This is a genomic window from Lederbergia sp. B243.17, assembly GCF_057657925.1.
In genome coordinates, this window is the sequence record NZ_JBWBKF010000025.1 from 1 (window position 1) to 55,778 (window position 55,778).

At 44.9% G+C, this 55,778-nt stretch carries 64 protein-coding genes (1 of these 64 running past the window's edge); 46 read left to right on the forward strand and 18 right to left on the reverse strand.

Annotated elements, in window-relative coordinates; translation table 11 throughout:
• Positions 1-4: 4 nt before the first annotated feature.
• Entirely contained in the window at positions 5-97 is a 93-nt protein-coding gene (locus AC0TWI_RS03300; protein ID WP_488125033.1) for an IS3 family transposase, read from the forward strand.
• Between the two features lie 71 nt (positions 98-168).
• Here the strand turns inward: AC0TWI_RS03300 and AC0TWI_RS03305 are convergent, their stop codons facing one another.
• Positions 169-1,020, reverse strand: a complete 852-nt coding sequence (locus tag AC0TWI_RS03305; protein ID WP_488124913.1) for a mechanosensitive ion channel family protein — start codon at positions 1,018-1,020, stop codon at positions 169-171.
• 298 nt (positions 1,021-1,318) lie between these two features.
• Between AC0TWI_RS03305 and AC0TWI_RS03310 the strand changes: the two genes are divergently transcribed.
• The 6 genes from AC0TWI_RS03310 to AC0TWI_RS03335 all read left to right on the forward strand — a co-directional run bounded on the left by AC0TWI_RS03310 (position 1,319) and on the right by AC0TWI_RS03335 (position 7,801).
• Entirely contained in the window at positions 1,319-1,867 is a 549-nt protein-coding gene (locus AC0TWI_RS03310; protein ID WP_488124914.1) for a peroxiredoxin, read from the forward strand.
• Between the two features lie 70 nt (positions 1,868-1,937).
• The gene (locus AC0TWI_RS03315; protein WP_488124915.1) at positions 1,938-2,393 is read left to right on the forward strand and encodes a TlpA disulfide reductase family protein; all 456 of its coding nucleotides are present in this window, start codon (positions 1,938-1,940) and stop codon (positions 2,391-2,393) included.
• Positions 2,394-2,580: 187 nt separating this feature from the next.
• Positions 2,581-4,335 carry an ABC transporter ATP-binding protein gene (locus AC0TWI_RS03320; protein ID WP_488124916.1) on the forward strand — a complete coding sequence of 585 codons (1,755 nt, stop codon included), beginning with the start codon at positions 2,581-2,583 and terminating at the stop codon, positions 4,333-4,335.
• Between the two features lie 6 nt (positions 4,336-4,341).
• Entirely contained in the window at positions 4,342-6,168 is a 1,827-nt protein-coding gene (locus AC0TWI_RS03325) for an ABC transporter ATP-binding protein (RefSeq protein WP_488124917.1), read from the forward strand.
• 139 nt (positions 6,169-6,307) lie between these two features.
• Complete coding sequence (locus AC0TWI_RS03330) at positions 6,308-6,760, forward strand: general stress protein (RefSeq protein WP_488124918.1); 453 nt, start codon at positions 6,308-6,310, stop codon at positions 6,758-6,760.
• A 168-nt stretch (positions 6,761-6,928) separates the two neighbouring features.
• On the forward strand, positions 6,929-7,801 hold the full coding sequence (locus tag AC0TWI_RS03335; protein WP_488124919.1) for a CvfB family protein: 873 nt from the start codon (positions 6,929-6,931) through the stop codon (positions 7,799-7,801).
• A 282-nt stretch (positions 7,802-8,083) separates the two neighbouring features.
• Here the strand turns inward: AC0TWI_RS03335 and AC0TWI_RS03340 are convergent, their stop codons facing one another.
• Complete coding sequence (locus AC0TWI_RS03340; RefSeq protein WP_488124920.1) at positions 8,084-8,782, reverse strand: hypothetical protein; 699 nt, start codon at positions 8,780-8,782, stop codon at positions 8,084-8,086.
• A 131-nt stretch (positions 8,783-8,913) separates the two neighbouring features.
• Between AC0TWI_RS03340 and AC0TWI_RS03345 the strand changes: the two genes are divergently transcribed.
• On the forward strand, positions 8,914-9,855 hold the full coding sequence (locus tag AC0TWI_RS03345) for a magnesium transporter CorA family protein (protein WP_488124921.1): 942 nt from the start codon (positions 8,914-8,916) through the stop codon (positions 9,853-9,855).
• Between the two features lie 79 nt (positions 9,856-9,934).
• Positions 9,935-10,594 (forward strand): potassium channel family protein, encoded by a 660-nt coding sequence (locus AC0TWI_RS03350; RefSeq protein ID WP_488124922.1) that lies wholly within the window; start codon positions 9,935-9,937, stop codon positions 10,592-10,594.
• Positions 10,595-10,651: 57 nt separating this feature from the next.
• Here AC0TWI_RS03350 and rnjA read toward each other — a convergent pair whose 3' ends face one another.
• Positions 10,652-12,319, reverse strand: a complete 1,668-nt coding sequence (rnjA, locus tag AC0TWI_RS03355; RefSeq protein WP_488124923.1) for a ribonuclease J1 — start codon at positions 12,317-12,319, stop codon at positions 10,652-10,654.
• The gene (locus tag AC0TWI_RS03360; RefSeq protein WP_488124924.1) at positions 12,316-12,534 is read right to left on the reverse strand and encodes a DNA-dependent RNA polymerase subunit epsilon; all 219 of its coding nucleotides are present in this window, start codon (positions 12,532-12,534) and stop codon (positions 12,316-12,318) included. The genes rnjA and AC0TWI_RS03360 overlap by 4 nt, the downstream gene beginning before the upstream one ends.
• Before the next feature lie 396 nt (positions 12,535-12,930).
• Between AC0TWI_RS03360 and AC0TWI_RS03365 the strand changes: the two genes are divergently transcribed.
• On the forward strand, positions 12,931-13,728 hold the full coding sequence (locus AC0TWI_RS03365; RefSeq protein WP_488124925.1) for a Cof-type HAD-IIB family hydrolase: 798 nt from the start codon (positions 12,931-12,933) through the stop codon (positions 13,726-13,728).
• A 34-nt stretch (positions 13,729-13,762) separates the two neighbouring features.
• Here AC0TWI_RS03365 and def read toward each other — a convergent pair whose 3' ends face one another.
• Positions 13,763-14,317: a peptide deformylase gene (gene def / locus AC0TWI_RS03370; protein WP_488124926.1), complete on the reverse strand. Its 555-nt coding sequence runs from the start codon at positions 14,315-14,317 to the stop codon at positions 13,763-13,765.
• Between the two features lie 164 nt (positions 14,318-14,481).
• Between def and AC0TWI_RS03375 the strand changes: the two genes are divergently transcribed.
• The 5 genes from AC0TWI_RS03375 (at position 14,482) to lpdA (ending at position 20,392) form a co-directional block, all read left to right on the forward strand.
• Positions 14,482-15,132 (forward strand): YkyA family protein, encoded by a 651-nt coding sequence (locus tag AC0TWI_RS03375; protein WP_488124927.1) that lies wholly within the window; start codon positions 14,482-14,484, stop codon positions 15,130-15,132.
• Positions 15,133-15,509: 377 nt separating this feature from the next.
• On the forward strand, positions 15,510-16,622 hold the full coding sequence (gene pdhA / locus AC0TWI_RS03380; RefSeq protein WP_488124928.1) for a pyruvate dehydrogenase (acetyl-transferring) E1 component subunit alpha: 1,113 nt from the start codon (positions 15,510-15,512) through the stop codon (positions 16,620-16,622).
• A gap of 3 nt (positions 16,623-16,625) precedes the next feature.
• Positions 16,626-17,603 carry an alpha-ketoacid dehydrogenase subunit beta gene (locus AC0TWI_RS03385; protein ID WP_488124929.1) on the forward strand — a complete coding sequence of 326 codons (978 nt, stop codon included), beginning with the start codon at positions 16,626-16,628 and terminating at the stop codon, positions 17,601-17,603.
• A gap of 43 nt (positions 17,604-17,646) precedes the next feature.
• Positions 17,647-18,978 carry a dihydrolipoamide acetyltransferase family protein gene (locus AC0TWI_RS03390; RefSeq protein WP_488124930.1) on the forward strand — a complete coding sequence of 444 codons (1,332 nt, stop codon included), beginning with the start codon at positions 17,647-17,649 and terminating at the stop codon, positions 18,976-18,978.
• Between the two features lie 4 nt (positions 18,979-18,982).
• Complete coding sequence (gene lpdA, locus AC0TWI_RS03395) at positions 18,983-20,392, forward strand: dihydrolipoyl dehydrogenase (RefSeq protein WP_488124931.1); 1,410 nt, start codon at positions 18,983-18,985, stop codon at positions 20,390-20,392.
• A gap of 22 nt (positions 20,393-20,414) precedes the next feature.
• Here the strand turns inward: lpdA and AC0TWI_RS03400 are convergent, their stop codons facing one another.
• Complete coding sequence (locus AC0TWI_RS03400) at positions 20,415-20,819, reverse strand: YbbN family protein (RefSeq protein WP_488124932.1); 405 nt, start codon at positions 20,817-20,819, stop codon at positions 20,415-20,417.
• Between the two features lie 213 nt (positions 20,820-21,032).
• Here AC0TWI_RS03400 and AC0TWI_RS03405 point away from each other — a divergent pair, with 213 nt between their 5' ends.
• The 3 genes from AC0TWI_RS03405 (at position 21,033) to AC0TWI_RS03415 (ending at position 22,450) form a co-directional block, all read left to right on the forward strand.
• A complete protein-coding gene (locus tag AC0TWI_RS03405) occupies positions 21,033-21,290 on the forward strand; it encodes a hypothetical protein (protein ID WP_488124933.1) in 258 nt (85 codons plus the stop codon).
• Positions 21,291-21,384: 94 nt separating this feature from the next.
• Positions 21,385-22,203 carry a polysaccharide deacetylase family protein gene (locus AC0TWI_RS03410; RefSeq protein ID WP_488124934.1) on the forward strand — a complete coding sequence of 273 codons (819 nt, stop codon included), beginning with the start codon at positions 21,385-21,387 and terminating at the stop codon, positions 22,201-22,203.
• A 133-nt stretch (positions 22,204-22,336) separates the two neighbouring features.
• Positions 22,337-22,450, forward strand: a complete 114-nt coding sequence (locus AC0TWI_RS03415; RefSeq protein ID WP_488124935.1) for a GapA-binding peptide SR1P — start codon at positions 22,337-22,339, stop codon at positions 22,448-22,450.
• A 42-nt stretch (positions 22,451-22,492) separates the two neighbouring features.
• Here AC0TWI_RS03415 and AC0TWI_RS03420 read toward each other — a convergent pair whose 3' ends face one another.
• Complete coding sequence (locus tag AC0TWI_RS03420; RefSeq protein WP_488124936.1) at positions 22,493-23,962, reverse strand: aminotransferase class I/II-fold pyridoxal phosphate-dependent enzyme; 1,470 nt, start codon at positions 23,960-23,962, stop codon at positions 22,493-22,495.
• A 169-nt stretch (positions 23,963-24,131) separates the two neighbouring features.
• Here AC0TWI_RS03420 and AC0TWI_RS03425 point away from each other — a divergent pair, with 169 nt between their 5' ends.
• The 3 genes from AC0TWI_RS03425 (at position 24,132) to AC0TWI_RS03435 (ending at position 25,797) form a co-directional block, all read left to right on the forward strand.
• Entirely contained in the window at positions 24,132-24,416 is a 285-nt protein-coding gene (locus AC0TWI_RS03425; RefSeq protein ID WP_488124937.1) for a UPF0223 family protein, read from the forward strand.
• A 238-nt stretch (positions 24,417-24,654) separates the two neighbouring features.
• Complete coding sequence (locus AC0TWI_RS03430) at positions 24,655-24,849, forward strand: hypothetical protein (protein WP_488124938.1); 195 nt, start codon at positions 24,655-24,657, stop codon at positions 24,847-24,849.
• A gap of 159 nt (positions 24,850-25,008) precedes the next feature.
• Complete coding sequence (locus AC0TWI_RS03435) at positions 25,009-25,797, forward strand: inositol monophosphatase family protein (protein WP_488125034.1); 789 nt, start codon at positions 25,009-25,011, stop codon at positions 25,795-25,797.
• 59 nt (positions 25,798-25,856) lie between these two features.
• On the opposite strand, the gene AC0TWI_RS03440 is transcribed toward AC0TWI_RS03435, so the two are convergent.
• Positions 25,857-26,042, reverse strand: a complete 186-nt coding sequence (locus AC0TWI_RS03440) for a YlaF family protein (protein WP_488124939.1) — start codon at positions 26,040-26,042, stop codon at positions 25,857-25,859.
• Between the two features lie 189 nt (positions 26,043-26,231).
• Between AC0TWI_RS03440 and typA the strand changes: the two genes are divergently transcribed.
• Both typA and AC0TWI_RS03450 read left to right on the forward strand, forming a co-directional pair.
• Positions 26,232-28,070 (forward strand): translational GTPase TypA, encoded by a 1,839-nt coding sequence (gene typA, locus AC0TWI_RS03445; RefSeq protein WP_488124940.1) that lies wholly within the window; start codon positions 26,232-26,234, stop codon positions 28,068-28,070.
• A 102-nt stretch (positions 28,071-28,172) separates the two neighbouring features.
• Positions 28,173-28,526 carry a YlaH-like family protein gene (locus tag AC0TWI_RS03450; protein ID WP_488124941.1) on the forward strand — a complete coding sequence of 118 codons (354 nt, stop codon included), beginning with the start codon at positions 28,173-28,175 and terminating at the stop codon, positions 28,524-28,526.
• A 215-nt stretch (positions 28,527-28,741) separates the two neighbouring features.
• Here AC0TWI_RS03450 and AC0TWI_RS03455 read toward each other — a convergent pair whose 3' ends face one another.
• The gene (locus tag AC0TWI_RS03455) at positions 28,742-28,942 is read right to left on the reverse strand and encodes a YlaI family protein (RefSeq protein WP_488124942.1); all 201 of its coding nucleotides are present in this window, start codon (positions 28,940-28,942) and stop codon (positions 28,742-28,744) included.
• A gap of 203 nt (positions 28,943-29,145) precedes the next feature.
• Here AC0TWI_RS03455 and AC0TWI_RS03460 point away from each other — a divergent pair, with 203 nt between their 5' ends.
• On the forward strand, positions 29,146-30,471 hold the full coding sequence (locus AC0TWI_RS03460; RefSeq protein ID WP_488124943.1) for a PhoH family protein: 1,326 nt from the start codon (positions 29,146-29,148) through the stop codon (positions 30,469-30,471).
• Positions 30,472-30,535: 64 nt separating this feature from the next.
• On the opposite strand, the gene AC0TWI_RS03465 is transcribed toward AC0TWI_RS03460, so the two are convergent.
• On the reverse strand, positions 30,536-31,027 hold the full coding sequence (locus tag AC0TWI_RS03465; RefSeq protein ID WP_488124944.1) for a peptidyl-prolyl cis-trans isomerase: 492 nt from the start codon (positions 31,025-31,027) through the stop codon (positions 30,536-30,538).
• A 230-nt stretch (positions 31,028-31,257) separates the two neighbouring features.
• On the opposite strand from AC0TWI_RS03465, the gene AC0TWI_RS03470 reads away from it, so the two are divergent.
• Positions 31,258-31,527: an Fpa/YlaN family protein gene (locus tag AC0TWI_RS03470; RefSeq protein WP_488125035.1), complete on the forward strand. Its 270-nt coding sequence runs from the start codon at positions 31,258-31,260 to the stop codon at positions 31,525-31,527.
• Positions 31,528-31,666: 139 nt separating this feature from the next.
• Complete coding sequence (locus AC0TWI_RS03475; RefSeq protein WP_488124945.1) at positions 31,667-32,890, forward strand: FtsW/RodA/SpoVE family cell cycle protein; 1,224 nt, start codon at positions 31,667-31,669, stop codon at positions 32,888-32,890.
• A 164-nt stretch (positions 32,891-33,054) separates the two neighbouring features.
• Here AC0TWI_RS03475 and AC0TWI_RS03480 read toward each other — a convergent pair whose 3' ends face one another.
• On the reverse strand, positions 33,055-34,023 hold the full coding sequence (locus AC0TWI_RS03480) for a COX15/CtaA family protein (protein WP_488124946.1): 969 nt from the start codon (positions 34,021-34,023) through the stop codon (positions 33,055-33,057).
• A gap of 509 nt (positions 34,024-34,532) precedes the next feature.
• Between AC0TWI_RS03480 and cyoE the strand changes: the two genes are divergently transcribed.
• The 7 genes from cyoE (at position 34,533) to AC0TWI_RS03515 (ending at position 41,624) form a co-directional block, all read left to right on the forward strand.
• The gene (gene cyoE / locus AC0TWI_RS03485; RefSeq protein WP_488124947.1) at positions 34,533-35,447 is read left to right on the forward strand and encodes a heme o synthase; all 915 of its coding nucleotides are present in this window, start codon (positions 34,533-34,535) and stop codon (positions 35,445-35,447) included.
• A 95-nt stretch (positions 35,448-35,542) separates the two neighbouring features.
• On the forward strand, positions 35,543-36,631 hold the full coding sequence (gene coxB / locus AC0TWI_RS03490; protein WP_488124948.1) for a cytochrome c oxidase subunit II: 1,089 nt from the start codon (positions 35,543-35,545) through the stop codon (positions 36,629-36,631).
• Between the two features lie 26 nt (positions 36,632-36,657).
• On the forward strand, positions 36,658-38,526 hold the full coding sequence (locus AC0TWI_RS03495; protein ID WP_488124949.1) for a cytochrome c oxidase subunit I: 1,869 nt from the start codon (positions 36,658-36,660) through the stop codon (positions 38,524-38,526).
• Positions 38,526-39,155 carry a cytochrome c oxidase subunit 3 gene (locus tag AC0TWI_RS03500; RefSeq protein WP_488124950.1) on the forward strand — a complete coding sequence of 210 codons (630 nt, stop codon included), beginning with the start codon at positions 38,526-38,528 and terminating at the stop codon, positions 39,153-39,155. The genes AC0TWI_RS03495 and AC0TWI_RS03500 overlap by 1 nt, the downstream gene beginning before the upstream one ends.
• Before the next feature lie 3 nt (positions 39,156-39,158).
• Positions 39,159-39,491: a cytochrome c oxidase subunit IVB gene (gene ctaF, locus AC0TWI_RS03505; RefSeq protein ID WP_488124951.1), complete on the forward strand. Its 333-nt coding sequence runs from the start codon at positions 39,159-39,161 to the stop codon at positions 39,489-39,491.
• A 711-nt stretch (positions 39,492-40,202) separates the two neighbouring features.
• Entirely contained in the window at positions 40,203-41,114 is a 912-nt protein-coding gene (ctaG, locus tag AC0TWI_RS03510; protein WP_488124952.1) for a cytochrome c oxidase assembly factor CtaG, read from the forward strand.
• A 48-nt stretch (positions 41,115-41,162) separates the two neighbouring features.
• Entirely contained in the window at positions 41,163-41,624 is a 462-nt protein-coding gene (locus AC0TWI_RS03515; protein WP_488125036.1) for a DUF420 domain-containing protein, read from the forward strand.
• A 38-nt stretch (positions 41,625-41,662) separates the two neighbouring features.
• Here the strand turns inward: AC0TWI_RS03515 and ytvI are convergent, their stop codons facing one another.
• Together ytvI and AC0TWI_RS03525 are read right to left on the reverse strand one after the other, a co-directional pair.
• A complete protein-coding gene (ytvI, locus tag AC0TWI_RS03520; protein ID WP_488125037.1) occupies positions 41,663-42,712 on the reverse strand; it encodes a sporulation integral membrane protein YtvI in 1,050 nt (349 codons plus the stop codon).
• 79 nt (positions 42,713-42,791) lie between these two features.
• Entirely contained in the window at positions 42,792-43,151 is a 360-nt protein-coding gene (locus AC0TWI_RS03525) for a YugN family protein (protein WP_488124953.1), read from the reverse strand.
• 317 nt (positions 43,152-43,468) lie between these two features.
• Here AC0TWI_RS03525 and AC0TWI_RS03530 point away from each other — a divergent pair, with 317 nt between their 5' ends.
• From AC0TWI_RS03530 to coaD, 9 genes are all read left to right on the forward strand, one after another.
• On the forward strand, positions 43,469-44,521 hold the full coding sequence (locus AC0TWI_RS03530; protein WP_488124954.1) for a CAP domain-containing protein: 1,053 nt from the start codon (positions 43,469-43,471) through the stop codon (positions 44,519-44,521).
• 120 nt (positions 44,522-44,641) lie between these two features.
• Positions 44,642-45,076 (forward strand): spore coat protein YlbD, encoded by a 435-nt coding sequence (ylbD, locus tag AC0TWI_RS03535; protein ID WP_488124955.1) that lies wholly within the window; start codon positions 44,642-44,644, stop codon positions 45,074-45,076.
• A 13-nt stretch (positions 45,077-45,089) separates the two neighbouring features.
• Positions 45,090-45,329, forward strand: coding sequence for a YlbE-like family protein (locus AC0TWI_RS03540; RefSeq protein WP_488124956.1), 240 nt, complete (start codon positions 45,090-45,092; stop codon positions 45,327-45,329).
• A 68-nt stretch (positions 45,330-45,397) separates the two neighbouring features.
• Positions 45,398-45,775, forward strand: a complete 378-nt coding sequence (locus tag AC0TWI_RS03545; RefSeq protein ID WP_488124957.1) for a hypothetical protein — start codon at positions 45,398-45,400, stop codon at positions 45,773-45,775.
• A 54-nt stretch (positions 45,776-45,829) separates the two neighbouring features.
• Positions 45,830-46,276, forward strand: a complete 447-nt coding sequence (locus AC0TWI_RS03550; protein ID WP_488124958.1) for a YlbF/YmcA family competence regulator — start codon at positions 45,830-45,832, stop codon at positions 46,274-46,276.
• A gap of 29 nt (positions 46,277-46,305) precedes the next feature.
• The gene (locus tag AC0TWI_RS03555; protein ID WP_488124959.1) at positions 46,306-46,581 is read left to right on the forward strand and encodes a YlbG family protein; all 276 of its coding nucleotides are present in this window, start codon (positions 46,306-46,308) and stop codon (positions 46,579-46,581) included.
• A gap of 117 nt (positions 46,582-46,698) precedes the next feature.
• Positions 46,699-48,126, forward strand: a complete 1,428-nt coding sequence (locus tag AC0TWI_RS03560) for a hypothetical protein (RefSeq protein WP_488124960.1) — start codon at positions 46,699-46,701, stop codon at positions 48,124-48,126.
• Between the two features lie 267 nt (positions 48,127-48,393).
• A complete protein-coding gene (gene rsmD / locus AC0TWI_RS03565) occupies positions 48,394-48,966 on the forward strand; it encodes a 16S rRNA (guanine(966)-N(2))-methyltransferase RsmD (protein WP_488124961.1) in 573 nt (190 codons plus the stop codon).
• Between the two features lie 2 nt (positions 48,967-48,968).
• Complete coding sequence (gene coaD, locus AC0TWI_RS03570) at positions 48,969-49,448, forward strand: pantetheine-phosphate adenylyltransferase (protein ID WP_488124962.1); 480 nt, start codon at positions 48,969-48,971, stop codon at positions 49,446-49,448.
• A gap of 162 nt (positions 49,449-49,610) precedes the next feature.
• Here the strand turns inward: coaD and ylbJ are convergent, their stop codons facing one another.
• Entirely contained in the window at positions 49,611-50,816 is a 1,206-nt protein-coding gene (gene ylbJ, locus AC0TWI_RS03575) for a sporulation integral membrane protein YlbJ (protein ID WP_488124963.1), read from the reverse strand.
• Positions 50,817-50,905: 89 nt separating this feature from the next.
• On the opposite strand from ylbJ, the gene AC0TWI_RS03580 reads away from it, so the two are divergent.
• On the forward strand, positions 50,906-51,700 hold the full coding sequence (locus AC0TWI_RS03580; protein WP_488124964.1) for a patatin-like phospholipase family protein: 795 nt from the start codon (positions 50,906-50,908) through the stop codon (positions 51,698-51,700).
• A 7-nt stretch (positions 51,701-51,707) separates the two neighbouring features.
• On the opposite strand, the gene AC0TWI_RS03585 is transcribed toward AC0TWI_RS03580, so the two are convergent.
• Both AC0TWI_RS03585 and AC0TWI_RS03590 read right to left on the reverse strand, forming a co-directional pair.
• The gene (locus AC0TWI_RS03585) at positions 51,708-52,922 is read right to left on the reverse strand and encodes a nucleotidyltransferase (protein ID WP_488124965.1); all 1,215 of its coding nucleotides are present in this window, start codon (positions 52,920-52,922) and stop codon (positions 51,708-51,710) included.
• Positions 52,923-53,179: 257 nt separating this feature from the next.
• Positions 53,180-53,395, reverse strand: a complete 216-nt coding sequence (locus tag AC0TWI_RS03590; RefSeq protein WP_488124966.1) for a hypothetical protein — start codon at positions 53,393-53,395, stop codon at positions 53,180-53,182.
• 269 nt (positions 53,396-53,664) lie between these two features.
• Here AC0TWI_RS03590 and AC0TWI_RS03595 point away from each other — a divergent pair, with 269 nt between their 5' ends.
• From AC0TWI_RS03595 to AC0TWI_RS03605, 3 genes are all read left to right on the forward strand, one after another.
• Positions 53,665-54,201: a YceD family protein gene (locus tag AC0TWI_RS03595; protein WP_488124967.1), complete on the forward strand. Its 537-nt coding sequence runs from the start codon at positions 53,665-53,667 to the stop codon at positions 54,199-54,201.
• A 37-nt stretch (positions 54,202-54,238) separates the two neighbouring features.
• Positions 54,239-54,412, forward strand: a complete 174-nt coding sequence (gene rpmF / locus AC0TWI_RS03600) for a 50S ribosomal protein L32 (protein ID WP_488124968.1) — start codon at positions 54,239-54,241, stop codon at positions 54,410-54,412.
• Between the two features lie 115 nt (positions 54,413-54,527).
• Positions 54,528-55,016, forward strand: coding sequence for an RsfA family transcriptional regulator (locus AC0TWI_RS03605; RefSeq protein ID WP_488124969.1), 489 nt, complete (start codon positions 54,528-54,530; stop codon positions 55,014-55,016).
• Positions 55,017-55,060: 44 nt separating this feature from the next.
• On the opposite strand, the gene AC0TWI_RS03610 is transcribed toward AC0TWI_RS03605, so the two are convergent.
• Both AC0TWI_RS03610 and AC0TWI_RS03615 read right to left on the reverse strand, forming a co-directional pair.
• Positions 55,061-55,483 (reverse strand): DUF4064 domain-containing protein, encoded by a 423-nt coding sequence (locus tag AC0TWI_RS03610; protein WP_488124970.1) that lies wholly within the window; start codon positions 55,481-55,483, stop codon positions 55,061-55,063.
• 43 nt (positions 55,484-55,526) lie between these two features.
• Positions 55,527-55,778, reverse strand: the 3' portion of a protein-coding gene (locus AC0TWI_RS03615) for an N-acetyltransferase (protein ID WP_488124971.1). The gene runs 222 nt beyond the window's last position; the window shows 252 of its 474 coding nt (coding positions 223-474); the start codon falls outside the window, past its right edge; it ends in the stop codon at positions 55,527-55,529.

Here is a 55,778-nt window from a genome sequence, read left to right on the forward strand (position 1 = left end):
CGCAATCCATGACTACATTCACTTTTATAATCACCACCGTCTGCAAGAAAAATTAGGCGGCCTCAGCCCCATTGAATATAGGGCTAAGACCGCCTAACCAATTTACTTATTTCCACTGTCTACTTGACAGGGGGCAGTTCACAAACCGGCCGCTCTTTTGATTCTGCATCAAGCATTATCGAGCCCATGCTCTTTTATTGCTGCGTTCAGAACCAGACGCAGTCTTCTCTCCACATCGTACTGCCGGCCGTTTTCCGCCCTGCAAACAATGCGGATCGTTGCTTTGTCGCCGTCCAATTTTTCAATACCGACCACTTGCGGCGTTTCCACAATTTCAGTGTCTTTTTGCGCAAAAGTATTGCATTCCTGCTGGAGAATATCGATTGAGTGTCCGATATTGTCCTTTGCAGGGATGGTCAGATCAATCTGTGCGAGCATGTTGCCGCGTGAGTGATTACTTACGCTTGTAATGTTGCGGTTCAGGATAAAATGAAGCGTCCCGTCGCTGTCGCGTATTTGTGTCGTCCTCAGACCGAGCTGCTCAACTGTCCCGGAATAGGAACCTGTTGTTATATGATCCCCTACGTCCATCTGCCGCTCAAGCAAGATGAAGAAGCCGGTCACAAAGTCGCTGACAAGTCCCTGGGCGCCAAAGCCGACTGCAAGGCCCACGATACTGGCACCTGCAAGGATGCCGGTTGTCTCTATATGGAATGTTTTTAATACCGTTACAAAGAAGATAAAGACCAAAGCATAGGAAAAGATATTTCTCGTAAGTCCTTCGAGCGTTTTCGCCCTTCCTTCAGCATTTGGATCACGCCTGCTGTATCTATCAAATACACCGAAAATCAGTTTGTTCCCTATCGACCTGACAAAAATGTAGAGTATGTAGATGACAATCAATTTGACTGCCGTCCAACCGATACTTATCCAAATTTCAGACCAATCGATTTTCTGCAAGGCCTTAGCAAATTTACTAAGCTCCTCTTTTCCTTCTGTTGTTACTGACAATAGTTTCATAGTCAGACTCTTCACCTCTCCAATCAACGCACATGACTATTTTGTATTCCCATTCAGGGTATTGCTAAACTAAGGATAGGGGTTAAGACGGCAAATTTCAACGGAAAACTACAGGAAACCAGTTGAAAAATGGGAAATGAATAGATGATGATCCTTAAGAATCAGTTATAAAGCATTATTAACGGAAAATTGACATGTTTCGCTCAAATGGTATACTTTGTCATGTAAAGCAGTGTTCCGTCGGGAAGCTGCTCCGTTTTTTTTTCAATCCACTATACAAAATGGAGGGAAATTACCTATGGCAGAACGCATGGTAGGGAAACAAGCTCCGCGTTTTGAAATGGAAGCCGTTATGGCGAACAAGGAATTTGGCAAAGTCAGTCTAGATGAAAACATGAAGAACGACAAATGGACAGTCCTGTTTTTCTATCCGATGGATTTCACGTTTGTTTGCCCGACAGAAATCACGGCTATGTCTGATCGCTTCGACGAGTTCGATGATTTGGATGCCGAGGTGATCGGGGTTTCAACGGATACTATTCACACTCATCTTGCTTGGATCAAGACAAGCCGGGACGATAATGGACTTGGAGACCTGAATTATCCTCTTGCCGCTGACACAAACCATGCTGTGTCCAGAGAGTACGGCGTATTGATCGAAGAAGAAGGAATTGCGCTTCGCGGGTTGTTCATCATCAATCCAGAGGGAGAGCTGATGTATTCGGTTGTGAATCATAATAACATAGGCCGTGACGTAGACGAGACGCTTCGTGTCCTGCAAGCTTTGCAGACGGGCGGGCTGTGTCCGGCAAATTGGAGACCAGGTCAGGATACATTGAATGTTTGAGTAACGGGACAGACAAGAGTTGTCTGTCCTTAAGTATATAGCCGAATGATTGAAGGAGGAGAAACTGAAAATGAAATTGCGCGAACCCATGCCGGAACTTGATGGTGCTGTCGAGTGGCTGAATGGACAAGTTACAAGAGAGGATTTAATTGGCGAAAAGCCGGCATTAATCCACTTCTGGTCGATCAGCTGTCATCTTTGTAAAGAAGCGATGCCACAGGTCAATGAATTCCGCGCCAACTTTGCCGATGAGCTGAACGTCGTCGCTGTCCATATTCCAAGGTCGGAGAAAGACCTGGATATTCAGGAAATTAAACAAGTGGCAGCAGAGCATGGCATTGACCAGCCAATCCTTGTTGACAGTGAACTCAAATTTGCAGACGCACTCGAAAATCAATACGTGCCTGCTTACTATGTTTTTGATAAAGAAGGTCAGCTTCGTCACTTTCAAGCGGGAGGCGGCGGGATGAAAATGCTGGAAAAGCGTGTGAACCGCGTGCTGGGCGAGAGTGAAAAGGAATCATGAAACTTATGGATTAGGCACCCGTCATCATCGGCGGGTGTTTTTTGCCCTCTACCTCTCCGACAGAAGGATGAGGCAAGTATGCGCAATTTGCAGGAGGTTGCAATTATTTTGAAAAAACAGTGGAAATATATTTCGCAACCCGATATATTTATGTATACGGCCATTTAGCCGGAGGGGAGGATACTGTATGGATACATTTAAAAAACTGAAACAATATTATTGGCCATACAAAAAATACTTTTATTCATCGATGTTCTTTTTGCTCTTTGTGACAGTCATTACCGTTATTTATCCGGTTATTTTGCAAATAACAATCGATGACGTTGTACTCAAGGGGGAGTATGAATGGATTCCGATTCTGTCGCTCGGATTTGTCGGAATCATGGTAATCAAGGGGATTGCCACCTTCATCCAACAATACACAGGTGATCTGTTCGGCATTAAATCCGTGTATGAAATGCGCAATGCGCTTTACAAAAAGCTGCAGTATCTGCCTTTCAGGTATTATGACAACGCAAAAACGGGAGATCTTATGTCCCGCCTGACTGCAGATGTAGAGTCCTTCCGTTTCTTTTTGTCATTTGGCTTTTCGGAGCTGATTCGTTTTGTCCTTCTATTGGGAATCTGTTTTTCTGTCATGTTTTACTACTCTGTCCCGCTGACAGTGGCGACAATGATTTCACTGCCGTTTCTTTTCGTTGCTGTTTTTAAGTTCGACAAAGAAGTCCACCCGGCTTTCCGGGGTATCCGAAAGTCTTTCGGGAGACTGAACACGAATGTCCAGGAGAACCTTTCAGGAATCAATACAGTCAAATCATTATCGAGAGAAGAATTTCAAACAGAAAAATTCAATGTTTCCAATCAAGATTACAAGGATCAAATGATATTTACTTCGAATATTTGGGCGAAGTATTTCCCGTTGATGGAGCTCCTTGGGAATGTGTGTGTCATCGCCTTGCTCGGATTTGGAGGATACCTGGTCATCCATGGTGATCTGAAGCCGGGAGAACTCGTTGCCTTCTATAGTCTTGTCGGTTATATCCTATGGCCGATCATGAACCTAGGTTTTACGATTAACATGTTTTCGCAGTCCAAAGCCTCTGGAGAACGGCTGCTGGAAATATTGGAGGCAGAAGGGGAAATCGAGGAAAAGCCTGCTGCCCTCGCACCCGCCAGGCTAAATGGGGAAGTGGAGTTTAAAGATGTTACACTGCGCTATCCTGGAGATGAGAACGCTGCCTTAACGGATATATCGTTCCGCGCAAGGCCGGGAAGTGTCATCGGCTTGATCGGATCAACCGGGTCGGGGAAAACGAGTATTACGCAGTTGATCACCCGTTTTTATGAACCTGTTGAGGGAGAAGTACTCTTAGATAGAAAAGACGTGAAAGAGTATTCATTGAAGTCGTTAAGAAATAATATCGGATTTGTCCTTCAGGAAAGTTTTTTGTTTTCCTCAACAATCAAGGCGAACATCGCATACGGCCGTCCAGATGCTACGATGGAGGAAATCATTGCAGCAGCGAAGCGTGCAGATGCGCACGGTTTTATTACACAGCTTCCAAATGGATACGATACGATGCTTGGCGAAAGAGGGCTCGGACTTTCCGGCGGGCAGCGGCAGCGTATTTCGATCGCCCGTGCTATCTGCCTTGATCCAAGTATTCTCATTCTCGATGATGCAACAAGTGCGGTAGATATGGAAACGGAATTCAAAATCCAGGGGGCACTTCGCGAAGTAATGGATGGAAGAACAACCTTTATCATTGCCCACCGAATCTCATCGCTGAAGCATGCAGATGAAATTCTCGTGTTGGAAGACGGGCGGATTACGGAAAGAGGCACGCATGAGGAGCTGCTCGGGAATGGCGGGCAGTATGAAAGAATTTATAAGATCCAGTTCAAGGATCAGCTTGGAATTTTACAAACGCAAAGAGGGTGATTGCCGATGGAAAAAGCGAAAAAAATCAATCCGCTCGTCTTGGAGCGGTTCCGTTACTCCACTGATACGGTAATCGACAAACCGTTCAACTGGAAGCAAATGCTGCGGCTGATAACATATTTGAAACCCTATTCAAAAACATTGTTGCCAGCTTCGATTTTGACTGTATTGATTACGACTGCAGTCAGACTTATTATTCCGATCTTGATTGGCGTATATGCTTTGGACAAGGCGATAACGGAGAAGAAGGACTTCTCCATGCTGATGATCATCGTCAGCATCATCGCCGGGCTGTACATACTGTCCTATGTAGCGAATATTTTCAGGATCAAATGGAGCTATGAATTGGGCCAGGGGGTCATTTATGATCTCCGAAAGCATGTTTTCACACATGTGCAGAATTTGTCCCACCGCTTTTTTGACCAGCGCTCCGCAGGCTCCATCCTCGTTAGGATCATGAACGATACCAACTCGCTTCAGGAGCTGTTTACAAACGGGGTCATCAATATATTCATGGACATTCTGATGCTGTTCGGCGTCATCATCATCCTATTTACCCTTAGTCCGAAACTGACGCTCGCCGTTCTCGTCATTTTGCCGCTCATGTTCCTGATTTCAACGACCTTGCGGAAAAATATCCGCAAGTCGTGGCAGGATATGCGGATCAAGCAGTCGAAGCTGAACTCCCATTTGAATGAGAGCATCCAAGGGATCCGTGTAACCCAAAGCTTTACGCAGGAAGAAGAAAATATGGCATTTTTTGATGGAGTCAATTTCGAGAACTATGAGGCGTGGAGGATTGCTACGAAAAAAAGTGCGATGTTCCGCCCTCTCGTTGAATTGACGAATGCTGTCGGATCTGCGGTATTGATTTGGTACGGTGCCCATTTGATCCAGGGGAACGATCTGAGTATCGGTCAATTTGTTTCCTTTGCCTTTTACTTGGGCATGTTTTGGGAGCCAATCTCAAGGCTTGGCCAAGTTTACAATCAGCTTCTGATGGGGATGGCATCATCGGAAAGGATTTTTGAATACTTGGATGAGCAGCCGATCGTAGAAGAGAAAAAGGGTGCGGTCGAGCTGAAAGACATTGCTGGCAGAATTACATTCGACGATGTTGAGTTTTCCTATAACGGTGAAAGAAAAGCACTTAACGGAATTTCGCTGGAAATGAAACCTGGCCAGACGGTGGCGTTGGTCGGACATACCGGCTCAGGCAAATCGACGATCGCCAATTTGATTACCCGTTTTTATGATCCGACCTCCGGCTCTGTAAAAATTGATGGCACTGACCTTCGTGATGTTTCGCTCCGCAGTCTAAGAAACCAAATCAGTGTCGTCCTGCAAGATACCTTTATATTTTCAGGCACGATCATGGAGAATATCAGGTTCGGCCGTCCGAATGCGAGCGATCAAGAGGTGAAAGAAGCCGCGAGTGCAGTTGGAGCCGACCGTTTCATCTCTCAATTGCCTAACGGTTACGAAACTGAGGTTGAGGAAAGGGGAAATATTCTTTCCGTCGGAGAAAGACAGCTGCTTTCCTTTGCCCGTGCACTGCTAGCCAACCCGCGGATCATTATTCTGGATGAGGCGACAGCTAGCATTGATACAGAGACAGAGGTGCTGATACAGACAGCGCTTAAAAAATTGCTGAAAGGCAGAACCTCGATTATCATCGCACACCGCCTTTCGACGATTCGAGAATCCGATAACATTTTTGTGCTTGAGCAAGGAGAAATTATCGAATCGGGCAACCATGACAGTCTTATGAAACAAAAGGGAGAGTATTACCGGCTTGTCATGGCACAATTTAAAGTGCTCGAAGAGGAATGAGGAATAAAAGGGATGTGGCCGATCATCGGTCCATCCCTTTCATTTTTTTACCAGGGACGCATTAAAGGTGGTGAAGTTTATTTATTTCTGGAAGGGGGTATCTCCTTAATAGTTCAAAATTAGAAGGAGGAATACAATTATGGATGATCGTTTTATCGTAGGACATTATGATAATGAAGAAGAAGCTGTACAAGCAATCGAAAAGCTGAAACGAGAAGGTTATCGTTCTGAAGATATTTCTGTTATTAGTAAAAATCGGCACGAAATGGACCACATCGCGGATGAAACAGATACGAAAGCTCCGGAGGGCGCAGCAACGGGTGCAGCGACAGGCGGTGTCCTTGGTGGATTAGGCGGTGTTTTGGCAGGGCTTGGCGCGCTCGCTATCCCAGGAATCGGTCCTGTCGTGGCGGCCGGCCCTGTTATCGCAGGACTGACAGGCGCAGCAGCAGGTGCAGGAGTAGGCGGATTGGCCGGTGCATTAATTGGAATGGGAATTCCTGAAGAGGAAGCTAACCGCTATAACGATTATGTAGACCAAGGGAAAATCCTTGTTCTCGTAGATCGTGAGAAGAGTGATCCATTGCTCTAATTGGATAGCAGCTTTTGGACAGGACCTTGAATGTAGATTCAAGGTCCTGTTTCATATTTTCTGTTTGCCGCAGGGCATGCTATGATAAGGGAGTATGCATGGCGGACGGTTAATGGATTATGCTAAACCAAGTTAGACAGTATTTTGCACTGAAAGAAGGGATAGAAGATGATACCAGGAACAGTAGAAAAACTGTGGGTGGACCGGGAAGCCCCGTTTGGGTTCTTTTTGACGAATGAGGAGGAGGATGTCCTTCTCCATCATAGCGAAGCACCCGAGGGGTTAGAGTTGGACGATGAACTTGAGGTGTTCTTGTACCAGGACCATGAAGGAAGGCTCGCTGCCACTCCAAAAATCCCGCTTATTCAGCAGGGGAAATTTGGCTGGGCGGAAGTAGCTGGCGTTGAACGCAGTCTAGGCGTATTCATCGACATTGGGCTGAGTAAGGATATTCTCGTGTCGCTAGATGATTTGCCTGAACTCGCTCACTTATGGCCAAAAGTCGGCGACAGGCTGTACTGCGCACTAAAAACAGATAAGAGAGGAAGGCTCCTCGGCCAGCTTGCCAAAGAAGAGGAATTCAGGCAGCTATCGGTCAAGGCAACGAGGGATGCATTCAATAAAAATATCAGCGGCACTGTATACAAATTGCTCCTGGCTGGCTCCTTCTTAATTTCCGATGAGGGGTACATAGCATTTGTCCATCAAACAGAACGGAAAGCTGAACCCCGGCTCGGACAACGTGTCGAAGGCAGGATTATTGATGTTAAGGAGGATGGTTCTGTGAATGTGTCACTGCTGCCGAGGGCCTTTGAGCAGCAGGATGAAGACGCAGAGAAAATATTTGAATACTTGCTTTCACGTGGCGGCACAATGCCCTATTGGGACAAGAGCCTACCCGAGGAGATCGAAAAACGTTTCGGCATGAGCAAAGGCGCCTTCAAGCGAGCCTTGGGGAAGTTGATGAAAGAAAAGAAAATCACCCAAAGAGACGGATGGACGTCGGTTGTAGATCAGGGAAATGTGCAACAACCCGAATAAAAAGCAGGAAGAAGAAAACCGTTCGGTTTTCTTCTTCCGCTTTTCGGGAGGAACCAACTCTAACTGCCTGGTAATTCCAATGGAAGACACCTGAAGAGCTGTAATTTCGCTTTCTTCCGGTATCAAAAGGCATCGTTGACACCTTTAGAAAAGTAGAATCGCTTTCTTCAAGTATCAAAGAGCCGTATAGATACCGGAAGAATGTATGAACCTTTACATATAAAGAGAGGGCTGTCTCAGACTATCAGTTTCCACTGACTTACTGGGACAGCCCTGCTTTATTCATTGATCTGCTTCTTGCTGTTTCTCTTCATAGGCTTTCAATTCATAACTGAATTTGTCGGTAATGATGTTTTTATTTCCATATACATAAATGACGTCGCCTTCCTGAATGCACGTCTCTTCGAGGTTTTTGCGCAAAATCTCATCCCCGCGCTTTACCAGCAAGATAAACAGGTCATCTGTGTTCGAATTTAGCGTATGACATTCCTCTCCGATATATTGAGAATTACTTGTAATATGTATATCGATCAGGTAATCATCATTCTGGAAATAGAGCACTTCGCGGATTGGCAGCTCATCCAGTTGATAGGTCGTTTCCAGACTTGCACTAAGTTTTTTTTCTAGAAACCCTTTCACAGGTTTCAGTTTCAGCAAAGTGAAGAGGGCGAATGCGATAATGAGAATGACCCCAAGCTCAAAGTATCGGACATCTTTCGATAAATAGGTACTTAAGATGGAGATGATCACAGCGAGGGAGAACGCTCCAAATAAGATCAAAAAGCTGCTTAATCGGCGCCGAATCGGATGTTCTAATATCAGTTTGGCCTCATCTGTGGTGAAACCGGTGTTGGTCAGCATCGAAATCGCCTGATAGCGGGCGATTTTCTTGTCCAACCCCGTCAAAACAAAAAGGCTGGCGGCAATTTCTATAATGATAACAATCAGTAAAAAGTAGGCCAACATTAAGATGATTTCCACAGGAATCCCTTCTTTCTATAGTCAGATTTCCCGAGAACTTAAAAATATAAACGACATAGCTAGCAATCGGGATATTTTAATGAGAATCGGGAAAAAGAATTGAAGTGACGAAAAGGTGAAGGTGATCGAAGATGAAAGAGAAAGAAGAAGAGTTTCATCAGTTCCATAACGGCTGGACATGGAAGGAAATGAGTTTATCAGACAAAGATAAGCTTAAGCAGCTTGTTTCCGAAATTCCGGCTTCTGAAATCTGGGTGAACAATACACTCAATATTAATACAAGCTATTTACGGGTAATTACACTCGATACAACGGACAAAGGAGATGCCTTAATCGGCTCGCTAAATTATTCTAATGAGCCGGAGGATCCGGAACAAAATCAATTCATGCATTATTACGTTACCGATCAAGTCCTGATTACGGTAGACCTGGACTTTTCGGTCTTTTCAAAAATCACCCGGCACCAGCTGATGCATAGGCTGAACCGATGCAAAGACGGTTTCGAAGGATTTCTTGTCATTCTTGGTGAATTGCTTAATACGTTTCTTGATGGAATTGATGACTTTGAAGAAACATTGATCGAGCTGGAGAGAGAGGTAAAGTTCGACAACCAGAGTAAGCTTTTGGAGAGCATTATTGATCAGCGATCTTCCATGCTGTTTTTAAAGCATCATGTTATTCCGATTGAGGAGATTTTATTGGGCATGCAGGAAGTGTTTATCGATATACAGGAACAGCCCGAATTTCGCAAAACGGCAAAACGGCTTGAAAGGACACTTACTTTACTTAATCATTACGAGAACCAAATCGAAACCTTGCTTAATATGAATATGAACCTTTTTTCCTTCCGGGGGAATGAAATCATCAAGATGTTGACCATTTTTACAGTACTCGTCACACCGATAACCGTCCTCGGAGCATTATGGGGTATGAACTTCAAAGGGATGCCGGAATTCGACTGGAAGTTTGGATATGCCTTTGCGTGGGGAGTCATCGTTGCGACGACTGCATTGACGTATTTTTGGCTGAGGAAAAAAGGGGTCATCGGCGATATATTACAAAAAAAGAAATAGCGCGTATTCATCTATCACATTGAAAATACGTGTGCTATACTACCTTGTAAGTTATCGTTGAGAAAGTGGAGGAATATCCGTGAATAAACAGTTTGCAGTAATTGGGCTGGGCCGATTTGGAGGCAGCATTTGCCGCTCTTTATCCGAGTCTGGAATGGAAGTGCTGGCAATGGATAAAGATGAGAACCGTGTCAATGAGTATGCGGCCATCGCTACCCAAAGTGTAATTGCTGACACGACCGATGAGAATGTACTGAAAAGTCTTGGCATCCGTAATTTTGACCATGTAATTGTTGCGATTGGCGAGGAAATTCAGTCAAGCATCTTGACGACCTTGATTTTAAAGGAGCTAGGCGTTAAGCATATTACGGTAAAAGCCCAAAACGATTATCATGAAAAAGTGCTGCGAAAGATCGGTGCGGATCATGTTGTTCATCCGGAAAGGGACATGGGCAGAAGAATTGCGCACTATATTACATCCAACAATGTGCTTGATTATTTGGAACTGTCGGATGAATACAGTATTGTCGAAATCCGAGTGAATGAAAGGCTTCAAGGGCATACAATTGTTGAATTGGACATCCGGGCACGTTATGGTCTGAACATTGTAGCCATCAAAAGAGGCAAAGAAATTCTTGTCACTCCCGCGGCAGAGGAACCTTTGCTGCTTAATGATATATTGATCATGATCGGTGCAGATTCGGATATCAACCGTTTTGAAAAAAAAGTGATGGAATAAAATGAACAGCCCTCAATCCGTTAGGATGGGGCTGTTCTTTGTATAAAAAGAAATGATTTATACTTCCATAATGATTGGCAAGATCATTGGTCTGCGCTTTGTTCTTTCATAGAGAAAAGGAGTCAGCGTGTCTATAATCTCGTTTTTGATCTCGGACCATTGGCTTGTCTGCTTATCCATAATCCGGTTCAAATGTTTGCCGATCATTTTTTGCGCATCACTGATCAAATCCCCGGATTCCCGCATATAGACGAAGCCGCGAGAAATGATATCCGGACCTGAAATAATCTTATGTTTGTCCATATCAATGGAAACAACAACAATAACCAGTCCTTCTTCAGACAGAATTCTCCGGTCGCGCAAAACGATATTGCCGATATCGCCGATTCCGCTTCCGTCGATATAAACAGTGCCGGATGGTATTTTGCCTGCAACAGACGCTGTATTCTCGCCTAGGGCAAGCACTTCACCATTGTCCATGATAAAGCAGTTCTCCTCAGGTACCCCACAATCAATGGCAAGCTTGGAATGTGTTTTAAGCATCCGATATTCCCCGTGGATCGGCAAGAAGTATTTAGGCTTCATCAGTCTCAGCATGAGCATTTGCTCCTGCTGGCCGCCATGTCCGGATGTATGAATATCGTTCAGCGGTCCGGCAATTACATCCGCCCCTGCACGATACAGCAAGTTTATTGTCCGGTTGACACTGATCGTATTCCCTGGAATTGGAGAAGATGAGAAGACGACGGTATCGCCGGGCTGGATCTGGATCTGGCGGTGTGTTCCGTTCGCTATTCTTGATAACGCGGCCATCGGCTCTCCTTGACTTCCGGTACAAAGGATCGTCACCTTATTGGCGGGAAGACGGTTCAGCTGTTGTGCAGAGATAAACGTATCTTTCGGCGCCTTAATATAGCCGAGTTCTTGTCCGATTTCAATTGCTGCATCCATGCTTCGGCCAAAGACTGCAATTTTGCGCCCGTTGGCGACTGCAGCATCCGTCACCTGCTGTAACCGGTGGATATTGGACGCGAAAGTGGCGAATATTACCCGGCCGTCGACCTTGCGGAAAATATCAACAATGCTTTCGCCGACTTTCCGTTCAGACATTGTGAAGTTCGGTACTTCTGCATTTGTGCTGTCAGAAAGGAGGCAGAGCACGCCTTCTTTGCCGATTTCAGCCATTTTTGTCAAGTTTGCCGGTTCCCCGACAGGAGTGAAATCAAATTTAAAGTCTCCAGTATGAACAATATTTCCTGGAGGTGTCTTAACGACGATTCCGAATGTCTCAGGTATGCTGTGTGTCGTCCGGAAAAACGTTACTGCCGTTTTTCTGAATTTAATTACGTCATCTTCATTAATTTCATGGAATTTTGTCTGGCGCAATAAACCGTGTTCCTCAAGTTTGTTCTTGATCAAACCTGTCGCAAGTTTTCCTGCATAAATCGGCACATTTACCTGCCGGAGCAAATAAGGAATACCGCCGATATGGTCTTCATGGCCGTGAGTAATGAAAAGACCTTTGATCTTGTCCGCATTCTTTACCAAGTAGGTATAATCCGGAATAACATAGTCGATACCGAGCAATTCATCTTCCGGGAATTTGATACCTGCATCAATCAGAATGATTTCATCTTGGAACTGTACGCCGTATGTGTTTTTGCCGATTTCGCCCAATCCGCCCAGAGCAAAAACAGCCGTTTGGTCATTTTTCACAAACTTCATAGCGCTGTAAGCTCCTTGACATCAAACGAATTGCTCTGCTTTTCATACTCAAGGTAAGCATTTTCCAAAGCTTGGACGAATTCGATATTAATCGGCTGCTCCTTAAGACTGCGGCGGACAGAGCGGACACTGTCTGCTTCTACATACATTACCTTTGTGTTTTCCCGTACGGGCATTTCCTTTGCGTTATCCTGGTAGTACACTTTGTAGATCATTTAATCTCTCTCCTAACTTTTTTTTGTCTCTTTACCACATGTATTTATTTTAAATAAAGCAATGATAAGATCAGGCAATGAATCGCATAAAGAATAAGCCCTCCAAATAAATAGAGGGACTTGAATAAAATCAATTGGGTTTAAGCAATTGTTTTTTTTCTAAGCAAATCCTTCCACTGTTTTAAAAGCTTCTTGCGCAGCTTCTTTAACATTGTGGATCACTCCTTATCGTCATTTTACCCGATTCCTGTTCAAAGTAAAAGCAACTTGGTGTTATTGAAACAGTTTTTATGATTATTTTTTCATTTTAGTATATGCTGTAACGAGGAATCTCTATCTTGGATATGCCTGGAATGTATGGAAGAAGAGCTTAAGTGAAACGAGAGGGGCTTGACAATGGGAAAAATCGTTTTTTTCGATATTGACGGAACATTGCTTGATGATGAGAAAAACTTGCCGGCTAGTACAGCTGCTGCCATAAAACAACTGCAAGAAAAAGGGATCTACACTGCAATTGCTACGGGCAGGGCGCCGTTTATGATAACCGATCTTTTGGAAAAGCTGGATATATCGACATATGTCTGTTACAACGGCCAGTATGTGGTGTTTGAAGGCCAGCCAATATACGAAAATCCGCTTGACCAGTCTGAATTGGAGAAATTAGATCAAATGGCAGCCGATTTGGGGCATACAATGGTTTATAGCGGAAGAGAAACGATGAAAGCAAGTAAAGAGGACGATTCTCGTGTCGCTGAAGCGGTCGGCAGCCTGAAATTGCCCTACCCGGAATGTGACCGCAACTATTTTAAGGACCATGAAATTTATCAGGGGCTCCTTTTTATTAGAGAAGAAGAGGAAAAGTCTTATGGGAACCAATTTGAAAAAATTCATTTTCTTCGCTGGCATGAGTTCTCGGTAGATGTCATCCCTGTGGGCGGTTCCAAGGCGGAAGGGATCAAAAAGCTGATGGAGAAGCTGAATTTCAAAATGCAGGATACGTTTGCATTTGGCGACGGATTGAACGATATTGAGATGCTACAGACTGTCGGCACCGGCATTGCGATGGGCAATGGGCTGGACGAAGTGAAGGAGTGCGCTGATTTTGTCACTGATCATGTCGGGGAAGATGGTATTGTAAATGGTTTGAAAAGAGCGGGGCTGCTTGATGCTTCCTTTACTACAATACATAGATAAAGAAAAATCCAGGGAAGCTTCCCTGGATTTTTCTTTATCCTCTCCCGACTTGTACCGCATTTTCCGGAGTGAGAAAAGGGTTTTCCTTATTGATGCGATCATAGAACATGACCCCATCTAAGTGATCGAGCTCATGCTGGCATACAATGGCCGGCAGTCCCCGAAGCCTTAATTTGAATTCCTTGCCTTCTTCATCGAATGCCTTAATGGTCACCCTTGCGTTTCTCAGCACATAGCCAGGCACATCCCTGTCGACTGAGAGACAGCCCTCACCAGTCGCAAGATAAGACTGCTCAACCGAGTGGCTGATGATTTTCGGGTTGATAAACACATGGCGGAAGGATTTCCCCTCATTTTCAAGATCGACGACAAAAATTCGTTTCGATACATTAATCTGTGGTGCAGCAAGGCCAACTCCTGCCCGCAAACCGTATTTTGCGCTAATTTCCTCATCTTGGCTGTTCTGCAAAAACTCCTGCATGTCCTGAATCATTTTTTTATCTTCTTCAGAAAGGGGGAATTTTACTTCTTCAGCAACCTGAAGAAGAACCGGATGCCCTTCTCTTACTATATCTTCCATCAATAACATACCGTTCACCTGCTCTCTTGATCATTCCATCTTTACTATAGAAGGCTGTTTCTATTATACACCTTTTTTCGGAAACGAGAGCAATTGAAATGCATGGTCTTCGGTTGTCAATTCGTAAATATCCCGGTATAGTAATGGAGTATAAAGTTAGGAGGATTCACGGAATGAAAAATTATGCAGCTATCATGCTCATCGTTGCCGCTGCTCTCCTTGCTGCCGGTTGTTCGGCTCCGGAAAAGAAAATTTATGACGGAATTGAGCAAAGCGCGACAAAGGAAAAGGAATTTGAGAAGCAGCAAAAACCGCTTGCCGATCTTGAAGTGAAAGAAAAGGCATTGTTTGATGAAATGATGAATCTTGGCATGAAAGACTTTGATAAAATTACCGAACTTTCCGATAAGGCCCTTGCCAATCTCGAGCAACGGAAAAAATTATTGGATAAGGAAAAGAAGGCGATTGATGCATCTGAATCGGATTTTAACAAATTGGACTTTGCCAACGTGAAGGATGAGAAGTTAAAAAAGGATGCCGCTGCATTGAAAAAAACGATGGATGAGCGCTACAAAGTACATGATCAATTGTATGATTCATACTTAAAAGGCCTTACCGAAGATAAAAAGATTTATGAATTAATGAAGAATAAAGACCTGGAGCTTGATGAGCTCACAAAGCAAATTGAGTCTTCGAATAAAGCATACGAACAAGTCATGCAAAAGAATGAACAGTTTAACGAGCTGACCGAGAAATTTAATAAAGATAAGATCGAGTTTTATCAGAAGGCAGGTATTGAAACTGAGGAACAGAGCGGAAAGTAACCAATCCGCTCTGTTCTTTTTTACTATATAACAGTCTATGAAAACGGTTTTGTGTTTATAGTACAGATGTGAAGTTTGAATGAAACAGATAGTGCGCGTGTTAAAGATTAGAAATATTTTTCCCTCCTCTGAAGAAGCTAAAATCATTGACTCAATCCTTTTTTTTAGTTATTCTAATTAAGGTGTTTCAATTCCCTTGTATTATAATATTAGTATAAAATGAGTGGTACAGATAATAGCATGCCGGCACTAAATAAAGGATTACCGTTTTTTTTATAGGGAATGTGGAAAACTAAACTACGTATGAGATACGGCAAGTTCTCGGCTTTTGCCTGAGATGATTATAAATATTCAAAGGGAAAGGATAGGTGGCTTCAATGGCTTCGACAAAGAAGACAAAATTCGATGCGATCAAAACGCTCGAAAATATTGAAAGTCAATTTGAAATGATCCAGGTTTTAAATGAAAAAGGAGAAGTAGTTGATACTTCTTATATGCCAGATCTATCTGATGAGCAGCTGCAGGAATTGATGCGCCGCATGGTCTACACAAGAATTCTTGATCAGCGCAGCATTTCCCTTAACCGCCAGGGGCGACTAGGCTTCTATGCGCCGACTGCTGGACAGGAGGCATCTCAGCTCGCTTCTCATTTTGCTCTTGAAAAAGATGACTTTATTTTGCCGGGCTACCGCGATGTGCCGCAAATTATTTGGCACGGCCTTCCATTGTACCAAGCATTCTTGTTCTCTCGCGGCCATTTCAAAGGAAACCAGATTCCGGAAGGCGTCAATGTCATTCCGCCGCAAATTATCATTGGTGCTCAATATATCCAAGCAGCCGGTGTTGCGCTTGGCATGAAGAAACGCAATAAAAAAGCCGTTGCCGTTACATATACAGGTGACGGAGGATCCTCACAAGGTGATTTCTATGAAGGAATCAACTTTGCAGGAGCATACAAAGCACCTGCCGTATTTATCGTTCAAAACAACCAGTATGCCATCTCGACTCCTCGCGACAAGCAGACAGCTGCAGCGACAATTGCACAGAAAGCTGTTGCAGTCGGTATTCCGGGTGTGCTTGTTGATGGAATGGATCCATTGGCAGTCTATGCAGTTGTTAAGGAAGCGCGTGAGCGTGCAATCAATGGCGGAGGCCCTACATTGATTGAAACACTTTGCTATCGCTACGGTCCACATACAATGGCAGGGGACGATCCGACACGCTATAGAACTTCCGATACTGACAGCGAGTGGGAAAAGAAAGATCCATTGGTCCGCTTCCGCGCATACTTGGAAGGCAAAGGCCTCTGGAACGAAGAGAAAGAAAATGAAGTAATTGAGCAAGCAAAAGAAGATATCAAGCAAGCGATCAAGCTGGCTGATGAAACAGAGAAACAAAAAGTGACAGATCTTATTGCTAATATGTATGAAGAGATGCCACAAAATCTGGTTGAGCAGAATGAAATTTACAATTCGAAGGAGTCGAAATAAGCCATGGCGCAAATGACTATGATCCAAGCTATTACCGATGCGCTTCGTACTGAATTGCGCAATGATGAGAATGTCCTCGTTTTCGGCGAAGACGTTGGAGTGAACGGCGGTGTTTTCCGGGCGACTGAAGGTCTTCAGAAGGAGTTCGGTGAAGATCGTGTATTCGATACACCACTCGCTGAATCAGGAATTGGCGGTCTTGCAATCGGCCTGACTACTCAAGGCTATCGCCCTGTGCCTGAAATCCAGTTTTTCGGTTTCTTATATGAAGTAATGGACTCTGTCAGCGGTCAAATGGCACGCTGGAGATACCGCACTGGCGGTACCTACCATGCACCAATCACAATCCGTTCTCCATTCGGCGGCGGCGTACACACTCCAGAAATGCATGCAGACAGCCTTGAGGGCCTTGTAGCCCAACAACCTGGTCTTAAGGTTGTTGTTCCTTCATCGCCATATGATGCAAAAGGTCTTTTGATTTCTTCAATCCGTGACAATGATCCGGTCATCTTCCTTGAGCATATGAAATTATACCGCTCGTTCCGTGAAGAGGTACCTGAAGAAGAATATACAATTCCACTAGGCAAGGCAGAAGTGAAACGCGAAGGGGAAGACCTGACCATTGTTTCTTATGGCGCAATGGTTCATGAATCCCTAAAAGCCGCAGCGGAGCTTGAAAAAGAAGGTTATTCAGTCGAAGTAATCGACTTGCGGACAGTTTGGCCAATCGATATGGAAACAATCCTACAGTCGGTTGAAAAGACGAACCGTGTTATCGTCGTACAGGAAGCTCAAAAACAAGCTGGGGTCGCAGCTCAAATCGTTGCTGAAATTAACGAAAAAGCGATCTTAAGCCTTGAAGCTCCGGTTCTTCGCGTTGCAGCACCGGATACAGTTTATCCATTCTCCCAGGCTGAAAACGTATGGTTGCCAAATCATAAAGATGTTTTGGAAACAGCGAAAAAAGCCCTCGAATTTTAATCGAAGCGAAAAACCAACATTAACGACAGGAGGCTGAAACATAATGTCATTTCAATTCAGAATGCCGGATATCGGCGAAGGTATACACGAAGGAGATATTGTCAAGTGGTTCATCAAACCAGGTGACAAGATCCAAGAAGATGACGTGCTTTGCGAAGTGCAAAACGATAAAGCAGTAGTAGAAATCCCATCTCCTGTAGCAGGTACAATCGAGGAAATCCTCGTTGAAGAAGGGGCGACTGCCGTTGTCGGCGATGTGCTGATTAAAATCGACGCACCAGGATATGAAGATCTCCAGTTCAAAGGCGATCATGGAGATGAAAAGACTGAAGGAGACGTCCAGTCTACTGCTGAAGCAGGACAGGATATCGCAAAAGAACCAGTCAAGGCTCCAAGTGAAGATTCAGCGACTGGTGCAGGCGCCCAGCCGGCAGCCGAAGAAACGTATAACGAGCGTGTCATCGCAATGCCGTCTGTTCGCAAATATGCCCGCGAAAAAGGCATCGACATCCATACAGTTTCCGGTTCAGGCAAGAACGGAAGAATCTTGAAAGAGGACATCGACGCATTTGTTTCAGGCGGAGCAGTCTCAGCACCAGCTGCATCTGAAGCACCTGCCCAGAAGGATGCGCCTGCCAAAGCTCCTGCGGCTGCTGCTATTCCAGAAGGCGAATATCCTGAAACAAGAGAGAAAATGAGCGGAATCCGCAAAGCGATTGCCAAAGCAATGGTTAATTCGAAGCATACTGCTCCTCACGTAACGTTGATGGACGAAGTAGATGTAACCAATCTTGTCGCACACCGCAAAAAATACAAAGAAGCAGCTGCAGCAAAAGATATCAAGCTGACTTTCTTGCCATATGTCGTGAAGGCACTCGTAAGTGCATTGCGCGAATTCCCTGCGCTTAACAGCTCTGTGGATGATGCAACAGATGAAATTATTCAAAAGCACTATTACAACATCGGTATTGCAGCAGATACTGAAAAAGGTTTGCTAGTACCTGTCGTAAAAAGAGCAGACAGCAAGTCCATCTTTGCCATCTCAAAAGAAATCAACGAGCTTGCTGATAAAGCGAGAAGCGGAAAATTGGCACCAAATGAAATGAAAGGTGCATCTTGCACAATTACAAATATCGGTTCTGCTGGCGGACAATGGTTCACTCCAGTTATCAACCATCCAGAAGTAGCCATCCTCGGTATTGGCCGTATCGCGGAAAAACCAGTGGTTAAAAATGGTGAAATTGTAGCGGCACCTGTGTTAGCATTATCATTGAGCTTCGACCACCGTATTATCGATGGTGCGACTGCGCAGCATGCGCTTAATCAAATCAAGCGCCTGTTGAACGAACCAGATCTTATCTTAATGGAGGCGTAAGCAAATGGTAGTAGGAGATTTCCCGATCGAAACAGATACGATTGTTATTGGAGCAGGCCCTGGCGGTTATGTAGCAGCTATTCGTGCAGCACAGCTTGGCCAAAAAGTAACAGTTGTGGAAAAAGGCGAATTGGGCGGTGTATGCCTAAATGTAGGTTGTATCCCTTCCAAAGCTTTGATTGCCGCTTCCCACCGTTATGAAACAGCCTTGCATTCCGAAGATGTCGGCATTACAGCTGAAAATGTCAAAGTGGACTTTACAAAAGTTCAAGATTGGAAAGCTGGAGTTGTCAAAAAGCTTACCGGCGGTGTAGCTGGCCTGCTGAAAGGCAATAAAGTGGATGTTGTTAAAGGTGAAGCTTATTTTGTCGACGAGCATACGATCCGTGTAATGGATGAAAAATCCGCGCAAACGTATACGTTCAACAACCTGATCCTTGCTACAGGTTCACGTCCGATTGAACTTCCTGCTTTTAAGTATTCGAAGCGAATTCTCAATTCAACTGGTGCGTTGAACCTTAAGGAAATCCCTTCTAAGCTTGTTGTTATCGGCGGAGGATATGTCGGTACTGAACTTGGAACAGCCTATGCTAATTTCGGTACTCAAGTAACCATTCTTGAAGGAGCGGATGACATTCTTAGCGGCTTCGAAAAGCAAATGACATCTCTTGTGTCGCGCAATCTGAAGAAAAAGAATGTTGAAATCGTCACGAAAGCAATGGCAAAAGGTGCCGAAGAAACAGAAAATGGCGTAAAGGTTACGTATGAAGCGAATGGTGAAGAAAAAACAATCGAAGCGGATTACGTGCTCGTCACTGTCGGCAGAAAGCCGAACACAGATGAATTGGGCCTTGAGCAAGTTGGCATAAAAATGAGTGACCGCGGTGTTATCGAAGTGGACAAACAATGCCGCACAAACATTAAAAACATCTATGCGATCGGCGACATCGTACCTGGACCGCCACTTGCGCATAAAGCATCTTATGAGGCGAAAATTGCTGCAGAAGCGATTGCCGGACAACCTTCCGAAATTGACTATCTCGGCATTCCAGCTGTCGTATTCTCCGAGCCTGAATTGGCAACAGTCGGCTATACAGAGCAACAGGCGAAAGAGGAAGGCATTGAAGTGACTGCTTCCAAATTCCCATTTGCAGCTAATGGCCGTGCATTGGCTCTGAACAATACAGACGGTTTCGTTAAGATGGTTACACGCAAAGAAGACGGACTTGTAATCGGCGCGCAAATTGCCGGTGCTAGTGCATCTGATATGATTTCTGAACTTGGACTTGCTATTGAGGCAGGAATGACTGCAGAAGACATTGCGATGACAATCCATGCTCACCCAACATTGGGCGAAATTACAATGGAAACTGCGGAAGTTGCTTTGGGCACTCCGATCCACATTGTAAAATAATAAACGTAAAAACTCCCGGGCCTTATCGAGGCTCGGGAGTTTTTTCATGTGAGAAGGATTTTAATTGTACAATTGCTTGTTCAAAGGAATAAATGATTTTCTCTTTAGGCTGGATTCCGCTAACATGCATGATGACCTTTCCATTGTTTATGATAATTAAGGCAGGTGTCCCTTTTGGCGATGGTTTTACAGGCAGGGCACTTTGTTCCTCATCCGATAGAATTTTCATCGTCCTGAGCTCGTTGGGATACTGTTCCTTCAATTCCAGCAGGGCGTCATAATAAGACACCTCATTTTCCTGATTAGCAGGGTCGGATATAAAAAGAATGCCATCATCTGTTTCAAGTTCTTTGGACTTTGCCAAGTTAATGGCACAGCCTGATAAAAAAAGGACAGAACATGCAAGAAACCCCATAACTTTTTTCATAACATCACCTGCTTTGCCCATTAATGATCAGTTGAAAGTAAGATTCAAATAAATAGAAGAAAATGTATGACTATAATACCATAGATCTCTTTCCTAACAGGGAACGTAATCGAAATGTTACGCAAATGAAACGTATCGGCGGAAAAGGGCAGGTTTAGAATTGATGTGGCAGTGCATATCATCAATATAAGGCTTAAAGAAAGGGTGATATAAATGCATATTAAGAAATACATGGCCCTTATTCTTCAATTGATGATATGGAGCGGTTTTACATTGGCACAATGGCTTTCGGGGAAGGATCATATCGTTACGAAAGCCCTCTTGTTTGTGGTCTTTTTCTATTTAGCATTTTTACTGGCACGGATGATTGTCAAATCAAATCGTTTATCGATTATGGTGACGATGTTAAGCCTGATGACATATGGCTTGCTTCATATCGTAATGAGGATCGTTTTTATTTCATCGAGCTGATGGGAAGCCGAATAGAAAAAAGGGAAAGGACAAGTTATAATAGGACAAGTGCCGCAGAGAAAGAGAATAAGAGACTGCAAAGGAGAGACAGACAATGAAAAAACTGATTTTGCTTACAGCTGTCATGCTGTTGCTTGCAGCATGCGGAGGAAAAACAGCTACCAAAGAGGAGCAGACAGGGGAAGAAAAACATCAAGCAACCGAAAGTCAGACAGGCCAGCAGGAAGAGTCGGCTGAGGAACCGGAAGAGGAAGAGAAAGCAGAAGCCCCTGCTTATAGAATGAACGAGAACAGCTATGCTTTGGAGCCGATCGATGATGCGAATCCAAAGGTGGCACTGCTGACCATCGATGATGCTCCTGATAAGTATGCGCTGGAAATGGCGAAAACGTTAAAAAGTCTTGATGCACCGGCTATCTTCTTTGTAAATGGCCATTTCATCAATTCGCCTGAGAAAGAGCAAATTGTAAAGGAAATCCACCAGCTTGGCTTTCCGATTGGCAATCATACATATTCGCATGCTGATTTAACTGCGCTGCCCCCTGAAAAGCAGCGTGAAGAGATCCTATCGGTAAACGATAAAGTGGAGGAGATTACTGGCGAAAAGCCAAGATTCTTCAGGGCGCCCTTTGGAAAGAACACCGATTTAACAAGAGAGATTGCAGCAAACGAAGGAATGCTTGTCATGAACTGGACGTACGGCTATGACTGGGAAAAGCAATACATGGATGCAAATGCATTGGCCGACATTATGGTCAATACAGAATTTCTGAGGGATGGCGCCAACCTGCTAATGCATGACCGGGAATGGACGAATGGAGCGTTGAAAAATATTGTGGAAGGGTTACGAGGCAAGGGGTATGAACTGCTGGATCCGAATATAATTGAAACACCGGCAGCAGGGCAGAAATAACTCACCCTTTAATTGTTTGTGCGATTTTCTCAATGTGATATACAATTAACCCTTGAAACATTAAAAGTGTTATATTATTATAGAGATAGCTTCTGAAAAGGCTTTCAAATTACAGTAGGAAGGGAAGATGTTCATGGGAATTATCATCTGCCAATCTTGCAATTCAACGATCGATCATTTTGAAGATGATAAGGTGTCTACTCTGTACTCGAGCTGCTGTGAATGCCAAAAAGAAGAAGAAGAATAAATGGATGAGAGGCCTGTCGGTTAACAGGCCTCTTTTTTTTTCCTAAGAAATGGGCTGTAATTCTTTAATAACTCGTATCGTCTCAAGGGATTCGTCCTCCAGGCCTTGGACTGGAAGGCCGACTTCGATATTCTTCTGGATGTAAGCCAAATTGTCGGCTGTGATGATTTCCCCAGGTATGAAAATCGGGATGCCTGGAGGGTAGACCATGATAAATTCAGCGCTAATCCTGTTGGCGGAATGATGAATAGGAATAACCTCTGTTTCCGCATAAAAAGCATCACGGGGCGACATCGCCAGAAGAGGGATGTCTGGAAGCAGAACTCCTGGGTTTTCCTCCTGTCCGACTTCTCCGAATTGTGCGGACAGCTCTTTAAAGGCTTCTATTAAGAGATTGGCCTCATTCCTTGTATCTCCCGGTGTGATAATGCACAATACATTATATAGATCGGAAAGCTCCACTTCGATGTTATATACCTCTCTGAGCCATTTCTCCGCTTCATACCCATTGATACCGAGGTTCTTGAGAGAAATGATCAGTTTGGTCGGATCCATCCCATATACTGCTTCCGAGTTAAGGAGCTCTATGCCCGGGCATGACAAGTGGGGGATGTTATTGATTTCTTCCCGAATATAGTTTGCGAGCTGAATCGCTTGTTCAATCAAATCGCTTCCTTCAGTCGCTAAGCGCCTCCTAGCAGCGTCAAGCGAGGCAAGCAGAATATAGGAGGTGGAAGTTGTTGTCAGCATACTGAGCATTGCCTGCACTCTCTGTGGCGACACTAAGCCCTCCCTAACGTTGAGAACAGAGCTTTGGGTCAATGAACCGCCGAGCTTGTGGACGCTTGTTGCTGCCATGTCTGCCCCTGCTTGCATCGCTGATACAGGAAGAGAGTCATGGAAATGGATATGAACACCGTGTGCTTCATCAACGAGAACGGGAACCTTGCGGGAATGTGCAATTTCGACAATTGTCTGCAAGTCTGCCGATGTGCCGAAATAGGTCGGATTGATGACGAGCACAGCCTTCGCGTCAGGATGGAGTGTAAGTGCTTTTTCCACAGAACTAGTTGTAATTCCGTGGGAAATGCCAAGTTCAGGGTCGATTTCCGGGTGGATGAAAATGGGAGTTGCACCTGAGAATACAACAGCCGACATGATCGATTTATGGACATTCCGAGGTACAATCAGCTTGTCCCCCGGCCCGCAAACAGACATAATCATCGCCATGATGGCCCCGCTTGTCCCCTGTACCGAAAAAAATGTATGGTCTGCCCCAAATGCCTCTGCAGCCAGCTTTTGTGCTTGCTTGATCATGCCTCTCGGGTGATGCAGATCATCAAGCGGGATAATATTAATTAAATCAATTGAGAGGGCATTTTCGCCAATAAAATCGCCGAATTCCCGATCTATTCCTGCGCCTTTTTTGTGGCCTGGGATATGGAACTGAATCGGATTTTTTTTCGCATGTTGCAAAAGACCGGTGAATAAGGGGGTTTCATTCTGTTTCAATCAAGTTCACTCCTCAAAATGGTTCTCTTTTAGGATGGTAGTAGTAGTACCCTTCCCTCGGGATGATTGAAAATGCGGGGGCAGGGTAAGAAATAAAGAGAGTATATACTCAGTATCGTAAACAAATAATAATTTGTACAGAAATAGATACAGGCAGGTGACCGGATAAATGGAATATCAATATCCTCTTTCCTATGATTGGACAAAGGAAGAAATCGTAGATGCTGTCGCTTTTTTTCAGACTGTCGAAGCCGCTTACGAAAAAGGCGTCCAGAAGGAACAACTGATGAAAGCCTATAGAAGGTTCAAAGAAATCGTTCCGAGCAAATCTGAAGAAAAGCAGCTTTGCGGCGAGTTCGAAAAAGACAGCGGGTATTCGCCGTACAGAACGGTAAAGGCAGTAAAGGAGGCTGGAGAGGGAGAAATCATCAAAATGAAGGTCCCTTCCCGTTAAGCCTAAATAATTTATAAAATCATAAATGGGCAAGGAAGTCAAGTTTATCGAACTTATAATCCGGGTATCAAAGTAGCAACAAGGAAAACAATGGAGAGCTGGTAAATCAACGAACGATCCGATGGAATGTAGGTTTATACACAATTTTGTTGCCGGCTGTCCTTGGCCCACATATAATACCATAAGCAATCCTGAATCGAGACCATAGCGATTAAATTTTCGGAAGGGGTGTTTCATCATGAAACAGGTAGTGAACGCTTATCGAAAAAAGAGCTTGGATAAACAGAAATTGGCGGTGCTCAAATTAGAGCTGAACTATGAATTGGCGGTACTGTTCGAGGCGCTGCAGGAAAACAATGAAGACATGAAAATCAAGACAAAACGGAAGCTGGAAAGAATTCGCGAAGAACTTGTCAAGCTTGAAGCGCTGTGAGAAGTGATAATGAGGGCTTCCGTATATAAGATCCATAAGCAATTCCATTGAACGGACTCTTCCCTGATCCAAGGAAAGGGTTCGTTTTTATCTTATTTGCTTGATAAATGAGCAGCAGTTCAATAAGCTGAATGAAACGCAGTGTTATACGGAGGAATGATGATGACGAATTGGAATGAGATAGACCAGATTGCAAAGGAATGGATAGTGGAAGCGGCGGAACGGATCAGATCCTCTTTCCCCGACACGTTGGATATTCAGACAAAGTCCAATCCGAATGATCTTGTCACGAATATCGACAGAGAAACGGAGGAGTTTTTCGCTTCTCGCATAAGGGACCGCTTTCCCGGGCAAAAAATACTTGGTGAGGAAGGGCTGGGCGATGAGTTGGACAGTCTCGACGGAATCGTCTGGATTTTGGATCCGATAGACGGAACGATGAATTTTATCCACCAACAAAGGAACTTCATGATCTCGCTCGGGATCTTCGAAAATGGGGAGAACCGGCTTGGATACATTTATGATGTCGTCCATAAAGAGCTGTATTCCGCCCATGCAGGCCACGGGGCATATTTTGACGGGGAAAGGCTGCCGGAACTGGAACCTGTCAAGTTGGAAGAAGCGATAGCAGGTATGAACCCGACATGGCTGATTGGCGATAAAGCTCCGAAGCATCTGCTCCCGCTTGTGAAAAAAATGAGAGGGGTGCGCAATTATGGCTCTGCAGCGATGGAATTGGCGTACGTTGCGACGGGAAGACTTGATGCGTACATTTCTCTCAACTTGGCGCCTTGGGATTTTGCCGGCGGAAAAGTGATTGTTGAGGAACTCGGAGGCAAGATGACCAAGCTTGACGGAAAGCCGCTCAACCTTCTTGAAAAAGGCGAAGTGTTTGCCGCAAAACCGGGTCTTTTTGAAATCATTTTGAATGGATATAATAAAGAGTAATAGCGAAGACAGTGCCGGATGCCGTGTGGCGGCATCCGGCACTGTCTACTTGTATTGCTTCACTGTCCACTCTGTTCCCTGAACTTACGCTTTAATTTAAAGCCATATACCATCGAAAACGACAGGAGTGCAAACGAGGCGACCATGCCGATAAAACTCCTCATGCCTAGAAATACGCCAATGCCGACAATCGAGGCAGCGGCAATGACTGAAAGCAGCAAAAATATCCCGTTCCTGTTTTGCATAATCTTCTCCTTCAGAATGTAATATTCAATTCATTGCATGCAACAATTCGGCGGGATTCGATCCTGCCTATTTTTATTCTACAAAAAAATATATGTTTTTTCCACTGAATATGATATAATAGCTCAGTTAAAGATAATAACAAAATGCGATTGACTTTAGATGCTTTATATTAGGCAGGAGGAAATATTTTGAAACAAAGAGAAGATATACGCAACATCGCAATCATTGCCCACGTTGACCATGGTAAAACGACACTGGTTGACCAGCTGCTGAAACAGTCAGGAACTTTCCGAGTAAATGAGCATGTGGAAGAACGAGCAATGGATTCCAATGATATTGAGCGGGAGCGTGGAATTACCATTCTTGCTAAGAACACTGCCATTCAATATAAAGATATTAAAATAAATATTATGGACACACCGGGGCACGCCGATTTCGGCGGCGAGGTGGAACGGATCCTGAAGATGGTTGACGGCGTTCTGCTCGTCGTTGACGCATACGAAGGCTGCATGCCGCAGACCCGGTTCGTTTTGAAGAAAGCTTTGGAGCAAAATCTCACACCGATTGTCGTCGTGAACAAAATCGACCGTGACTTTGCAAGACCTGAGGAGGTCGTTGATGAAGTCCTTGAGCTGTTCATCGAATTGGATGCCAATGACGAGCAATTGGAATTCCCGGTCATTTACGCCTCGGGGATCAATGGTACAGCAAGCAAAGTACCGGAAAAACAGGATGAGAACATGGAATGCCTGTATGAAACAATTGTTGAGCATATCCCTGCGCCAGTCGACAATCGCGAAGATCCACTTCAGTTCCAGGTTTCTTTACTTGACTACAACGACTATGTAGGCAGAATCGGCATCGGCCGGATTTTCCGCGGTTCGATGAAGGTCGGCCAGCAGGTTGCCGTCCTGAAATCAGGCGGCGTGGTCAAGAACTTCCGTGTAACGAAGCTGTTTGGCTTTTTTGGCTTGAAGCGGATTGAAATTCAAGAAGCATTTGCCGGTGACTTGATCGCTGTATCCGGGATGGAAGATTTGGATGTAGGTGATACAATCTGTCCGATTGACCACCAGGAGGCATTGCCGGAACTCAGGATTGACGAACCGACATTGCAAATGACCTTCCTCGTCAATAACAGTCCATTTGCCGGCCGTGAAGGAAAATGGATCACATCCCGGAAAATAGAAGAGCGTCTCAAAAGCCAGCTCGAGACAGATGTGAGCTTGCGCGTTGAAAACACAGCTTCTCCAGACGCGTGGATCGTATCCGGGCGTGGGGAATTGCATCTGTCCATCTTGATCGAAAACATGCGGAGAGAAGGGTATGAGCTTCAAGTATCCAAGCCTTCAGTTATTGTCAAAAATATCGATGGCGTTCGCTCCGAGCCAATAGAACGTGTGCAGATCGATGTTCCGGAAGAGCACACTGGCAGCATCATTGAATCGCTCGGCATGAGAAAAGGCGAAATGCTCGATATGATTAATAACGGAAACGGTCAAGTCCGACTCATTTTCAATGTTCCAGCGCGCGGATTGATCGGTTATACGACTGAATTCATGACATTAACTCGTGGATACGGTATTTTGAACCATACATTCGACAGCTACCAGCCGATGCAGCAAGGTAAGGTCGGCGGCAGAAGACAAGGGGTTCTCGTCTCGATGGAGACAGGTAAATCGACTACGTACGGCATCATGCAAGTCGAGGACAGAGGAACAATTTTTGTCGAACCAGGAACTGAAATTTATGAAGGGATGGTCGTTGGCGAGCATACCCGTGAGAACGACATTACGGTCAACATCACGAAAACGAAACATGCGACCAATGTCCGCTCCGCTACGAAAGACCAGACATCCGTCATCAAAAAACCGCGAATCATGTCTTTGGAAGAGGCGCTTGAGTATCTTGATGATGACGAGTATTGTGAAGTAACTCCTGTTTCCATTCGCCTGCGCAAGCAGATTTTAGACAAAAATGAACGGGAAAAGGCAGCAAAAAAGAAAAAGAATGCGGTGAATGAGTAATTTATTGCTCAGACCCTGCTAAAATATGCTATGCTTAACTCGGCCGGACAAGATCGGCCGAGTTTTATTTTTCTTATAAAGCGATGAAAGAGGGAGTACCGAATGCTTTTCAATTTATTTGCCCTTGCATTGACGAAATCCGATCTGAGGGCGATCGATCAGTTTTCACCTACGCTTAAATTTTTCTATCAAATCACTGGAAATGCGAATACAGCACCATCACTGCTTTGGTTGACCATCACAGCACTTGCTGTTCTTGTTTATAAGTTGGGCTTTGCCAAAAAGCTGCCTTTGCTGAAAAATATCGTCATATATTTATTTCTTATTGTCGGCTGCTTGTTCCTCACGTTCCTCGCTATCTTCCTTCCGATTGCTGAAGGCTTGATGGTAGCCGCGCTGATTCTTATTATTTACAAAATCCGCTTGAACCGTGAGCGAAAATCGGGAACAGTATAAACAGAAAAAGGGGCTGTCCAATAAGCCCTTTAAAAAGTAAAAAACCGAGAATGGGGGGTCTCTCCTCATTCTCGGTTTTTCGCATTGAATCCGTGGAAGGTGTGACCCGGAACGGAAAGCAACCGGGAGCGCACACCGATTTCTACATACACAAAAGAAGGACTGCCACAGAAAAGCTCAGTTTCCACTGACTTTCTGGACAGCCCTTTTTGCTGTCAAAATTCCTTATGCTTTTTATTGTACTTATATAATTGAAACGTATCCTTGGACAGACGGCTTTCTGTATTTAATTTGATCCGGTCATAGCAGTCCGGACACATATACGTATGGATCGGACGATTCCTCAGCCTCTTGGCAAGCGGGGAATCGCTATCCAACTCGAATTGCTGATCGCAAATAACACATTGTACATTCATTTTGAACACCTCAAATTGGAAAAATCGGTTTTATCCTATTGTACCACAAAGCGATGCGATACTTCCGGCGTCTATCCTGCATTTCAAGACATACTATTTAGTAAAGGAGGTGTACAGGCCTTACTGCGCGGCACCCGCACTTTTCAAGGCACAGGCAGAAAAACGAAAACATAGACTATTAAAAAGGAGCAGGAGGCATCAATTTGACAAAAATATATGTGCTTGACACGAATGTCTTATTGCAAGATCCGAACTCCATTTTATCCTTTGAGGACAATGAAGTCGTCATTCCTGCGGTAGTGCTGGAAGAAGTGGACTCGAAAAAGCGCTATATGAATGAAGTCGGCCGGAACGCACGGTACATTTCTAAAATGATGGATGGGTTCAGGCAGGCGGGCAGGCTTCATGAGAAAATACCCATGGAGAATGGGGGCAGTTTGAGAATAGAGTTGAACCACCGCTCCTTTATACAATTACAAGAAATCTTCGTTGAAAAGACAAATGATAATCGGATTCTTGCTGTCGCCAAAAATATTCTGCTTGAGGAGCAGGCAAAACCGGATGGAAGGCCAGTTATCCTCGTTTCGAAAGATGCGCTTCTGCGTGTGAAAGCAGATGCAATCGGGCTGGAGGCAGAGGATTTCCTCAGCGATAGAGTTGTTGAGCCTGATGACCTGTATACAGGCTTCACTGAATTGCATGTTGATATTGACATAATACGGGAATTTTATGAACAAGGCGAAGTACAGGCAGAGAAGCTTGAACAGAGGATGTATGCGAACCAGTTTGTCATTTTGAAAGATGAGCTGGGGACCTCCGCCTCAGCTATGGGAATCTATGACCATGCAAAAAATATCGTAAGGAAATTTGGAAACTCTCCGGAATCTGTCTGGGGCATCAAGCCGAGGAATGCCCAGCAGAATATGGCGATCGAGCTGCTGCTGAGGAAAGAGATTCAGCTTGTGACGCTCGTCGGAAAAGCCGGAACCGGGAAGACCTTGCTTGCACTCGCGGCCGGTTTGCTCCAGACCGAGGACCTGCGGTACTATAAAAAGCTGCTCGTCGCAAGGCCTGTAGTCCCTGTAGGCAAAGACTTGGGCTATTTGCCAGGGGAAAAGCAGGAGAAATTAAGGCCATGGATGCAGCCGATATATGATAATTTGGAGCATTTATTTAATACAAAAAAGCCAGGGGAAATAGACGCGATCTTGGCGGGAATGAGCTCAATTGAAGTTGAAGCGCTGACGTATATACGGGGAAGGAGCATCCCTGACCAATTCATCATTATTGATGAGGCCCAAAACTTGACGAAACATGAAGCGAAAACGATATTGACCCGTGTGGGCGAAAATAGCAAAATCGTTTTCATGGGCGATCCAGAGCAGATTGATCATCCTTATTTAGATGCGCATAATAATGGGCTTGTTTATATACTTGAACGATTTAAAGAAGAGCGAGTGGCGGGCCATATAAAATTGGTCAAAGGCGAACGGTCGGGGCTGGCGCAGCTTGCGGCAGATTTATTGTAAAGCTGCATTGAAAAAGGGCCACTCCGCATCTGGAAACACGGGGTGGCCCTGGCATAGCAAGGAATCATTCCACTCGGAAAGCCCTCACATTTTTAATCGGATCTTGGCGGTTTGAGCCGTCCGGCAGTAAAATATGAACCGGCCCGTCCTCACGAAGCGGCTTACCGTCTTTGGAAAACGCCAAAATTAATTGATAAGCTTCCTCAAGTGGGAATGTAACATCTCCATCGGCAGTCTCCGCAATAAGGAAAGATGCATCCCCGGCTGGTTCAGCGTTTTTAAGGAAAGGCTGGAATGAAATTCCGAAAGAGCCTGTCAATACCTTCACTTTCTCAAACTGGCGCTCCGACTTCAAGGTTGGAGGCAATGTATTCCCCTCTTTTATCACTCTGTCCCAATGTTTGGAAACAACAGTAAACTCCTCTTCAACCTCGTCTTCTTTTTCTTTTGTAAAATATGTATTCAAATCAATACGGCGATCATCAAAAATCCATACGCCCGCATCCAGCGTAATCGGAAATTTAACTTTTCCCTTAATCGGCAAGATTGTGCTCATCGACCCATTCCTCCTTCTCCACGCTATAAAGTATAGCGTGAAATAATAAAAATGAAAAGAGGAGCAACCCTTATCATGCTCTCGCTTAACGAAGTATAGGCCCTAGAACAGTGGATTTCCACTGTCCGTCTTCATCTTGTAACTTGCAATTTTGGCTTATTAACGGTAATATTTACAGATAGTATTGTCTATTTGTTTCGGAGACAAGGGGGATCAATGTGGTGTCTGATATGAAAATAGATCATCGGGAAAAAGCATATTCGCTCCTAAAGACAGATGCTGAAAAGATTTTGCGTCTCATTCAGGTGCAAATGGATAACTTGACTATGCCGCAATGTCCTTTATACGAAGAAGTGCTTGATACGCAAATGTTCGGCTTATCCCGTGAAATAGATTTTGCAGTCCGCCTTGGTCTCGTGGATGCAAAGGATGGAAAAGAGCTGATGGGCTCACTGGAACGCCAGTTGTCCGCATTGCACGAAGCCTCAATGAGGAAATAGGCACCGGTCGCTATTCAGATGGCCGGCAATCATCTAAGCAGAAACTCAAACAGTTCAATGTAATTGTTTGGGTTTTTTTGTAACAAACAACCATTCCTTGCCCAAAGCCTTATATACCGAAAGAGATTGGAAGAGTCATATGCTAAAAAAAATTCTCAAATCCTATGATTACCCGCTTATCACAGTATATATCATCTTGAGCCTTTTTGGTCTCGTCATGGTTTATAGTGCCAGCATGGTCATGGCCGTTCAATATTATGGCTATCCGCCTGACTTTTTTTACAAAAAGCAGCTGGTGAATCTTATATTTGCTTTCGTTGCATTTTTGTTCTTTGCGATTTTTCCTTACAAGGCGCTTAAAAATAAGAAGTTTTTGATGTTGCTAGTGTTCGCTGCTCTTGGCGGTTTGCTTGCAGTTTCCGTTTTCGGCCATGTGACGAACAATGCACAGAGCTGGATTGCCGTCGGTGCCCGTAAAGTGCAGCCGTCTGAGTTTGTCAAAGTAAGTGTCATCATTTACCTGTCAGCAGTATATTCCAACAAGCAGGCATACATAGACCAGATCAATAAAGGTGTCCTGCCGCCATTAATCTACCTCATTATCGTCTGCTTTTTAATCAAAATCGAGCCTGATAACGGAACGGCAGCGATCACTTTTTTGATCGGCATGACAATCATTATCTGCTCAGGAATGAGGCTGAAGACGATTATGAAACTGATTGGCGGTGCCATAGCTGGTGTAGTTCTCCTGTCGCCCTTTTTCATCTTCAAGCTGAGCAGCCTTTTTACCCCCGGCAATATGAAGAGGATCACCGGCTACCTGGATCCGTTCGGTACAGCTGACAAAGAAGGGTTTCAGCTTGTGAACTCTTACTTGGCAATCGGATCAGGCGGCATAAAAGGACTGGGTTTGGGCCAGAGCGTACAGAAGCTCGGTTATCTCCCGGAAGCCCATACCGACTTCATTATGTCCGTAATTGCAGAGGAATTGGGTGTGTTGGGCGTAATCCTCGTAGTCGGCGGAATTGCATTCATTGTCCTGAGAGGCTTTTATATCGGCATTAAATCACGTGATCCATTCGGCAGCATGCTGGCGATTGGCATTTCTTCAATGATCGGTATCCAGTCATTTATCAACCTTGGCGGCATGTCTGGATTAATCCCGATTACAGGCGTCACACTTCCGTTTATCAGTTATGGCGGATCTTCAATTTTGGTTCTGTCTATTTCTATGGGGATCCTGACCAATGTTGCGATGTTCAAAAACTACGAAGAAAAGTACAAATTCGCTGGTGAGCTTCCAAACAAGGAGCCAAAGAGGCTGTCGGCACGTGTTTCTACTCCATATAGCCAACGATCTTAAAAGGGGATTATACGTAAAAAAGACAGCAGATTATGCCCCTTGAGATTTTGCTGAGAACCATGATCGGTATTATCAGGGCCAGCCGCTGCCAAGCTGTTCGATTCTGCTGGCGAAATGAAAAATACACAAAAAAACATGCACAGCATAAAGCTTGTGCATGTTTTTTATTGGATAATAATGTCCGTTTCTTTCGGTTCCTTGTCTTTTTCCATGGAGACAGCGGCTCGAGAGACCGCGACGCCTGGCCTTGTCAACAACATGATGAAATAACTCAACAGACCGAAGAGGCAGGCGATGAATAAAGCGTGAAGCAGAGCCACATAAATGTTTAGACTAGTAAAGACGACGACAGCTCCTGCCGTTACTTGCAGCAATACGAGGATAAAAGCGATGATCCATCCCCAATAAAGCACATTCTGGTCACGGTAATGGCGCACTGCCAAGTAGGCGGCGTAGGCAATCCAGAGAAAGATCAAGCCTGCTGCCAACCGGTGGCCCATTTGAATCCACTGGTACAAGTTCGTTGGAAGAGCAAAAGCACTGTTGTCGCATAATGGCCAATCCCGGCAGACGAGACTGGATTCCGTATGTCTGACGAGCGCCCCCGTATAAACGACAAAGTAGCTGTACAGCGTTATCCCGATAATATGAAATTTCATCCTCTTGTCAATTCGCAGCTTCTCTGTGTCAAACTTCTGGTCGACCTCGAAAATAAGGAGTGTAAGAAGAAGTACGGCAGCAAACGAGATGAGGGATATTCCAAAGTGGAGCGCCAGCACAAAATCAGACTGTGGCCATAGAACCGCTGCCGCTCCGATCAGTGCCTGCAAAATAAGGAAAGACACAGAGAGAATGGCGAGCGGCTTCGTTTCCCGCTTATGGCCGATTACCTTCCAAGACCAGAATGCCAATACAGAGACAAGAATGGCTGCGCTGCCGGATACAAGTCTATGAGCCAGCTCGATCACCAATTCAACAGTAATTTCACTTGGAAGGAATTCTCCATTGCAAAGCGGCCATGAACGTCCGCATCCCATTTCGGAACCCGTTTTCGTTACGAGCGCCCCTCCAATCAGGACGCCGAGCATGACGAATGATGTAAGTACAGCAAACCATTTAAGCTTACGGTGCAAATTTTCACCTTCTATCAAGTTCATTATTTATTTTTTTGTCAAAAGATCATTCATTTCGATACTACATAAATGGGGAATAAATTACAACCGACAAAATTGTTACAGCTTCATAATGAAGGAAACTTGAAATGAATGTAGAAATTTGCTAAAAATAATAACTGGACGGCTTGCTCGAATGATCATAAATTCACCTTCTCGACACAAAACTGCCATACTAGCGCAGGTTTGCCATCACTAAGCCTCCTGTAAATATGGTTTAATTATTAATTGCGGCAGTGTCTTTCTCCCAGTTTGTCAACTTCTGCCGTCTGTGCAGGCCTGACCGCTCTTATTTTTGGCGGCGATATGGTACAATAGATGGGCAGCTTGTGGGCATACATACTTCAGTTCGGAATTGTGACAATTAGTGAACAAATACTGAATTCTTTCCGAAAAAAATGAAAACCTGCTGTTAATGCATTATAGTAATGTTATACGTCAGATCTCTGTTTGCAGAAAGGAGGAAAACAATGAGTAACAGCCGCAGTGCTGCAGTGGTGAATGAAACGGCGGATCACGGAGCGATGACATGGAAAGACTTCATGTCCCTCATTAAAATCGGGATTGTTAATTCCAATTTGATCACGACCTTCACCGGATTATGGCTGGCTTTCATCTTTACCAATCAGCACTTTTTACAATCTCTTGATATTGTAATTTATACACTGCTCGGATCCTCTCTGATCATTGCAGGCTCATGCGCGCTCAATAACTTTATCGACCGCGATATTGACCCGATTATGCAGCGTACAAAGGGAAGGCCTACTGTCACAGGAAAAATTGGCGGAGCGAAAGTGCTTGGCATCGGCTTTACGTTCCTCGGCCTTGGTCTGATTCTGTTGTTTTTGACCAATATGACTGCCGGCTTCATCGGAATCATCGGCGTATTCAGTTATGTTGTCCTTTACAGCATGTGGTCAAAGCGCCTTTACGTCAGCAATACTGTGATTGGCAGCCTCTCAGGTGCAGTTCCGCCGCTCATTGGCTGGGCCGCAGTTGATCCGTCATTGCCGTTGACCGCGTGGATGCTGTTCCTTTTGATGTTCATTTGGCAGCCTCCGCATTTTTATGCGCTCGCTATGAGAAGAGTCGATGAGTATCGAGCAGCTGGAATTCCAATGCTGCCTGTTGTCAAAGGGTTTGCTGCAACGAAAAGGCATATTATCATTTGGGTGGCACTTTTGTTGCCGATTCCATTTGTTATGAGTTCTCTCGGACTCCCTTTCATTATTTTAGCCACCTTGCTGAATATCGGCTGGCTGGCGCTTGGAATCGCGGGCTATAAACAAAAGGATGACAAGAAATGGGCTACAAGAATGTTTGTATATTCATTAAACTACTTGACAATCCTGTTTACAGCCATGGTGATCTTTACAGTGATTTAACCTGGGAATTCTTTCTTTTATAGAGAAATCCACATATAGATTTACGGTCCTTGTTACCACCAAGACACTTAACGAAAGAGGGGTTTGATTAAACTATGAAACAATGGCTGCAAAAATGGCGTCTGTTATCAGTTTTTGCGATTCTGGCGCTAGTCCTGTCTGGATGCGGCGAGCCATTCCTTTCCGCCTTGAAACCGGCGGGTGAAGTCGCTCAGCAGCAGTATGATCTCATACTTCTCAGCTTGGGCATCATGGTATTGGTTATCGTGGTAGTAGTGGCAATTTTCACTGTTATTATGTTCCGCTTCCGACGCAAAAAAGGAGAAGAAAACAAAATACCTAAGCAAGTGGAAGGAAGCCATGTCCTGGAGTTGGTTTGGACAATCATCCCAATCATTCTCCTTCTCATCCTGGCCGTTCCAACGGTTGCCGCTACATTCTCGCAAGGCGATGTAGGCGCAATCAATAAAAAAGATGCTGAGGGCAATCCAAAATCGCTTGTAGTGAATGTTCGCGCTCATCTTTACTGGTGGGAGTTTGAATATCCGAATTTAGGTATTGTCACAAGTCAGGACCTTGTCATTCCTACTGATGAAAAAGTGTATTTCCAACTTACATCAGCTGATATTAAGCACTCATTCTGGATTCCGCCATTGGGTGGAAAGCTGGATACGAATCCAGACAACATCAATAAATTCTGGTTGAAGGTTGACCAGGAGAAGGCATCTGATGTCAATGAATTGTTCTATGGGAAATGTGCTGAGCTTTGTGGACCTTCCCATGCTTTCATGGACTTCAAAGTTAAAGCTTTGCCAAAATCAGACTTTGACAGCTGGGTAGCTGATATGCAGGGAGCGAAAGAAAAGAAAGTCGAGCCATCAACTGACTTGGCTAGACAAGGGGAAGAAGTCTTCTCGCAAAACTGTATCACTTGTCACGCAATCAGCCCGGACAGCAGCACACCACCTCAGGCACGGACTGCTCCGAACCTGTCCAATTTCGGTGAACGGACTACAGTTGCAGGCATCCTGCCTCATGATGAAGAAAACATCAAGAAATGGCTGAAAGACCCTGAAGCCATCAAGCCGGGCAATAAAATGTCCAATACGTATCCTGAATTGTCTGAGGACCAAATGGATGCGTTGGCTGCTTACCTGATGGAATTGAAAGTGCAGAATAAATAACGGCCCCGAAAAAAGGAGGTTAAAACGTGAGTAGTATTGCTCAAAAGAGAGGCTTCGGTGCCACAGTTTGGGATTACCTGACAACGGTTGACCATAAGAAGATCGCGGTACTTTATATTGCTGCCGGCGGATTCTTCTTTCTCTTAGGCGGTCTCGAAGCAATGATCATCCGTATTCAACTGGCTATTCCAAACAATGATTTTGTAACAGCCGGTGTCTTTAATGAAATGCTGACTATGCATGGAACGACAATGATATTTTTTGCCGCCATGCCGATATTGATCGGGTTTATGAACCTGATAATGCCGCTGCAGATCGGGGCTCGGGACGTTGCGTTCCCGTTTTTGAACTCACTCGGCTTCTGGCTCTTCTTTTTTGGAGGAGTATTGCTGAACTGTTCTTGGTTCCTAGGCGGAGCTCCTGATGCAGGATGGACTTCCTATGCATCATTGGCGCTCAATTCTGCTACACACGGAATAGATTTCTATGCACTCGGCGTACAGATTTCCGGTTTCGGAACGCTCATGGGGGGAATTAACTTCCTCGTTACCATCATTAACATGCGTGCGCCAGGCATGACCTATATGCGTATGCCAATGTTCAGCTGGACAACATTTGTTACATCAGCGCTGATTTTGTTTGCATTCCCGCCGCTGACTGTATCTTTGTTCATGCTGACGTTTGACAGAATGTTTGGTTCTAACTTCTTCGTCGTTTCACAGGGCGGAAATACGATTATCTGGGAGCACTTCTTCTGGATCTTCGGTCACCCGGAAGTTTACATTCTGATTTTGCCGGCTTTCGGTATTTTCTCTGAGATTTTTGCTACATTTTCAAGAAAACGTCTCTTTGGATATTCATCCATGGTTTTTGCAACCGTCCTAATCGGTTTCCTTGGATTTATGGTTTGGGCTCACCATATGTTTACGGTCGGCCTCGGTAATATTGCGAATGCGATCTTTGCGGTTGCGACAATGGCAATTGCCGTTCCGACAGGGATCAAAATCTTTAACTGGCTGTTTACGATGTGGGGAGGCAGCATCAAGTTCACTACGCCGATGCTGTACGCAGCTGCGTTCATCCCATCCTTCGTAATGGGTGGGGTTACAGGTATCATGCAAGCCGCTGCACCTGCGGATTATCAGTTCCATGATACGTACTTTATTGTTGCTCACTTCCATTATGTCATCGTCGGCGGTGTTGTACTCGCGATTTTGGCAGCTACTCATTTCTATTGGCCAAAACTTTTCGGTACAATGTTGAATGAAACACTTGGTAAAATTACATTTGTTCTGTTCTTGCTCGGTTTCCATTTGACTTTCTTTATCCAGCATTTCCTCGGTTTGATGGGAATGCCGCGAAGAGTGGCATCTTTCCTTGATAATCAAGGATTGAACTCTGGAAACTTAATCAGTACGATTGGCGCTTTGACAATGGCGGTAGCGATCATCATCATGTTGATCAACATTGTCATCACTTCGGTCAAAAACGTCAAAGTTGGCAATGACCCTTGGGAAGACGGAAGAACGTTGGAATGGGCTCTCCCATCTCCACCGCCGTTCTATAACTTTACACAGCTTCCACTGGTACGCGGAATTGACGCTTACTGGCTTGAAAAGATGGAAGGCAAGACTGAGATGACACCGGCTGAGCCTGTTGGTGATATCCATATGCCAAACGGTTCCATCCTGCCGATTTTTATCTCTTTGGGCTTCTTCATCGCCTCTTTTGGATGTATCTATCACCAAGAACACTCTTGGGGAATACCGGTTATTATCATCGGTCTCATAGTTGCTTTTGGTTCCATGCTTCTTCGTTCTCTGAAAGATGACCATGGTTTCCACATCTCAAAGGAAGAATTGGTTAATGATAATAAGAAGGGGGTAAGGGCATAATGCATGTTGAAGAACAGTTTACACAAAAAACATGGCCTGAGGCTCCTGAAAGGGCAACACTTGAAGGCAAGAATAAATTCTTGGGTTTCTGGTTCTTTCTCGGAGGCGAGACAGTTCTCTTCGCCTCTCTCTTTGCAACATACCTGGCATTAAAGGATAAAGTGCCAACGAAGGACTCTGTTATTTCTACAGATCTCTTCGAATTGCCGCTTGCCTTTATTATGACGATGGTTCTTTTGACGAGCTCCATCACAAGCGTTTATGCGATCTACCATATGAAGAACTTCCATTTCAAGAAAATGCAGGCTTGGCTTCTTGTCACTGTCCTGCTTGGATTGACTTTCCTTGGTTTGGAGATCTACGAGTTCAGACATTATGTACATGAATTCAAATTCGGCTTCAAGTCAAGTGCGTTCAGCTCAGCATTTTATACACTGGTCGGCTTCCACGGCGGACACGTTGTGTTTGGTCTAGGCTGGATAATCGCTTTGATGGTGAGAAATGCAAAACGTGGACTCAGCCTTTACAACGCGCCGAAGTTTTATGTAGCAAGCCTTTACTGGCACTTCATCGACGTTGTCTGGGTATTCATTTTCACAGTCGTATATCTTATGGGGATGGTGGGATAATAGATGGATAACCAACATTTAGGTTCTGGCAACCCAAGGGTTGACTACGAATATCGTCGTAAGAGAAACGCTGAGGAAATGAGGCATCAAATAATTTCCTTTGCACTCTCAATCTTTTTGACACTCGTTGCCTTTGGCTCCGTGTATGCAGGATTCGACAAATGGTTCGTGATTCCATTCATTCTCCTGCTCGCGATTGTGCAAGTCATTTTCCAGTTGTACTACTTTATGCACATGAGCCATAAAGGCCATGAAGCTCCGCAGTTATTTATTTACGGCGGTATCATCATAGGATTTGTCACAATCCTTTGCTTCATGACGATTGTTTGGATCTAATCAAAAAACCTGCCTTTGCAGCAGGTCCAGGCTGTAGTCAAACTCCAGAAACATTGGAGTTTGACTACAGCCTTTTTTCTTTTACTATGGATGCAGGTATTTTAACCATAGGCGGTTTCAATGTAAATCTCGAGGTGGTTCATTGCCGCCGGTCCCATAGGAGGCTTCAATGCGCCCCTCGGAAGGTTACCGGTTCTCAGTCGATACATTGGAAAGGTCAAAATGACCCTCAGGAGGTTTCAAAATTGTCGACGTGGTCTCCATAGTGACCGTTTTGTAGTTTTGCGGCCTCATTCGTTCTCTGTCAACACCGGAGAGTGGTTGCTTCTTCAACGTTAAGTCTAGTATTATCGCCAGTAGGAAAACCCCTATAAAGTCCTTCCTTTACAATGTGAGGATGCTGTCTCTTTCCCGATAATTTCACAACAAGTTGTAGGCAGCCGCCTATGCCTTGTGGTGTGACAGCAGGTATAAAGGCAAGGACGTTCATCAACTTGTCATTTGCCGCCGTTGAAGTAGAACGAGGATAAACGGTATAATAGAATATAGGATTTATCCCGCATTTACTGGCTGTTTGAATCCAATATAATTCTGTAATCATTTTGAGGATCGCAGACAGTAAAAGTCAGTTTCGTTTAACGATCTATTGGTGGGGAATGAAGGCCCTCACTGATTGAAGCTTCACTTTATCCAGCAAAGAGGTGAAAAGATGTGCCTTTAAGTATTTTCGGTTTCCGGGCTTTGTGGAGCCCTTATTTTCTCGTCTTCGTTCTTTTGTTAATCGCCGGCTATTTTTTCTTAATGGTGAAAAAGAGGGATCGTTTCAAAAATAGTGAGCCGTTAAAACCAAAGCAGGCTGTTGCTTTTGTGATCGCGATGGTTTTATTGTATGCGATTAAAGGTTCGCCTGTAGATTTGATGGCTCATATTATGTTTACGTTCCACATGGTGCAAATGGCATTTCTTTACCTTGTCATTCCGCCAATTCTAATTGCAGGAATTCCGGACTGGTTCTGGCTTGCCATTATCGATCATCCGAAGGTGAAGCCTGTCTTCAAATTTTTTACAAAGCCGCTAATTGCCCTTGTACTTTTTAACGGGCTGTTTTCGATCTATCATATTCCAATGGTAATGGATTATGTGAAGGTTCGCCTGCTGCTTCATGCTGTATATACAGTCGTCTTATTTATTTTCGCGATGTTCCTCTGGTGGCCTCTGATCAATACTCTTCCAGGACATCATCAGCTTCACGGCTTGAAAAAAATCGGCTATATTCTTGCAGATGGCGTCTTGCTTACGCCTTCATGCGGTATGATTATATTTGCCCAGACGGCCATGTATGCGACATATACCGATGGGGAGATGTGGATGAAGGCGATGGCTCTCTGTGTTCCGGGTAATACGCTTTCTGGCCTGACCATCAGCGGTCCGGAGCTGTTCACAAACATGCCTGCCCAGGAGGATCAGCAGCTTGGCGGCGTTTTAATGAAAATTATTCAGGAAATTGTGCTCGGCATTATGCTGGCTAAAATTTTCTTTGACTGGTATAGGCGGGAACAACTGGAGGGAGACAGCATCAATGAAGCTGCCAGGCTCCAGAATCAGCCCAGACCGGCAGAATAATAGGCAAGCTAAAGATCATAAACAGTTTGGGGGATTGGAAAAAGTATGATGAGTGTACCTTTGCTGCCGACAATCAGCACCGCATGTATCGTCATCAGTGCGATACTCGTTGCTTTCGGCTGGGGGAAAATCAGAAAAAGGGATATCGACGGCCATAAAAAAATCATGACGGCCGCAGGCATTTTTGCAGTGATATTCTTTATCATTTATGCAAGCAGGACAGTGTTCGTCGGCAATACCTCATTCGGCGGGCCGGCTTCACTTAAAACATTTTACACAGTGTTTCTGATTTTCCATGTTACGTTGGCAACTATTGGAGCTGTACTCGGGATTATTTCTTTATGGACAGGCTATAAAAATAGGCTTGTCAGGCACAAAAAATTTGGTCCGTATACGAGTGTAGTGTGGTTTGCTACAGGAATAACCGGTGTTATTGTTTACTTGCTCCTTTATGTTATTTATAGAGGCGGAGATACGACATCATTGATTAAAGCAATACTCGGAACATAAGAAATCGGCCAGGAATGCATCCATTCCTGGCCGATTTTCTATATTTTAAAATTCAATTTGATCAGGCCGGCTTCTTTTGATGTCTTAAACAGAATGAGAACAAGTGGTCCGATGATGAATCCCATGATGCCGAATAACTTCAGGCCGAGGTACATGGCAATGAGCGTTGCCAGTGGGGAAAGCCCCATATGGTTGCCCATCACTTTCGGTTCGACCACCCGTCTAATGATCAGCAGAATGGCCGCCAGTACGGCCAGTTGGGCGCCGAGAGATGTATTTCCTGCTAGCAGATGGTAAATCGACCAAGGAGCAAGAATGACAATTGAGCCAATGATCGGAATCAAGTCAATGATCCAGATGATGAGCGACATAATGATCGCGACCTTCGGCTGGATAATCAGCAATCCGATGAGAGAAGCGGCTAAAATAATCAGGCTCACCAGGAACTGCGCTTTGAAAAATCCAAAGATAACCGAAGAAACTCTTTCCATCATAAAGGCAACTTTTGACCTTGTTGCTTCCGTCATATAACTGTAGAAGGTTATGCGCAATCGCGGCAGATCGATCATGAAAAGAAACAAGGCGATCAGGTAAACGAGAAAGCTGACAAGGAAATTAGGGATATAGGTTAAAATTGAGCTGATGTTTTCAATATTGATGTATACTTTCAGACTGGCAAGAATTGAATCAAAAATATTGGAGAATTCACCCGTCACCGCATTCACCATTTCCATAGGCAAGCCTTCTGCAGCATCCGTGAACTTTGCCTCGACCGTCGTCCACATCTTCGTGGCATTATTAACGTAATTTGGGAATTCTTCAATCAATTTGACGCCTTGGGCGACTACTTTCGTAGTTGTAAAATACGTTCCGACAGCGAGAAGCAGAGTAAAGGCGCAAAAAACAAGCAGTACGGACAATTTTCGCTTTATTTTCATTCTGGTATGCAGCATTTCAACCAACGGATCGAGCAGCGCCGCCGTGAGAATGGCTAAAATGAGAGGAATGGAAACAGGCAGGATGAAAAAGGCCAGCAAGGCGATTGAAAGGACAATGATAAGGATCATCAATCTTTTTTTATTGATCACTCTGGACAAGAGGGCACCTCTTTTTACTTATATAGTATTGATATGAAAAAGGCACGGTACAGACCGTGCCTGCCTAGCATCATTCAGCAAATACTTCCGCATCTTTTTTGATACCTTCAATCATTTGCATGCATTGTTTAACCAGATGATCTGGATAGAACTCGTCTTCTCCATACTCAATGCCATGCGGGTAATAATGCTTGCCCAAGATTGGTTTCAGCAGACGGATAACAGCGTCATCTGCACCTACATCCCCTTCGACCGCAAAGCCTTGAATCCGCAAGTAATATGTACCTTCCCTGATTTGGAACTTATGGTCATATGTAACCCGCTCATAGTCCCATTGACCGGCACGGATCATATTGTGGTTTTGCATGATCTGGTCAAGGCGATCCAATTCAACCTTCAAGTTTTCAAGACCGCTATTTTCAAAATTCATTTGTATTTCCCTCCTCGATAATCCAAACAAAAAAACGTAAATACTCGCTTTCCTACATATTTATCATAGACGAAATTAAAAAATGTTGCAACGAATTGAAGAGCTTATCAGCAAAATTGCCATATTCGACAAAGTGGAGAAAAAAAGCTCGAAACAGATGAAGTGCCTGCGACTTTTGTCTTGGGAAAAGTAGGGAAAATAAGGATTACAGCAGCTCGCTACAGCCTAATTTCCTAAACAACTATGGTGGAACTGCAGTATGAACATGTTATAATAAAAAAAACAGACAATAAAGAGGTGACAGAAAACTGCGAACTTTGTTCCGGGTCCTTTTCATTGCATTCATATTACTGCTTATCAGTTTTTATTATAATGGGGAAAGGGGTAAAATTGAACCTCTTACGAACCAGAATTCAACAACCCCGCCGAAGAAAGACAACCAGAATCATATTGGCCAATTACAGGGAAGCGAAGGCTCTTCACGGCCGGTGAAGGGGCTATCTACTTATATTGGCAGAGAGGACGAGGCGTTGATCGAGTCTTTTGGCACTCCTGACCGGAAAGATCCGTCGGCCTATGGCTTCGAATGGTGGGTGTATAACAGCAAGCCGGACACTTATATGCAGGCGGGCGTCAAAAACGGAGTGGTCGTGACCGTATATGCGCTTGGGGGCGATTTGAATTTGCATCCTTATAAAATCGGGCAGACAATCGAGGAAATTTACAGGACAACGCTCTTGGAGACAGAAATGGTCGTCACAACCGGTACAGGAAGCTACCGCTTCGAATTGTCGGAGGAAGATTTGAACATACGGCCGCTTGTCCAACTCGATGACATATACGCACAGCTTTCCCTTGATAAATCTACAGGAACGCTGTTGAGTGTCCGATTCCTCGAACCAGATATTCTTATCAGCCAGCATCCATATGAAATGGAATATCAAGGTGACCTTGTCACGCTTGAAGAGCCGGACGAAGAACAATGGGCCTCTATCGAAAGAGGCAGTGAGCAGCAAATATTCGATATTACCAATATTATGCGGAACAAGCACAAGGTAGCTTCATTAGAGTGGGACAGCCAGCTTGCGGAAATGGCGTATGAACATAGCAAGGACATGGCGGAGAATAGTTATTTTGCCCATGAATCTCCTATTCACGGAGATCTTGCATCAAGGCTGAAGTCGGAAGAAATCAATTACCAGAAAGCAGAAGAGAACATTGCAGCAGAATACGCCGATGGTCCCGCAGCCGTTGAAGGCTGGATGAATTCTGAAGGCCATCGGAAAATTTTGCTTGATAAAGATGTAACACGGCTTGGGGTGGGAGTATATAAAAAGTACTATACACAAAACTTCATTAAAACGGACTAGAGAGCCTACCGTTGCGGCAACAACCGGCATGCGGCGGGCTTTTCCCATTTTTAGGCAGCACATTCCAGACACTATTTCATAAGATGGGTGTAGGATTATATACAAAGAGGGGAAGCGTACATGGAGAATAAGCAACTGCATCCTTCTGTCAGGCAGTTTAAAGAGTTCGTTCAAAACAAACCCGCTTTGACGGCTGCAGTGCGGCGGGGAGAACATACCTTGCAAGAGCTGTATGAGGATTGGTATCTGCTGGGAGAGGACGACCCCAGATGGGACACATTCGGCAAGGAGAAAAAATCAAATGGCGTAAACACCAAAACTGAAAAAACGGAATCCGAAGCGAACTCCTCACCGAAGGGTTGGATTGACACTATCATCAAAAAGGTAAAAATGATGGACGCTGCCCAGCTGGAAAAGATGGCTGGAAATTTGAATGGAACACTCCAGACCATCCAATCGTTGCTGGGCCAATTCAACACTGGAACTGCAGAACAAGCACCGGTGCCGGCTGAACACTCGGAAAGCCACCACCCATTTGCCTTCCGGAAAGATTGAGAGGGAAGCGATAATGAGAAAAGACCTTCAGCAATATATATTTTCAGACCGTGAACTTCAGCGTTTCTTGCGGGAGCAGCCACATTGGCATCGAAAATTATCTAGGGATCCTTTTGCCCTTGAACAATTTAAGATTGCGTCGCTGCACTATTTTAAGAAGACTGTCCCCGATCATGTCAATCGTTTTACTGGCGGGATCCAAATGGCACAAATGATGCTAGGTGTGTTCCAGGCGATGAAATCTTCCCAATAACTGGCCGCTTTTTGCATGAACACACTCTTTTAGCAAATGCTATATACCAATAGTGAGGAGTGATGATCATGAAAATAGCGGCCGGTTTTATTTTTGCTGCGGCCATCGTAATGGGACATGCCTATGGAAACACGGAAGGAATAAGCTCTCACGGATTGCTCTCTGACCAAGTGGGAAATGTGGATAGCGCTAGTTTATTCAAGCATACAGTCGATGGAAATCAGCTGTTTATCGAATCAATCGTCCCTCGCGCTGATTTCTCTCTTCCTGCTGGCAAAGGGGCAAAGGTACTGCTTTTTGTGGACGGAAAGCTCCATAGCTCTTATCAGTCCCCGGCCTTCGTCGTTAAAGGATTGGACGTCGGCGAGCGCGACATTTATGTAAAAGTAATCGATGGAGAAAAGAACGTGCTTGCTGAAGAGAGATTCTCTGCGCGCATTCTGTAATGACTGTCGCATCATTGGATAAAATATGATACGATAACGTTGGAGGTGAGCACTATGCTTGCAACACTTGAAAGCATTCAAATCCTCGAGAAAGCTGAATTGCTTGGCAATATGATTGCCGATTCATATATAGCAGAAGAATACAGGGAAAGGCGGCAAGCCTTACAAACTCACCCTGAAACGCGGAGGAAGATAGAGGCGTTCGCAAAGATGAAGGATCTTTACGAAGATGTTCAGCGGTTTGGACGATACCATCCGGATTATAAGGAAATATCGACGAAAACGCGCCTGCTGAAAAGGGAAATGGACATGGATGAAAATGTCGCTAGTTTCAGGGTTGCTGAAAACGAGCTGCAGAATCTGCTTGATACGATCAGCGTGCTCATTGCTGGATCTGTTTCCCCGAATGTCAAGGTGCCGACGGGGAATCCATTTTTCGATTCAGGTTCTTCATGCGGAGGAAGCTGCGGAACCGGTGGAGGCTGTGGCTGTTCTGCCTGATGATCAATGGTGGTTAAAGGGGGAAAGATATGTTCAAAGAGAGACAGGGACTGGTTGTTTGGCTGTTCAGCCTTAAAAATGCAAAGGCGCTGCGCAGATTTGGGAATGTGCATTATGTATCGAAGAAAATGAAATACGCCGTTCTTTATTGTGACCAGGAAGAAGCAGAGCAGCTTGCAGACAAGCTTGCCGCTATGCCGTTTGTAAAAAAGGTCGATTTATCCTATAAGCCTTTTTTGAAAACCGAATATGAGAATTCCAAACCCGATAAAGCTAAGGAATATGACTACCGGGTCGGACTGTAAGCGTTGAAAGGGCACCATGTAAATAGGGTGCCTTTTTCCATGCCGATAGTGGAAATTAAACAGTTGGAGCCGATATAAAGAATAGAGTGGAGAATGAGTATACAAGGGGTCAGATGAATGAAGAAATTTTCCGTTGTGATCATTGCCGTTTTGCTGGGTATAACAGGCAGTTTATTGTTTTACCAGTGGAAAGGGTATTCTGAACAGCGAGAAGAACAAATTGGGATAGAAGTGAAACAGGAAGTAAGTTTGGTTCATAAGAATGGAAGATTCTACGTTGATCAGTGGTTCAAAAATATGCAGGCAGGCACATATAAAATTGGATTCCCGTCAGGTGCCACAGGCAATGAATGCCGGAGGGATGAAGACAAGGAATGCGAATGGACGATAAAGGGCAGGACACTAACGGTCAAGAATCCGTCTGATATTCAATTCAGCTATCAAATCCCCTCGCCTTCCGAAGCAGGCAATAGTTTTTTACTGGATCGTTGGCTGATCACACTTGATCAAATTCGCATCCAAGAGACGAAAATACAGCTGACGGAGAAGGAGTGGAGAGGCGGAACTTGGGCAGGTGCTGTGGATGTGGTCGGCAAAAGCCATAAGGATTTACTTGACTATTATGTGTTCATCTCGGATTATGCTGTTCCAACTCTATACTGGGACCAGGCAAAACTCGATTTTTCTACGCTGGAAAGCGGTGTGACGGTCTACTCTGAAAATCAAGCTGTTAGAGAAAACCTCAGCTTCAAAACCTTTGCTGGTTCTAGGGAAAAGACAATCTATTGGATTATCTCAAAAGGGCATGCGCCGTTTGAGACAGAGTCGCTGCTTGTAACCGGAAGCGCTGAAGAGGGAAAATCGGCTTTGCAGCGGAAACTGATTATGAATGAACTGAGAGACACCTATCTTAGCCCGGAAAATGAACAATGGCAGCTTGACATCGTTGCATCGGCAGCTCTTAAAACCCCTGTCGGTTCTGCTAAGGCCAAAAGTATGTATGGCATCTTAAGCAAAGAGATAGACGAAGAACAGCTAGGAGCCTGGCTGAAGGAATTGAAAGATAAAGAGGGGAAGAAAGTAGGCAGTAAGGAGCTAGACAATCTATTAAACAAGGCAAGCGGATATAAAACTGACTTTTTCACTGTCAACAAGGATAAAGACGGTCCTGTCCTGCCGCTGGTTTTTTATGATAACAGGGACATTTATCTAAATGAAGTGAAAGTCCAGGATATATCAATTGTATATATGGAGGAAAAGCCGTTTGTCACGCTCGCTCCGCTCTTGAAGCACCTCGGTTACACGACAGCTTACAAGGATGGAGCAATCGATGCGGTGAAAAATGCGATCCACTATCAATTTTTCCCTGGCAAGCAGCTTTTCGTGCTGAATCAGACGAAATATGGTTTGCAAACTGTCCCTGTCACAATTATGAATGGGCGTGCGTTTATCGACCTGTCACTCGTTAATACGTTTTTTAACGTGCCGGCGGTCGAAACGGAAGAGGCTGTGACGATCATATCCCCGGTTTCAGAAAAGCAGTAAAAAAACCTGCATCCAGTACAGGATGCAGGTTCCCTTCAATCCCAAGAGAAAAGGATGAAGGAAAAGGGAGAGGAGAAACCGGAGGAAGAACTTATGGGGAAAAGTAAGTCTTCTCCGCGGTTGGCAACAGCATAATCATGCTGTTGGAAGTAGTATCGCCCACTCCCAGACTTTTCATACATTGGCCAATCCCCCCGCATGTTCTTGTCTTCTTGGAAAAGAGTGTGTTAGGATGTATAGGAAAATAAACATAATTTGGTGAGGCTGATGAGAATAATATCTGGTGCCTGCAAGGGCAGGCCGCTTAAAGCGGTGCCCGGCATGAAGACGAGACCTACAACGGACAAGATGAAAGAAACGATTTTCAACATGATTGGCCCCTATTTTGATGGTGGACATGGCCTCGACTTATTTGCCGGAAGCGGTGGGCTCGGACTTGAAGCGATGAGCAGAGGATTCGATTCATTCATTTTTGTCGATAAGGATCACCAAGCGATCCAGACTGTCAAGACGAATCTGGCTTCATGCGGATATGAGAAGCAGGCAGAAGTATATAGGAATGAAGCGGGACGTGCGCTGAATGCATTAGAAAAAAGAGGCATGCGCTTTGACTTGATCTTCCTTGACCCCCCGTACAAGAAACAGAAATTGGAGTTGCTCCTTGAGGAAATTGGCCGCCGCGGCCTTTTGTCTCCATTTGGGAAAATTGTTTGTGAGCATAGCAATGATGTTCATCTCCCGCCGCAACTCGGTAATTTGAGGATGATGAAAGCCGGGGAGTACGGCCTGACTGGCATTACGATCTATAAGCAGGATGAGAGCTGCGACGAGGAGGAGTAAGAATGGCAAATATCGCTGTTTGCCCCGGAAGTTTTGATCCGGTTACATATGGCCACCTTGATATTATCAGGAGAGGTGCCAAAGTATTTAAAGAAGTTAACGTTGTTGTCCTGAGCAACTCGTCAAAACAGCCGCTTTTTTCAGTGGAAGAAAGGGTCGCATTGCTGAAGGAAGTGACAAAGGACATCCCGAATGTGAAAGTTGATACCTTCAACGGCTTGCTTGTCGACTATGCGGAAGGCGTGCAGGCGAATGCGATCATTCGCGGGTTGCGTGCAGTCTCCGACTTTGAATATGAGATGCAGATTACATCGATGAACAGGGTCCTTAATGAAAAAATCGAGACGTTCTTCATCATGACAAACAACCAATATTCATTTCTAAGCTCAAGCATTGTCAAGGAAGTCGCCAAGTACAGCGGCCAGATTAGCGAACTTGTGCCGCCGGCTGTAGAAGCAGCACTCAAAAAGAAATTCAGTTGAAAAAGGATTGAACGGGAAGGCAGTGAAAGCTGGGCTTCCCGTCAGTCCTTTTTTCTTTTTCTAGATGCACTGGTAAATCTGTATTGTGGATGAAACCGGATGGCTGCCTTGTTAAAGAAGAAGAACCGGAAAAAAAGCGGCCGGCTCTGCGATGCGTACGGATTATTGAGCATTTATTCTTTTTGCTACTATCACTGTATAGACAATGAGCGAACCGATAGTAAGGAGCGGACCGCCAGATTGCAAAAATTGAAGAGCTATTTCCCACCACTCCTGCTGTTCGGGATAAAAGACAGGGATCGTGGAAGGCCGATCTGCCAGGAGAAGCTTTTTTTCAAAAAGAGGCCAAACAAAAAAAGTGATGACTCCCGCGAACAATCCATGGAGGATCCTTGCCGCAAAGAACGGGGCGAAACGTATATCGGTCTGGGCCATGATGCTTGCTGCTTGAGCCTGGACGCTGAAACCGCTGAAACCAAGGATGAAGCTTGTCAGAATAATTTGCTGCATGAGGCTTGCTTCTGTTGTTTGGCTTGTCATTTGGCTGCCAAGTGTAAGTTCAAAAATACCGGCAATGAGGGGCACACCCAATTCAATCGGCATATCGAGCAGATGCAAGGCTGCTTCCATCCCTTTGCCGAGCACTGCGGTTATGTTGATGTGGTAGAGGAGTTTATTGACAACAGAAAACAAGATGATAAAGCCGCCAATCATTAAAAGTGTGTTAATTGAGGAAATGACCGCATCTCCCATTAGCTTGCCGAGCGGTTTATTGTTCTCCTTCCTCGTCCTGTGCATGGCAGCCAAGGCTTGTCTGACTGAAGGGGGCCCCTGTTTTGCTGCGGGCTTCGTTTTTTCGCCATAAAATCTCATAGTAAGGCCAACAAGGAAATTGCCGGCATAATGGGCGAAGGCAAGAATGAATCCAAGCCTGGAATCGTGAAAAAAACCTACGGCGACCGCTCCGAAAATAAATAGCGGGCTCGAGGAGTTGGTGAACGATGCAAGTCTTTCCGCTTCTGTCCTTGTCAATTGGCCTTCTTTCCGCAAGCGGGCGGATAACTTTGCACCAGCGGGAAAGCCCGTCGCCATGCCCATAGCCCAAGCAAAGCCTCCAGCACCCGGCACATTGAATAAGGGACGCATGAATGGTTCAAGCAATACGCCCATAAACATAACTACACCAAACCCGATGAGCAGCTCGGAAATCACAAAGAATGGGAAAAGCGATGGAAAGACAATTTCCCACCACATATTCAGCCCTCTTTGAGCGGCCTCAAAAGACTCTTCAGGGAGTAGGATCATACAAATGGCCAGCGCGGCTGCTCCTGCGGCAAGCATGAGAGTTTTCGATTTCGATAGATTCAAAGCATTGCCTCCCTGTTCGTTCTGCACATAATTAAATATACTCCAGGGCTTGGCTTTTAGACCATTTGAAGGGAAAGGCAGGAAGAATAATGGACGGACTGAAAATCGGCCTCGCTCTAGGTTCTGGAGGAGCAAGAGGCTTTGCGCATCTGGGCGTGCTGAAAGCTTTAACGGAAAATGGCATACCGGTTCACATGCTGGCAGGCAGCAGTATGGGTGCGCTTGTCGGCTGTTTCTATGCTTTCGGTCATAATCTCGAACGCCTGATCAAGCTTTCCTCGGCTTTCCGGAGGAAATATTATTTAGACTTTACGGTTCCAAAGATGGGCTTTATAGCAGGGAATCGGGTGAGAGACCTTGTCCATCTGTTTACGCATGGCAAACACTTAGAAGACTTGCCGATTCCAGTAGCTGTCATTGCAACCGACCTGCAAACGGGTGAAAAAGTTGAATTTCGCACAGGCTTAATTGCAGATGCCGTAAGGGCAAGCATCGCCATTCCTGGAATTTTCACTCCAGGAAAAGTGAATGGCAGACTAATGGTGGATGGCGGAGTGGCAGACCGGATCCCTGTATCGACCGTCAAGAAGATGGGAGCGGACGTGGTGATCGGTGTTGAAGTGGCTACACTTAACAGGACTGCAGAAATTGCAAATGTCTATGATGTAATCATGCAAAGCATAGATATTTTACAGATGGAGCTGATGAAAACAAGAGAGTTGGATGCGGATATCATGATCCGGCCGAGGGTTGAATCCTACAATGGAAGGACATTCACAGATATTGACGAAATTATCCGTCTAGGGGAGGAGGAAACCGTGCGGATGCTTGGAGCTATAAAAGCGAAAATCGCTGCGGCCGAAAGAGAGCAAAGAGAGCCATAAAGCTCCCTTATTCCGACAGCAAGATAGGCGGCTGTGTGTAATCCATCCGGGCGATCTTTGAGCGGGATGGCTCGGGCAATCCCTGTGCATACACCGCGGTTGCTTTTAGATCGAGCGCAAGCAAACCATCCGCAGCGGCTGAAGCTTTCGCTATGATCGGCAGTTTTGTCCTTTTTTTGACGAAGTTCAAGTATTTTCTGCCCTTTTTCGTCATCCCCAGCAGCCGTATGTACCGAGGGATTGTACCGGCTGTTTTCATCTCCTCCCTTTTTGCATGCAGCAAAACATATACACATAAGCGCTGAATACGTGTCCATGTGTATCTTTTTGTTTTGACGGCATGCATGAAAGAGTGGAAACTGTTGGATGCAGAAGCAGCTTTTTTTAGTCTGTATTCCAGGCCTTCTTCCATTTCATATATGCCTGCCAAATCGCTTGGTTCCATTGTGGCAAAACGATATTGCAAATACGGCCAATACATTTCCCAATGATGGAAGTGGCCATAGTCACCTCTGTACTTTTGCAGTTCCTCAGCTGAACTCCCCGGCATATAACGGAGTACGGAATTGAGGTCCGCACCCTCCTCGATCGCTTTCCGGATCGAGGTGGCGCTTGCAATCGTGGCGTCTGAGAAAGCTTCATCATGGTAACCTGCCGCTTCCCTTTTAATCGTAAATACCTCCATAGGTGATTCCTGCTTGACTGCAGCGGCTAAGTACTGAAAACCGAGGATATTATTGGGCTGGGTAAGATCGGCGAGCTCCTCTCCGGCACCAAGTTTCGCAAAGGCTTTTGCGGTTGCGGTCGGGTAATTTTCCCCTTCCTTCATATACAAGCGAAGATATGTATCAAATTCGTCTTTTCTATTTTCCAACAGTTGCTGGGCTGCCTGAAATGGTTCGATTTTCCCCTGCTCACTGCCGAAACATAGACTGGAACAGCCGAGATCATCCAAAATGGCAACGGCTCCATAGGCGAAGATGTCTGCTGGCTGCACTGCAAAATCAAAGGGAAGCTCGGCGACAATATCGATCCCCGCATTCAGGGCCATTCGTGTACGTGACCATTTTGAAACAATTGCAGGTTCGCCCCGCTGCAAAAACTGCCCGCTCATCACGGCAATGGCAACATCCGCACCGGACTCTTTCTTGGCCAACTGCAGGTGGAGCAGATGTCCATTATGCATTGGGTTGTATTCCACTACAAGTCCTACACTTCTCATCCAGATCCCTCCGAAAAAACATTTTTTATTCTTATCTGCTTTTAACTGGTATTAAAGCTTAAGACGTTAGAAATTAATAGAAGAAACTTAGAATTGCGAGCAGGGATAACCTAGAAATATTTGTAGAGTCCATTCAATCAACTCAGCGGGAGATACAGTCTCCTGCTGTTTGAGGGGAGCCACTTTATCATACCGGAATCGGACGATTTTGCGAAATAGAAAGCAGCAGCCCCAAATCGGCTGCTGCATATTTTGACTTATGATTCACGATAGCCATAGTGACCCGGGTTCCCATGGTAATGCTGGTGCCCGTAATGATGGTGATGATGACCGTAGTGTCCGCCGCCATGATATCCGGTATGGTGATAATGAGGGTGATGCCCATAGCCATGATGGTATCCCATTCCAGTTCCGTGGTAAGGATATCCTCCTTGCATTGGAAAGCCTCCCTGCATCGGGAATCCTCCTTGCATCGGAAAACCTCCTTGATAAGGATAGTTTCTTGATTGGCTCAAATGATTCACTTCCTTTCTATGATAGGGTAGTATATGCATCTTTTCCGTGGACGAATGGTACAACTGCCCGCTGTCAGAGACTTAACCATTTGTTTTTGAAAGTGAATAGGGGTACACTAAAGAAAGAACGTAAAAACGGTTAAAATCTTTTTAAAGTGTCAAGATCTTATATTGACAAACTATAGCCCGAAAGCTATAATTACCTTTGTTGCCTTGAGGTGATCACAATGAAATGGACTGTAAATCAACTGCAAAAGCAAAAAGATCAGGTGATGAAATTCGACGAGACAGTCGATGTGGAAAAGGAATTGATTGTGTTAAACCCTGAAATCAGAAAGGTGTCGCCTGTTCACATAATGGGCACAGCTGATATAGATTCCAGAAAGGTCACATTCCATCTGCATGTAACCGGCGAATTCATTCTGCCTTGTTCACGTACGCTCGCAGATGTAAAATATCCGTTCGACATCCGTTCGCAGGAAACCTTCCTGCTTAATCCATCGGACTATGAACGCGGTGACTTGGAAGAGATTCACGAAGTCCAGGGCGGTATGATAGACTTGACGCCTATCATCCACGAATTGCTCCTTCTCGAAATTCCAATGCAGGTTTTCTGTGATACCCCGGAAAAACAGTCTGCTCCTTTTGCCGGAAATGGCTGGGAGGTTAAGACTGAAGAAGAGCTTCAACGTGAACAGGAAAACAAAGTAGATCCGCGTTTAGCGGGACTTGCTCAATTTTTTGAAGGCAAGGACGAGCAATGAAAAGGTTTGGCCTTACATTTTTAAGGAGGTGGGAAGAATGGCAGTACCAGCTAGAAGAACTTCTAAAAAGGTAAAAAGACAACGCCGCACACATTTCAAATTGCAGGTGCCGGGAATGGTTGCATGCCCGAACTGCGGTGAAATGAAACTTGCACACCGTGTTTGCAAAGAGTGTGGAACATATAAAGGCAAAGAAGTCATCAACAACTAATAGTTTGCCAAAAAAAGCGCCAGGGAGTTTTTCCTGGCGCTTTTTTCAATTCTATCTATCCTTCTCCTGACATATAAATAGATAAAACTGAGGTTAATTAATGGGAGTGATGAGAATGACGGCTTCCAGGCAAGATGCTTGGACGGAGGAGGAAGATAGGCTGCTTACGAGGACGGTGCTCGAGTATATCAGCAGCGGAAGTACACAGCTGAAGGCTTTCGAGGCAGTGGGAATCCAGCTTAAAAGAACGGCGGCAGCTTGTGGTTTTAGATGGAATTCTGCAGTAAGGAAACAACATCCGGAAGAAATAGAGAAGGCTAAGCTTGAGAGAAAAGAGAGGATGCGGAAGAGGAAAAAGGCGGGGGAAAACACTCTTGACGAGAAAAACGAAGAAAACCGGAATATACCTGATTTCCAGGAAGCGCTTCGTCTAATCAAGAGGCTGGAGAGGATCGTCAGTCATGCCGACTTCCTGAAAATCGAGAGAGACAGACTTATAGAGGAAAATAAAAACCTTTCTGAAGATAGAGACAGGGTAAAACATGAACACTATTCGCTTTTGGCTATGCTCAATAAAGCGAGGAACCAAATAGACGGCCAATAAAAAACCAAGCCGGAACATTGCTGCCGGCCTGGTTTTTGCTTTTATTATAATACTTCCTGGGGATCGCTTTTCCTGACAAGCGCCATGATTCCGGCAATCAATAGCAGCAAGGCCGGCAGGAAGCCGAACCCGATCGACAGCAGTCCAAGCAAGATGGCTCCTATGATAAACATCCAGCCCGCCAATTTTGGCTTTTTATCACCTTTGATGTTCACAATGCCGATAATGCCGAATATGATTCCGAACAAAGCAGCGACGACAAAGAGCAAGCCGAACGAGCCGAGCAGGTTCATCGATTCCGTCATCAGCTCTGAATCAATGGTCGGGTCTGCTTCCATTTGCATCCTCACGCCATCCATCACTTCGTTTGAACCGCCCGCCCAGACGAAGAATAATCCGCCCAAAAGGGTAAAAGTACTGAGGATGACGCCGATTATTCCCAGTACGAATTCTGCTGTACGTTTCAATTGCATCCCTCCAATCTGTATAGACTAAACAGTCACAAGCCGATCAATGTTTCTGCTCTGTCACTCCCGCAGGATACCAGACGAGCGGATTTTCCCCTAAATCCCTCTCCATCTCATAGGTGACCGGCTGGAAGCCCATTTTTTCAAAAAAGTCTTTGGACTTCAAGCGCGGGTTTGTCTTGATCGGCATATTGTAGCTTTTGGCGTATTCGACCAGCTTGCTGCCATAGCCTTTCCCTTGATAATTCGGCAAAACTTCGAGCTTCCAGATCTCAAGATAATCCTGGGGCGGATT

Excerpts from the sequence above, each read along its gene's own strand:
- coaD (WP_488124962.1), top strand. The coding sequence starts at position 48,969 with ATGGCAAATATCGCTGTTTGCCCCGGAAGTTTTGATCCGGTTACATAT.
- AC0TWI_RS03320 (WP_488124916.1), top strand. The coding sequence starts at position 2,581 with ATGGATACATTTAAAAAACTGAAACAATATTATTGGCCATACAAAAAA.
- AC0TWI_RS03430 (WP_488124938.1), top strand. The coding sequence starts at position 24,655 with ATGAAACAGGTAGTGAACGCTTATCGAAAAAAGAGCTTGGATAAACAG.
- AC0TWI_RS03345 (WP_488124921.1), top strand. The coding sequence starts at position 8,914 with ATGAAAGAGAAAGAAGAAGAGTTTCATCAGTTCCATAACGGCTGGACA.
- AC0TWI_RS03450 (WP_488124941.1), top strand. The coding sequence starts at position 28,173 with ATGCTTTTCAATTTATTTGCCCTTGCATTGACGAAATCCGATCTGAGG.
- rnjA (WP_488124923.1), bottom strand. The coding sequence starts at position 12,319 with ATGAAGTTTGTGAAAAATGACCAAACGGCTGTTTTTGCTCTGGGCGGA.
- AC0TWI_RS03440 (WP_488124939.1), bottom strand. The coding sequence starts at position 26,042 with ATGCAAAACAGGAACGGGATATTTTTGCTGCTTTCAGTCATTGCCGCT.
- AC0TWI_RS03410 (WP_488124934.1), top strand. The coding sequence starts at position 21,385 with ATGAAAAAACTGATTTTGCTTACAGCTGTCATGCTGTTGCTTGCAGCA.
- AC0TWI_RS03415 (WP_488124935.1), top strand. The coding sequence starts at position 22,337 with ATGGGAATTATCATCTGCCAATCTTGCAATTCAACGATCGATCATTTT.
- AC0TWI_RS03540 (WP_488124956.1), top strand. The coding sequence starts at position 45,090 with ATGAGAAAAGACCTTCAGCAATATATATTTTCAGACCGTGAACTTCAG.
- AC0TWI_RS03585 (WP_488124965.1), bottom strand. The coding sequence starts at position 52,922 with ATGAGAAGTGTAGGACTTGTAGTGGAATACAACCCAATGCATAATGGA.
- AC0TWI_RS03475 (WP_488124945.1), top strand. The coding sequence starts at position 31,667 with ATGCTAAAAAAAATTCTCAAATCCTATGATTACCCGCTTATCACAGTA.
- ylbD (WP_488124955.1), top strand. The coding sequence starts at position 44,642 with ATGGAGAATAAGCAACTGCATCCTTCTGTCAGGCAGTTTAAAGAGTTC.
- AC0TWI_RS03425 (WP_488124937.1), top strand. The coding sequence starts at position 24,132 with ATGGAATATCAATATCCTCTTTCCTATGATTGGACAAAGGAAGAAATC.
- AC0TWI_RS03560 (WP_488124960.1), top strand. The coding sequence starts at position 46,699 with ATGAAGAAATTTTCCGTTGTGATCATTGCCGTTTTGCTGGGTATAACA.
- lpdA (WP_488124931.1), top strand. The coding sequence starts at position 18,983 with ATGGTAGTAGGAGATTTCCCGATCGAAACAGATACGATTGTTATTGGA.
- pdhA (WP_488124928.1), top strand. The coding sequence starts at position 15,510 with ATGGCTTCGACAAAGAAGACAAAATTCGATGCGATCAAAACGCTCGAA.
- AC0TWI_RS03605 (WP_488124969.1), top strand. The coding sequence starts at position 54,528 with ATGACGGCTTCCAGGCAAGATGCTTGGACGGAGGAGGAAGATAGGCTG.
- rsmD (WP_488124961.1), top strand. The coding sequence starts at position 48,394 with ATGAGAATAATATCTGGTGCCTGCAAGGGCAGGCCGCTTAAAGCGGTG.
- AC0TWI_RS03465 (WP_488124944.1), bottom strand. The coding sequence starts at position 31,027 with ATGAGCACAATCTTGCCGATTAAGGGAAAAGTTAAATTTCCGATTACG.
- AC0TWI_RS03590 (WP_488124966.1), bottom strand. The coding sequence starts at position 53,395 with ATGCAAGGAGGATTCCCGATGCAGGGAGGCTTTCCAATGCAAGGAGGA.
- AC0TWI_RS03385 (WP_488124929.1), top strand. The coding sequence starts at position 16,626 with ATGGCGCAAATGACTATGATCCAAGCTATTACCGATGCGCTTCGTACT.
- AC0TWI_RS03330 (WP_488124918.1), top strand. The coding sequence starts at position 6,308 with ATGGATGATCGTTTTATCGTAGGACATTATGATAATGAAGAAGAAGCT.
- AC0TWI_RS03360 (WP_488124924.1), bottom strand. The coding sequence starts at position 12,534 with ATGATCTACAAAGTGTACTACCAGGATAACGCAAAGGAAATGCCCGTA.
- AC0TWI_RS03310 (WP_488124914.1), top strand. The coding sequence starts at position 1,319 with ATGGCAGAACGCATGGTAGGGAAACAAGCTCCGCGTTTTGAAATGGAA.
- cyoE (WP_488124947.1), top strand. The coding sequence starts at position 34,533 with ATGAGTAACAGCCGCAGTGCTGCAGTGGTGAATGAAACGGCGGATCAC.
- AC0TWI_RS03500 (WP_488124950.1), top strand. The coding sequence starts at position 38,526 with ATGCATGTTGAAGAACAGTTTACACAAAAAACATGGCCTGAGGCTCCT.
- AC0TWI_RS03375 (WP_488124927.1), top strand. The coding sequence starts at position 14,482 with ATGAAAAATTATGCAGCTATCATGCTCATCGTTGCCGCTGCTCTCCTT.
- AC0TWI_RS03470 (WP_488125035.1), top strand. The coding sequence starts at position 31,258 with ATGAAAATAGATCATCGGGAAAAAGCATATTCGCTCCTAAAGACAGAT.
- AC0TWI_RS03305 (WP_488124913.1), bottom strand. The coding sequence starts at position 1,020 with ATGAAACTATTGTCAGTAACAACAGAAGGAAAAGAGGAGCTTAGTAAA.
- coxB (WP_488124948.1), top strand. The coding sequence starts at position 35,543 with ATGAAACAATGGCTGCAAAAATGGCGTCTGTTATCAGTTTTTGCGATT.
- def (WP_488124926.1), bottom strand. The coding sequence starts at position 14,317 with ATGTTATTGATGGAAGATATAGTAAGAGAAGGGCATCCGGTTCTTCTT.
- AC0TWI_RS03400 (WP_488124932.1), bottom strand. The coding sequence starts at position 20,819 with ATGAAAAAAGTTATGGGGTTTCTTGCATGTTCTGTCCTTTTTTTATCA.
- AC0TWI_RS03365 (WP_488124925.1), top strand. The coding sequence starts at position 12,931 with ATGGGAAAAATCGTTTTTTTCGATATTGACGGAACATTGCTTGATGAT.
- AC0TWI_RS03435 (WP_488125034.1), top strand. The coding sequence starts at position 25,009 with ATGATGACGAATTGGAATGAGATAGACCAGATTGCAAAGGAATGGATA.
- AC0TWI_RS03455 (WP_488124942.1), bottom strand. The coding sequence starts at position 28,942 with ATGAATGTACAATGTGTTATTTGCGATCAGCAATTCGAGTTGGATAGC.
- AC0TWI_RS03525 (WP_488124953.1), bottom strand. The coding sequence starts at position 43,151 with ATGAATTTTGAAAATAGCGGTCTTGAAAACTTGAAGGTTGAATTGGAT.
- ctaF (WP_488124951.1), top strand. The coding sequence starts at position 39,159 with ATGGATAACCAACATTTAGGTTCTGGCAACCCAAGGGTTGACTACGAA.
- AC0TWI_RS03580 (WP_488124964.1), top strand. The coding sequence starts at position 50,906 with ATGGACGGACTGAAAATCGGCCTCGCTCTAGGTTCTGGAGGAGCAAGA.
- AC0TWI_RS03555 (WP_488124959.1), top strand. The coding sequence starts at position 46,306 with ATGTTCAAAGAGAGACAGGGACTGGTTGTTTGGCTGTTCAGCCTTAAA.
- AC0TWI_RS03595 (WP_488124967.1), top strand. The coding sequence starts at position 53,665 with ATGAAATGGACTGTAAATCAACTGCAAAAGCAAAAAGATCAGGTGATG.
- AC0TWI_RS03335 (WP_488124919.1), top strand. The coding sequence starts at position 6,929 with ATGATACCAGGAACAGTAGAAAAACTGTGGGTGGACCGGGAAGCCCCG.
- AC0TWI_RS03515 (WP_488125036.1), top strand. The coding sequence starts at position 41,163 with ATGAGTGTACCTTTGCTGCCGACAATCAGCACCGCATGTATCGTCATC.
- rpmF (WP_488124968.1), top strand. The coding sequence starts at position 54,239 with ATGGCAGTACCAGCTAGAAGAACTTCTAAAAAGGTAAAAAGACAACGC.
- AC0TWI_RS03315 (WP_488124915.1), top strand. The coding sequence starts at position 1,938 with ATGAAATTGCGCGAACCCATGCCGGAACTTGATGGTGCTGTCGAGTGG.
- AC0TWI_RS03545 (WP_488124957.1), top strand. The coding sequence starts at position 45,398 with ATGAAAATAGCGGCCGGTTTTATTTTTGCTGCGGCCATCGTAATGGGA.
- AC0TWI_RS03325 (WP_488124917.1), top strand. The coding sequence starts at position 4,342 with ATGGAAAAAGCGAAAAAAATCAATCCGCTCGTCTTGGAGCGGTTCCGT.
- AC0TWI_RS03550 (WP_488124958.1), top strand. The coding sequence starts at position 45,830 with ATGCTTGCAACACTTGAAAGCATTCAAATCCTCGAGAAAGCTGAATTG.
- AC0TWI_RS03405 (WP_488124933.1), top strand. The coding sequence starts at position 21,033 with ATGCATATTAAGAAATACATGGCCCTTATTCTTCAATTGATGATATGG.
- AC0TWI_RS03390 (WP_488124930.1), top strand. The coding sequence starts at position 17,647 with ATGTCATTTCAATTCAGAATGCCGGATATCGGCGAAGGTATACACGAA.